The organism is Exiguobacterium sp. s34, assembly GCF_018617435.1.
Classification (GTDB): domain Bacteria; phylum Bacillota; class Bacilli; order Exiguobacteriales; family Exiguobacteriaceae; genus Exiguobacterium; species Exiguobacterium aestuarii.
The window spans coordinates 57,672-113,090 of sequence record NZ_JACSKE010000007.1; the positions used below are offsets into that span (position 1 = coordinate 57,672).

The window sequence follows — 55,419 nt, forward strand, 5'->3', positions numbered from 1 at the left end:
GAATCTTTCCTTTCACTAAGAAACGGAGGTGCTCCGCTTCATCACCTTGTGTACAGATGACGTCGCCCGCTTCGTAATGGACGAGTTGCAATTTTTGTTGCGCAGCAACGGGCAAAACGTCTAATTCAAATCGTTTCACGTATGCATCAACCATTTCCGTCTCCCCTTACCATTTTAATAAGATGACGCCCGCAATCATCATGAACACCCCGAACAACTGCGCCGCGTTTAAGTTCCGACGTACCATCCCGAACCAGCCGCGCCAGTCGATGACGAGCGCGAGTGCCAACTGTGCGATGAGAAACAGGGAAATCGTCAGTGTGACTCCGAGCTCATGAACGGCCGTCATATTACTGAACAAGATGAGCGCCGCAAACGCACCACCCGATAAATAAAGCGGGTTCACATGACGCATCTGTGCATACGTGCGATCTCGCAGTACTAACATGACGAGAAGGGCGACAGCGAATCCCGTGAACTGCGTCAACGTCGCCGCTTGCCACGTCCCAATCTGTGAACTGATTCGCGCATTTGCCACACTTTGTAGCGTCAGAAAGAAGCCTCCACTGATTGCAAACAACACACCTCTCATCTTTCTCCCCCTTTATGACAAACGAATCAATACAATCCCAAGTACCATGACGATCAGGCTCACGAGTTGAACACCGGTGACCGGGTTCTTCTTCGCTCCGAACCAACCGAAGCGATCGATTAGCAAGCTACCACATAACAGTCCGACAATGACGATAATGACAGCAATCCCCGTCCCGACAATCGGAACGATAAGGACGTTTCCTCCGATGAAGAGCGCCCCAATGATCCCACCGAGCCAGATCCACCATGGTTGACCTTTCAATCGTCCGAGCGGAACCGGTTGGCGCGAGACGAGCAAGATGAGCAATAGCGCCATCGTCCCGACAACGAAGGAGACGAGTGCCCCTTTCAGTGCCGATTCGAGCACCGTTCCCAAATAGCCATTAATGGCCGTTTGCGTGGCACTCATCATTCCCGTGAAAATTCCGAACAGTCGCCAGAGGTTCAAGTTCCCCGTGTCCGTTTCCATGGAGACAACAAGTTTTCCTCTCCGACGATTGAGCCAGTCGGATAAGGCGACCGTTCCGATGACGCCTAGTAAGACGAGCACGACCCCGAAGAAGCGCAATACCGTGATCGGATGCTCAACGGAGTTGAACCAACCAAAATGGTCAATCAACAGTCCCATTAAAATCTGTCCAAAGATTGGCATGATGACCGTCTGGACACTTCCAAGCCTCGGGAACAGCAAGATATTTCCTGTTAAGAACAAGACACCTAACAATCCGCCAACCCACATCCAAGTGGGACCTTGCTGATTGACCGAGCTGTCAAACCCGAATGACTGCCCGGTCAAAAGGAGCAACAAGGACAAAAAGATGGTCCCGACGGTAAACGATAAAAATGATGCGACGAATGGGGAGCCGACCACCTGACGCAAACGAGAGTTCACACTCGTCTGAATCGGCAACAAAATCCCAATCGTCAATCCAATCAAAATAGCCAACATGAATGTCTTCCTCGATTCTTCTACTAGTTCTACGTACATTGTCAGCTTACGCCTCCGTACCGAAGAAGAAAAGGACCGATGTCCTCAAATAAAAAACGAACCCTTTTCAGGTGTTCGTTTTAGACTCATGGAGGCGTTGATCACGCGCTTCACGCAATTCTTTCCCTCGTACATGATGGGGATCGAGGGTGTGCAAGTAGCGATTGATGACATATGGTCCAAGAATCGATAGGGCACCGATTCCGAATAACCCGGCAATCGCTAAAATAGGAGATAACAAATCGGCATAATAGGCGGCCAATAGGCAGATGGTCGAGACGAAGCAGAGCCACTGGATCCCGAAATCTGTATATACCACACGTTGATAACGCGCATTCTCGTTAAAGGTGAGGAGCAGTTTTGTCTTCCGCCACTCGAAACAGAGATACGGGAAAAAACTAATAAAGACGATGAGGGGGGCGTATAGTTTGGACTGCGCAGCGATGAGGAATGTCATCACGACAGTCGCGATGGCGACGCCCCATCCCCAACGCCAATGACTGTCATCCTGCTCGAGTAACCGTTCAATTCGCTTTTCTTTCGTCAGCATATGTACTCCTTTCGTAAGATCGATAGTGCTTCGTCACCTCATCCCGTGTCGGTTGATCCGGGTCGGAATGTCGTAATTGCCGGACGGTCTGATAGTGGATCCATGCTAACATGACGATGCCTAGACCAATGATGCCCAGTACGATGAAACCTAGACCGATTGATGAAACCTCAAGGCGACTGAGAAGGACCATTCCTGTGATCGCTCCGATCCAGTAAGAGTAGAGGCGGTACAAACGCTTCGTGAGTGACTTGGCTTTTCCGGACGTCATGGTTTGCAACTGTTTACTTTCTTGACGTGTTAGATAAATGAGTCCAGTCGCTGCTAACGTCGATCCGATTCCCCATATCCACCATGTGTCAAAACCGAGCACGAAACTGTTGCAGACAACGAGGACCGCTGTAAGCCAGATGCTCGTATTTTGATGCATTTTCCGATATGCCCCGATATATTGAATTCGTTCTTGTTTCGTCATGACTCTTTACGACCTTTCCTTGAAAAATCATCTAACGCATGTTTCAAACGTTCCCGGTTTGTCCGAGTCCATTCGCCCGATGTGACGTGGTGCTCGTCAAGCGCGGACTGCTTTCGGTCAATCCAACGTGGAATCAATATGAGACACGGTCCGCCGATGAGGAGCGCCCAACTTATCCACGGTAAGATATTGATTCCAATGAAATGCATAGCAATCAAAATCATGAACCATATTAAACTGATCAACATGACAGCAAAATCGATTCGCAATAGACGATGATAGCGTGTTGAGGGATTGAAGGATTGTTGCAATCTCATCTTGTTCCATTCAAGCCATGTCGTGTAAAGAAGTGCGGCACCTGGTAGGAGAATGCTATATAGGCTCCATGTCGACAGAAAATAGATGAATACGCCTAGCATGACTACACTCACGATGATGTTGAGACGGGTGAATCGCTTCTCAAACTGTTCAATTCGTTGAAGTCGTTCCGCTTTATCCACGGTGTCACCTCAATCTTTCACGAAGTCGAGTTTGATTTCGTGACGCATTGGCTGTTCTTCGTCATACTCAGGAATCTGTCGGTCGAGCTTTTTCTGTGCGACTTGCAATAAGATGACTCCGCCTAAGAAGACGACGAATAGCGACCATTCCGGCCAATTGATCAGAACGATGAATGGGAAGAGAATCGCCAACAAGACGAGTAGCCCCATTTCTGATACATACTGCCAATCGATGATCCGTTTGGCTTGTTCCACATTCGTCAACTTTCTGACGAAGCGACGCTCTCGTCCGATTGCGAACAACATACCCGCTAATGTGATCCCTAATGGAATGATATATCTTGACGCACCGTCTGACTGGAGTGCCAGAAAGACAAACATCCCGGTCAGACCTGCCAGCCCCATTCTCCAAAAAAGCCAACGCTGCTGATAACGATAAATCGTATTGATTCGTTCTTGTTTATTCATCTCATTCATCCTTTCAGAATCGTCGAATCTCGCGACGTGTCGGTTGTTCCGGGTCGAGCCAGCGGATTTGTTGATCGAGCTTCTCTTGCGCCCATAAAATATAAAGCAATGCCCCACCGATGAGGACCACAGGAATCCAAGACCAGTCTATGATTCGGATGGCTAGCGGATTGACGAGTCCGAGCAATGCGATAAAGAGGAAGTCCAGATGATACTGCAGTGTCACGACACGTTTCACCTGTTCTTGCTCCGACAATTGACTGATTGCCTCTGCTTCATTCGAAAAAAAGTAACGCGTCGCAAGTAACACCCCGCCGATGATGGCGAACCCGATCCAGATGTTCCCGTCAGTTCGCATGAGGAAGTAAACTGCAAGACCTGCCGGAAGCGCTAAAAGTAAGCGTTGCAGGAGTCGCTTTCGATTTGATTGTTTGATTGTATGTAGTCGTTCTTGTTTATTCATCTCGTTCACCTCTTGTTTCACTATACGGGATGAGCATGAGAAAAGTTCCGTTATTTTACATTTTCGTACCAAAGTCATGTTTCTTGACGATATGACTGTCTCGGCTTATAGTTTAGTTAACTTAACTATATCTTAAAAAAGAAAGTAAGAGGTTATCAACATGAGTTTATTAAGCAATTCCCGATTTGTGTTTACCTGGTTATCCGGGATGACGCTCACGCTCGGGTTTTCAATTTTCTTCTTGAGCGTCTCGTGGTTAACCATTGATGTGTTGAAACAACCGACGCTACTCGGAATCATTTTGACCGCAGTTTCGTTACCTCGCGTTGTCATGATGGTGTTCGGTGGTGTGTTCGCCGATCGGTTCCAAAAGAGTCGCTTGTTATGTTTAACGAATATCGGGCAAGGAGTGTTGATGTTAATTGTCGTCTCGCTCCATTTTGCAGACGCATATTCGGTGGCAGCACTCTTGATCATCTCCGTATTGTTTGGTCTTTTAGACGGCATGTGTTACCCAGCACTGTCATCACTCATGCCTTCAATCGTATCAGGTCAACAGTTGCAACGGGCAAACTCCCTCTTCCAAGGGTCACTCGAGCTGATGTTCGTCATCGGTCCGTTCCTTGCAGGAATCCTACTGACGTGGGGAAGCTTCGGGCTCAGTTTTGGGACGGCCGCTGCATTGATCTTTCTCTCCGCAATCTTGATTATGCCACGGCTGATTCAAGACAACATTCCCGAGGTCGCTCCACTCTCACCAAAAGATGTACTCGTTGATTTGAAAGAAGGGATTCGTTACGTATCCAAGACACCTGTTTTACGAAGTGGAACGTTTGCCATCGCCATCGTCAACTTGTTCGTCATGGGACCACTCATCATGAGTATCCCGATTCTCGTTGGCTCGGTCGGAGGAACAGCATTTGATTTGAGTATCATCGAAGGCGGTCTCGCTGTAGGAACGTTCGTCGCAAGCTTCCTGATTCTATTGTTAAGGTCGGTTCATCGTGGACGCTTCGTCTTCCGCGCCCTATTCCTGACACTCGGTGCATTCTTCCTCTACACGCAAGTCCAATCGATTCCCCTGCTTGCCGTCGCAGCTTCCATGAGCGGATTTATGATCATGCTCGTGTATTTGCCGACCGTCACCATCATGCAGGAACAAAGCGACCCTGACAAAATTGGACGCGTCATGAGCATCATGTCGCTCGCCGCCTCGGGGCTTGAACCGATTGCGTTCGCCATTTTATCGGTGCTCGTCGCCTTATCTGTACCGATTCAAACGCTCTTATTGGCATTTGGTATAATCGGACTAGTGTGTGGTGTTCTCTTATACCTCCGGAGCGAAACGTTCCGACAGACACCGTAAAGAAAGGATGAATGACACGTTGAATGAAACACGAAAACAACAATTCCTCACGATGTACCGCCAAATCGATGAGCTCGACTTGCTGTTCACGAAATATTTTACGGAACTGAACGAATTCGAGTTGAGTTATCAACAAGAACAGATGCTTCTTCTCTTCAAGCGCCAAGAGACGTGGACGACGACAGAGATCGCGACGAAGATGTCCATCTCCAAAAGTGCCGTCAGCCAGGTGCTCAAAGTGCTCGAACAACGTGATTTCGTCGTTCGGGAAAAAAACCCCGAGAACCTTCGGGAAAGCTTCATCCGGCTCGGTCCGAACGGTCTGGCGTACTCGAAACAAATCGATGCGATTGAAGAGCGCCTCGCCGAAGAGATGTTTTCGGTCCTCGAGGATGACGAGATGAAGATGATCAATCGCTCGCTCGCGTTGATGATTCAGAAGTTTAAATGAAAAAGACAAATCGTCTCTAGTCGGACGATTTGTCTTTTCTTTATGCCAACACTTGTACGATTCGATTTGCCGACCGCAACGCCCCTTCGATATGTCCGCCGAACTGGGCATCTGTCTCCGAACCAATCAAATGGAGTCGGTCTCCGAGTTCGATCGGACCGTAAGCCGGGAATGCCGTGAGCGGCATGAGGTCATCCGATGTCGCCGTCTCTGATTCTGTCGACCAATCCATGTAATGAAATCGCACGAAGTCATTTGCTTTCGGACCGTATAACTTCTCCAGCTGTTCGATGACACGCGTCTTTACCTGTCCTTCCCCTAACGCTGTCCGTTCATCCGGTGACAGGCGGAAGAATCCGAACAGCGCACCTTGTCCGTTCATTGGCGAGGCGTCATGAATCTCTTGGAGCGGGCCGACCCAACTCATCCCAAATCCAGACAGACCTTCTTCTCGCCAAAACGGTGTCTTGTATACGATGAGCGCCTTCGCTTGAGACGCCATCCAGGTCGGGGTCGTCTTGAGCGCATTGCGTGTTGAAGCGGACAGCGTAGGTGCAATTGCTATATCTGCAACGAGACGTGGTGGAATCGCAAGGATCACGTCGTCTGTGTGATGCACCGTACCATTTTGAAATGTCAGTTGGACTCGGTCTGACTGTCGTTCGATCGAGGTAAGCCGGTGTGCAAACCGAACGCTGTCATCGGGCAACTGCACATGCAGAGCTTCCACTAGACTTGTCATCCCACCGACTAAACGTTTGGATAAGACGATGCTTTCCTCCGGTAGTACATGTCGTTCCGGTGCAGTCGTCGTTTGACGTTCGAGTACCATTTGTCCTGTCGTATGTTGAACGAATGACTTGAGTCCGAGTGTATCCACGAGTTCAGAGATTGTCTTCTCCGTATCCGGCCAAAACCACGTCGGACCGAGGTCATAGCCGTCCTTCGTGAAGATACGTCCACCGACTCGGTCACGTGCCTCAAAGACTGTGACGTCATATCCTTTTTGATGAAGTTGGGTCGCGGCATAAAGTCCACTGACACCAGCTCCGATGATGGCGATTTGTTTTTTCATCATATTCACATCCAATCCACATCATTCAAGTAATTAAAAAGCTGTTGATTCGAAATATCGCTTTGCATTAATAATGTCTTTCCCTGAACCACTTGTTGATTTTCAGGGTAGTAACGTCTCAAAATTTCCAAGCATCCAACTACGGTCGACACAAAACTCTCGTCCTTCACGTTAATCGTCAAATACCAACCTCGGATGACGCGCTTCACGATGGAGCGTTTCTCCAGATGAGACATCTGTCCACGAAGCAATTTCGATTTGGCTGCTTCAATCGAGGAAACCAAGTCTTGGTTCAACGCCTCACTAACGCGAGCATCCGGCTTCATGCGCGGGAATTGAGTCGAAACATCTTCCCCGTCGACACACGTACATAGATGTCTTAGCCAAAATCCCCATTCAAAACGGTTCGCAGGATCGAGCGCCGCATCCAGACGCCCGATATCATAGTCGATTTTAATGACTTCCGGATGCTCCGTTAGCAATCGCTCCGTCTGCTCCACCAATTCCGTCGCATCGACATCCTCATGCACGAGCACCGTCAAATCTAAATCCGATTGTCCAGCAACGGCCGTCCCGCGACCGATGCTTCCGTATAGGTATATGCTATGTAACTGTTCACCGAATGCTTCTTTCACCAATTCGATTGCTTTGAAAAGGACGGTTTCAAACTCAGGCTGTATATGACGGATGGACGTTTGGTTGATGACGTAACCATCCTCGTCCGTTCCAAGACGGGTCGGACACTTTATAGAACGCTGTCGATTTGTTGAATTCATCCTAATTGAGACCTCTTTTCGATTCTTTATGTTTAGCCTAACGAATGTTTAATATAAAATGCTACTGTTACCCTTGTCATGATGGATGGATTTGGAAGTATAATAGGGTATAGACAAAGGGGGAAGTATTCGTGAATATCATCATCAGTTCATTGTTTGCAAGCCTTGCATTTTTCTTACCAATCATCGCCATTGTGTTCGGAATTGTTTGGCTTGTCAAAGTGGTCAATCGATTTGAAAAACGCGCAGCGGAGAACCTTGAACTCGAGCGTCAAAACGCTGAACAGTTTAGGGTATTAATTGAACGTCTTGATCGCATCGAACAACAATTAGATTCGAACACAAAACGCAGCTGACTCATGTTAGCTGCGTTTCGTCTTATCACACTTTCCATTCAAACGGTTTAGATCGAATGAGTCCGAGTTTATGCCCGATTCGCCATCCCATCCCCGTTACTCGATCCAACCAATTGTTACCTCGTCCTACAAATGGCATGATCGCTCGCACTTGCGTAAGCTTAATACGATGGGTGACATACTGATAGATCAACCCGACATTTGGTTGGTCCGCGACGGACGCTTCACACCATGCTTTGTCAAAGATACGCTCCCACGATTGACGCACGAACAGTTCGTCCGGTTCGTCTTCTCGGTCATATTCTTCTAACGTCTCATACAATGGAAAGTTACTAAGCACATGATGCCAATAGGAAAACTCGGATGCTAACACTTCTTCATCGGGTATCTCAACGGTCAAGACGACACCTCGGTTCCCCTCGCCAATATGTCCATCTCGTCCTAAGTCGGGGAACTCATCCCAACACCAGATTGGATAGTTCCCATTTAATGAAATACCAATACGCTTCTCGTATTGTTCGACCATCCAATCATAGGCAGGCTTGAACTCTTCCAATCCGCCTTCACTGAACAACGCATATTCTCCACTCGCTTCAAGATATCCTTTTTTCAAAGCTTGCTGCCACGCTTCTTCTCGTTGATATGTGTAGTAGATACCCAAAACCTTTCAATCCTTTCATCGTTCCTCTTCTGCTAGTTTAAAAGATTTCAGCAGAAGTACCGCGATAAAAAAATAACCTGGTCATTTTATATGATGGGTCGGAATGAGACAGGAGAAGATAGATTGATCAGAGATGAAGGACGGCCATACTCCATCGATTCGTCGATGAACGTCTCTAACGTGCGCACGTTCTCCGTCACCACTTTGACAAGGTAGCTATACTGCCCGGCTAAGCGATGACACTCGATAACAGCCGGCTGTTGACGACAAAATTCACGGAACGCCTCGCACCGATGTGTGTCATAAAGAATAAAGGCAGTCATATGTTTATCCATCTTTTCGGGATTGACGATTGCCCGGTATCCTGTAATGACTCCGCGTTCTTCGAGTCGCTTCACCCGTTCGGTCGTAGCGGGCGTGGACAATCCAACCTGTCGTCCTAATTCGGTCATCGAGATTCGGCCCTGTTGTTGCATCACTTCAAGAATATGACGATCAATTTCATCCATTTGGCATTCACCTTTCAAAAATAAAGTGAAACGGTACATAATCCGTTCTTTCTTAAGTCATTCGCTGAAACTTCCGTCAAACCTTTATGTATCTATACTCCACTGTTGCATACACTTGAAGTAACCAATTCAAGGGGGAATATCTATGCCAACACCAGTCATTCCATTACTCATCATCGATGTCCAACAAGCCTTTCATGATCCAAGTTGGGGAAGCCGCAACAATCCACAGTGTGAAGAGAATATCGCACGGTTAATTGAAGCGTGGGAAGCGCAAAATCAACCCATCATCTATGTCCAACATGTCACCAATGTTCCGACCTCACTTTTCTATTTCAAAAAAGACGGTCATTTGTTCCAAGACTTTATACAACCTCGCGAACAAGATGTCATCCTGACGAAACAGGTGAACAGCGCCTTCATTGGAACAGACTTACAAGAACGACTCGAAGCACTTGGTGCGACACAGATCGTCATCACCGGATTAATTACGAACCATTGTGTCGAAACCACCGCACGGATGGCGGGTAACCTGGGTTTCAATCCAATCGTCGTATCCGATGCGACGGCGACGTTCGACCGTCAATCGATCAGCGGGTCATGGATCCCCGCAGACGTCATCCATGACGTGTCGCTCGCTAGTCTAAATGAAGAATTTGCATCGATTCAAACGACGGAATCGACGCTCCAATTCATTCAACAAAAAGAAGTACAGCCCTTTTCATGAAGGCTGTACTTCTTTGATGTCATCCTGCTTGATCTTGAAGCGCATAAACAAACGTCAACATTCGTCCAGGTATTCTTGCCGATATCGTGTAGGACAAATCAAAGGGCAGTAAACGTATGCAAGGTTATATGTCATTCAAGTAATGTTAGATGCCCTTCTCCTTTTCTAATCTTGCGTTTTTCAATCAATCTGGCCGGCTTTTCCCCGACTGTACAATCGATGCGTCACATGACATGCGTCGACTTGCTTCAATTTGTAATCAAGGCTCTCGGATGCAACGATGACAAATAAAACGAGACTACAAGCCAACAGCAATCCCGAACTGTATTCGTCTCTATATAAAATCATCGTACTCAATAGTACAAACGTTCCAATCATTCCAAGACCTAGAGCACACTCATACCAGACGAGTCGTCGATATCGCACGCTTTCGTTAAATGTCAAAAGAACATTCGTCCGAAACGCAATCTTGATACACGCTGTGATGGGAAATAAGACGATGAACCAAGTGATTTCGGCTAACTGTTGATGACCACCCCAGTAAAACAAAGCACCACTGAAGACAATCAAGAGCCCTACTTGAATCGCAAGACGGGTCGAGCGTTTTCCAGATGCGTACATATGATTGAAGCGCTCATTTAATTTCACTGATGCATTCACCTCACGACATAACTTTTCGTTTCATCTGTCTCCAGTGCACAAACGCATTCGCAAACCAGATGACTGTCAACAGCGGGAACATGATGTTCATCCAGTTCGCACGTTCAATGTGGAACAAAGGAATCACAAGAAAAAGAGCCAAGTTCAATATACCTGCTACGAGATACATGACGAATAGCAATCGGTGATTCGATTTCATCTTGAATCTTCCGCACTCAAAATCGGATACTTCACTGCGTTTTTCACGAGCTTGTCTTCAATCGCTTTTGACACATCGATGTCAGCAGCATGTGCGAACGTCAGCGCATAGATCAACACGTCAGCAAGTTCTTCTTCCATCTCCGTCTTTTTCGTCTCAAGCGCTTCTTCACTGGAGATCCACTGAAACACTTCAAGTAACTCACTCGCCTCGAGCGACAGGGAAAGTGCCAAATCTTTCGGGTTATGATGGAACGCCCAGTCACGCTCATCACGGAATTTAATGATCTCGTCCATTAATCGTTGTACTTCGTTCATACTCGTCACGTCCTCATTCACAATTTTGTTCTCATTAAACATAATTCCATATTACCAAAAGATGGCACTTATAATACGCTTTTATCTGTTCACATATGCCCCTAATACATTCTTGTGAATGACAAATGATACGGACTAAAAAAGAATCGCCTGAGAAAGGGCGATTCTTTTCATATACACTTATTTATGTTTCGCCGGTGTCCAACGCTCCTGTTCACTCGACGCAGGGTAATCAATTCCATCCGGATAGGCGATCAGCTCGATGAGTGATCCCCACGGTGCCTTCCCGTATACACCTTGATTATCTCCATTGTCTTCGACGTCGGCTAACGGATGCGGTTTCGACAACAACTGTCCTCCAGCACGTTCAAAGCGCTGAGCCGCCTCTTGCATATCGTCCACATAAATCGCGAAGTGATGTAAACCGTACGATGAAATTCCAGTCGGTTCGGTTTCTTTCACATGAGCGACTTGAAATAATTCAATCGATGGTCCCGATTTGATTTGAAGCAGCCGCATATGGATAATTTGTTGTCCGTTTGGTAAGTCCAGTTGCTGCTCCGCCTCTTCTCCTTGCATCGGTTCATCTTCTGGACGCTGCACGTCATAACAAATCTCAGCGTCGAACGCGTCCTTCAAAAAAGTAGTTGCCTCCTCAATAGAAGGCACTGTCATTCCGATGTGATCAATTCCTCTGTTCATGATGAGTCCCCTTCCATTGTTGACGAATCCGATCCATCCACGTCATGACATCCCGTGAATAAAGTCGAGTCTCGTCAGATTCACCAGAAATGACACGGTGCATCGCGTCGATTTCATAGCGTAAAGCCTGCTCCGTCTCCCCAAGCTGAACGGTCTCGACCGAGCCATCTTTCGTATACGTGATGGTCGCCTCCGTTGCACGAGGAAACGCATTGACGGTAATGTACCCGTCTTCTCCCGCGATCACTCCTTGCTTCGGTAACTTTGTCCGCATCGCCAATGTGATGTTCACCATTTGATTTGAGCTTGTTCGAAGGATCGTACTCGATTGTTCATCAACCCCGGTCCTATAAGGTTTCATCGTCGTCATCACTTCCACTACTTCTTCATCTAAGAAACTTCTAGCGAACGATAAAGCGTACGTTCCGATATCGAGCATCGCACCCCCAGCCAATTCCGGATTGAAGAAACGATTAGACGGATCATCTTCTTTATAACTGCCGAACGTCACATGAATCATATTGACTCGTCCGATTGCACCTGCCTGCACACGCCGTCTCAACTCTTCAAAGAGTGGCATATGATAAATCGTCATCGCTTCGAGCACAACCACCCCTTGATTGTCAGCCAGACGATGAATGTTCTCGAGTTCCTCACTATTTAAAGTGATGGCTTTTTCGCAAAGGACATGCTTCCCATGAGCAATCGCTTGTTCCATCATCGAATAGTGGAGGTGATGAGGCGTCGCCACATAGACGATGTCGATGTCAGGTGACGACAACATCTCGTCTAACGTCTGGTACACATGTTTCACACCATGTTCTTGCGCAAATTGTTCGGACTTTTCAACATCTCGTCCCCACACTCCGTAGGCAATCCCCTCTGATTGTGCGAGTGCTTGAGCGAATTCTGTCGCAATCGTTCCAGGTCCAATGATTCCCCATTGCTTCATTCCACTTCCCCCGTTTCTGTTGAATAGACGACTATATCCTGATTCGATGCGACGATGATGTGCGTGACGACATCTGTGAACAAGGACGTATCGACCACACCACGTACTTGAGATAGTTGGTGTTGCATCTCAATCGAATCTTTAGACGGGTGGACGACCACGTCGAGTAATCGGTTTCCGTTCACCGTCACTAGTGCTCCATCACTGTTCAAACTTTGACGAACTTGTAGAGATTCCACCCATGGGAGCTCTTGGACTTTCTCGCTAACATAGGTAAATGCTTGTGGAAGAACTTCTAAGACAACCGGATGATCGAACGTCAATCGTTCCACAAATTTAGAGTCATCCACCAGTAATACATATCGCTTCGCCATCGTCGCGATGAGTTTTTCTTCTGTATGAATCCCACCTCCGCTTTTCAGGGCGTGGTGTCGAGCATCGACTTGGTCACAACCGTCAAAGGCAAGGTCAATCAGCGTGACATCCCCTGTCTCGACAACCCGAAGTCCTTTTTCCAAACAAGCGCGTCGTGTCACAAATGAAGGTGTCACGATTGTCACGTCCAGTTGATTCGCATGAATCCTATTAATTAGGTGTTGAATCGTACTGCCACCCCCAAGACCGATTGTCATCCCTGACTCAATCCAAGGGAGCGCGGCTTCCGCACACTTCTCTTTTACATCCATCCGTTCATTCCCCCTGTAACAGTTGTTGGGCTGTACGATCGGTTGTCACGATGACATCAATTAACTGATGCTCGGCGGCGACTCGAATCGCATCTACTTTCTCACTTCCATAGGCTACCCCGATTTTAAGTGGGACCTTTGCGAGCTGTTGGTGCTCGATATGGACCGTCCTATCTGATAAGGACGTCGTCATGAGTTCCCCGTTTTGATTATAAAAATTCGAACAAATATCCCCGACAATTTGGAGGTCGTTCATTTCCTCGGTGAACGTCTGGCCATAGAAGGCCAACCAGTTGGTTTCTTGGTTCAGTTGGGATGACCCAATCCCAAAGAGAGCAATGTTCATCCGACCCCAAAGCTCCATGACTTCTTGAGCATGTGTCGACTGGGTTAATGCTTGCTTGATAGCGGCATTCGGTAAAATAGCAGGAACATCGATTAATTTAGAACGTCCACGCCATTTTCGTGAGGCTTCATACGCTAACGTGTTCGCATGAAAACGACTTTCGAGCTTTCCGTCCGGCCCACCGATGAGTGGCACACATTGGATACTCGAATATGCTTCTTTCGGCGTGAGTGCTTCCACAACGGCAGCGAGTGCTGTCCCCCAAGAAAAGCCGATCACATCGTCATCGGTCACCATCGACTCGACGTATGTTGCGCACGCTTCCCCCATACGCTGTAACGTCTCTTCGCGTTGTCCTGACTTTTCAGGTACAAGGATGACATGTTTTAGACCGAACCGCTCTTTCAGTTGGGCTGCCACGTCAATTGATTGAAAGCGATCATAATCGATTTGAAACTTCACGATCCCTAATTCCCGAATCCGTTTCAACATGCGACTGATGGTCGCCCGATTGACATCGAGCGCCTCTGCAATCTGGTGTTGTGTTTGATTCTGTTCGTAATACAAGTGTGCTACTTCGTAAAACCTCTTCAGTTCTTCTGACATACAGCCACACCCCTTTGCACAAATGTACACCTAATTGAACATATGTGCAACACAAGGTATGTTTAGGAAAGTCAATCGGCTTCTAGGACAGGCAAACAAATCGTAAATGCGATGGCAACACAACTTGCTCCTTTACTTGAGAATAAGAAAAAGCCTTCACGGTGGAAGGCTTGATGGAAAACATAATATCGCTTAGCGTTTCTGCTTTTCTAAACTAAACGGAATCGACTTCTTGAATCCAAGGTTATAACTGAGTTGCCAGGCTAATCCTCGAACCCGATCCATCAAACAATCATCCAAGTCCCGAAAAGGCATGACAGCCCGAACCTGATGCAGTTCAATCCGATGAATCACGTATTGATAGTCTGGTGCCTCGATAGACCGATGAATCGCCATCTCCTCACACCATTTTTTATCAAAGATTTTTTCCCATGACTTTCGGGTATAGGCCGGATCAATATTCTCCCTGTGATCAAAGGCCTCGGCTGTATCGCAAAAAGTAGAGTGATACGGAACAAACTCCCAAAATGAAATTTCTGAAGCTAGTACTTGATCATCCGGTAATTCAACTGTCAACACAACACCTTTGTTTCCTTGTCCGATATGTCCACCCCTGCTCAAGTCAGGAAACTCATCCCAACACCAGACCGGATAGTTCCCACATAACGAAATTCCAATTCGTTGCTCATATTGTTCAACCATCCAATCATAGGCTGGTTTAAAAAATTCAAACCCTTCGTCGTTGAAAAAAGCGTACTGAGGATCACCTTGTAGATACCCTCGCTCCAATGCTACTTTCCAAGCGTCTTCATGCTGATGTGTATAATAAATCCCCAATCATTCTCCAACCTTTCATACATCATATGCATTCACTATACAAAAAGTCTTGAAGATAGGGATGTACAAAAAATGTATAGGTCTTTCATTTATTATCCAAGTATCTCAATTTAAAAAGGCTATAAGTAATTGGTTCATTGATGGGGTCTTACATCTTATATTTTCTATCTCCGCTTTTCAACGACATAAGATTTTACTACGCTTGATTTTGTCAAAAACTACTCACACTTTGTTTTTTCATATCATGTAATTCGATTTTCTATTTTCTGAATTGTATGCTGCGGAATAGCAATGAATAGTCTTCTGTCGTATGAACAACTACTTCATGTAAGGCTCGTGTCAATGAGACATATAATCGCCGCGCTTCCTGTGGAAATTCAGGATAGCTTTCTTGATCGACGTCCATTAAAAGCACTGCATCAAATTCCATACCGCGCAAGTAGTCTACTGTAGAAATAACAATTTCTTCTCCAACTTTAGTAGTATCAGATACAATGAGTTGAGTACGTAAATTAAGTTTTGCGTGTAAGAACTGTGCACGTTCTAATGTTGGTGTGATTATACAAATCGTAAATTGTTGTTTTCGCCAATGAGCTAGTACGTCTTTTATTTCTCTACTTTTCTTTGTCACTAGAAATTCGATAGGTTGCCCTTCTCGGTTAAATGGATCAATCCATGTTGTATCGTGATCTGAGTCATACAGTATTTCTTTAGCAAAATTAATAATAGGTTTCGTCGTTCGGAATGCTTTCGTTAAATACTCGATGCGCCATTTTGACTTTCCATGAGTTTGAATTGAATCCCATGACTCCATGTCAAACGCTTGATAGCTTTGTAGCGTATCTCCGAATACCGTCATCCCATGACAGATTTTTTCGAGCACCATTAAATCGAGCGGACGAAGTGTCTGGGCTTCATCAACAAAGAGATGGCTCCATTTTTCAGGATACCCATTAGTTTCATAGTGAAGATACATCCAGAGGAAGAGATCTAATCTAGTCGGAGATTTATATTTATGCCATGCTTTCAATAGAGTCTCATCCACATCTACTTTCATGTGTTCAAGCATCAATGGATTTTTTAGCATCTTCCAAACCGTTTCGGCATCAATTCGTAAGATTTCACTCCAAAAGTTCAAAAACGCTTCTCGCTTTTTCTTTTCTGATAGTAATCGATTTTCAAAATTCTCTTTCATCAATTCACTTAATTTTTGACGTTTTTCATCATACAAGTATTTTGTCCAAATCGAGGCTGTTTCAATATATTCTTGTTCATAGTCCTTTTTATTTAAAATATGTATTTTTTCAAGTTCACTTCGAATCGTTTGAAGGATCCGCAATCTCTTTTCGTGAAACGTCCCTTTTCCCGACATCCACATATCAATTGCTTTTTCGTGCACGTTGACCAATTCATCCATCGGTTCATAACTAAAAAGCGTTTCACAGATGTCCTCGTTCCATTCTGCCAGTGCCTCATCAACCCACTTGATTAAATGGCTCGATTCGTACAGCGGAAGTAATTCCAAATGGCCATTCTGATTTAAAAACTTTTTGTTCAATTGAACCGCAAAATCATCAAATGCCATATTGTAGAAACTGATTGAATTTGTAAATGCTCCGCATCCTTCAACAGTTGATGAATCGTCGCTTCGTTCGGAGCTAAATAAAGCATCTTTCGGCGTTCATCTTGATACTGCAAATAAGACATACGGTGCAACGCAGTTAACGATTTCCCAGTCCCGGCCGCACCTTGGACAATCATATATGTATCCACTGGTGCCTGGATAATGTGGTTTTGTTCGGCTTGCCGTGTTGCAATGAATCCATCAATAGAACGATCCTTTTGCTTCTTCGTCAACTCTTTCTCCATAAAACTATCTTGTGGGACGTCAGGCACCGTCGACGGCTTTTTGAATGTCGATTTGATTTGCTCGGTAAATCGCTTTGTCAGTGAGCTCGGTTGCCGTTTTGGAGCACGGCGATGATTTGCCTGAACGACACGTCGCTGTCTTCGATCAAGCTCGAGCTGTGTCATCCCGATGATGTCACCACCTGGCGTCTCAATTGTCTCTCCGTTAAACATGGACGCACGCATCGCCATCTCACTCCGCCAATCTAGGACAAGCGGGATTTCAGGTGAGCGAGGGTGCGCCACTCCGAACTTCCCGACCGGATAAACCTCTTCTTCACCTTCGTCCTCAATTACGAATGTAAACGAATACAGTTCTTTCAGGGCGTCCTCATATTTTTGGCGTTCCTGTGCGCTTTCCGATTGACGTGAATGTCCTCGCATGTCTATCATTTCATAGTCGCTTGATTCAAGATCTGGTTTGCCTCCTGCTGTCTTCCCATTTAGATGAGACTCGATTACCATACAAAAGTTATCAAGTCGTTGCTGTTCATTTTCTAAAATCACTTTCATAATCTGCACTCCCACATTATTATATATCCTCATTTTACCAAATATTCCAGACGAGAAATTACGTTTTTATTTAAAGGGGTAAATTTTTTAATTGAAGTTAGAAACACATACCACCTATTATAATTTTTATCTCCCTTTCTTTTAAAACGGACGTTATAATGTTAGTTGATTCCTAAATTAACGGGAAACATTCCCTTTGTTTGGAATGAGACGAATGCTACATTATCGTTTTAAGAAGGAAGGACTACATCATGAATCCAACAACTCAACAAAAAACAGCTGACTTATTTAAATTCTTAGCCGCTGTTAAACGGATGGATATCCGTACTGAAACCGATACAAAAAGCTATGAACTTCTTTTATCTCCAGAAACGTTAGCCTATCCAAACGTTCACGTCACCCGAGATGAAGAACTCTCTATCGAAGTGCATTTTCTCTCGCCATTCGCAGAGAAACGACCGAGTTTACCGCGAGAACTCTATGCATACGTCCTTCAAGAAGGCGAAACATATAAACGTACCGAATTGTTCCCTGAAAAGCTAGATAAGACCTTCAATGATTTTTTAGCTTCAATTGAAAATTGGGAACAAAAGAAAACAGCACACGAATCTGCTCGGAAACTATACGATACGATGTATCGGACGATGCAACTTTTATCAACCGAGAGCGATACATACGAACTCGTCTACTCCTTCGGAATGCTGCACTGGCCGAATGACAAAGTCGAGCGTCCACTATTTACAAGAGCTGCCGTACTTGAATTTGATCAAGAGAAGAGTCTGTTCCGCATTGAAGCGTCAGCCATACCGACAAAACTTGAACTCGATATGCTCGACCGTGACCACGTTTGGATGTCATCTGAACTATCCCGATATGAAGTCGATTTCAAAGAAGAACTCACTTTTGACTTTAAACCGTGGATTGAGACAGAACTAAAGGATCAGTCCGATCGCGTACTGAAACTGTTACACGACGATCACGCTTATGGAGAAGTCGCGACCGTCTATGCGATGCCAGGTATGCGCTTATACCTTCGCAAAAAGTCAGCCCATGCATGGGTCGAAGAGCATGAGAATTTGGCCTCATTGATTGAAGAGGGATTATCTCCCTCACCTGCCCTGCAGCAATTCCTAACATCAAACGATGAAGAAATTCATGCACTTGATGCGCTCGATCGTGACGCGTGGAAACCTGTCGGAGAAGAAATTCTGTTCCCACTCCCATACAACGAAGAACAAAAACGAATTTTAAGTCAACTCAGTAATCATGCCGGCGTGGTTGTACAAGGTCCTCCTGGAACGGGGAAAAGTCACACGATTTCTAACTTAATCTCACATTTGCTTGCTCACGGAAAACGCGTTCTCGTCACTAGTGAAAAAGAACATGCGTTACACGTCTTGCGCGATAAACTCCCTGTCCAAATTCGCCAGCTCGCGGTATCCGTCCTCGGGTCCGATTCAAAGACGACGAAGCAGACAGAGAGTTCACTCCAAGAAATCGCCTCGTACTTAAGCCGTACGACTGCATTAGAGTTAGAGAATGAAGGGAAACAGAAGCAGCAAAAATTGTATGAGACACGAGAAGAAATTTCTCGTCTACGCCGAAAAATGATCGAACAAGCTGCTAGTGAACACACAGAGATCCAATATCTTGACGAGACTCGTTCCCCTACCGATTGGGCTAAATGGACGAGCGAACAAAAAGTGACGATGCAACTTCCACTCCCCGTACTGACAGATACTTGTCCGATGACGGCTGATGAGTTGGCTGACTTTTATCAACTTATGGCGGAGAGAAGTGAAATTAATAATGGTATCGATACAGATTCGTATCCAAGTACACAACAATTTTTAGATAGTGATTCTTATGCAAAAAAAGCTAAAATGTATCATCATTATTCAAATTTAGCAGATCAATACGCTTCGCTTGAATGGTTATTTAAAAAACCAATTACGACTCGTCAAGAATTGCTTCAACATATTGAAAAGCTACTATTCACGGTGGAAGAATCGCCAGGATGGGTACGAAACATCTATCAACACTGGGTCACTCACCGAGATGATTATGATCAATGTGAGCAAGATTTGAAACAGTTTGAATCCGATGCTCTTTCTCTTGAAGAAATAGAACGTCAAATTACCCTCCACGAGGTAATTATGCCATCTACTTTACCGGAAAACTTTTGGGCACTTGTTGAAGAATTAGGACCACTACTCGATCAAGGGAAGACCAATGGATTCTTCTTTAAACTCATGCAACGAAAGCGATATACCCTTATTCTTGATGAAGTAAAGATTGATGGAAAAGCACCTAAATCATCCAAAGATTTGATGCTTTTGAAACAACTTGATGAATACAAACGTAACTTGACGAAACTTACAAGGCAGTTCAGCTATATATGTGGTCATTACCAGTTTGAACTCGAAACACCGACGTTCACGTCTTATCGTATGGTACGACAAGCATTCCGTGAATCGCATTCCATCCTACCAAATTATATTGAATCCATCGTTCCAGTGATTCAAGTGTATGGAACACGTGCATTCCGTTACGATGAGAAGTGGTTACGCCAAGCCAAAGAGGATCTTGAACAATCTTTTGTGCTTGATGAGTTAAAGCAACTTCAACAAACAAAAGAGAAGACATTACAATTGTTCACGGCGTCACACACTCATCAAGCTGCACTCCGTCTGAAACAAGCAGTTATGACTTGGGATGAAGGACTCTACACTACTTCACTTGAAGAACTTAAGTTGCTTGAAGAACAAAACACGAAGGCGACTCGCCTAAAAGAACTGACAGAGCGTATCAAACAAGTTGCTCCGGGTTGGTTGAACGCATTTTACGACGGAACTGCCCCGACACTTCAGCTTCAGACGTTCGAACTCGATTGGAAAGTGGCACGTGTCTTGACGCTGCTCGAAGCACTTAGTGATGATGATTATCGAGAGAAAATGAAACGGTTAGAGAAAGAGGAAGGAAGAGCGACAGCGGACTTGTGTGCGACATATGCGTGGAAAGAACAACTGACGCGGATGACGCCATCGAAACAAGAACGCTTGAACAGTTGGGCGAAGTTGATTCGCCAAATCGGGAAAGGCACTGGGAAACATGCGGCGCGTCACAAGCGGGAAGCCGCCCGTCAAATGGCTGCAGCCCAAGACGCCATCCCAGTTTGGATCATGCCAGTGAACCGCGTACTCGAATCGTTCAAAGAAATCGATGAACTATTCGACGTCATTATCTTCGACGAAAGCTCACAAAGCACGATGGATGCGATTTCGCTCCTGTCGCGTGCTCGAAAAGCCATCATTGTCGGGGATGACCGCCAAATCAGTCCGACGACGTTCCAAGATCAAAACGCAATTCAAGAGAAGAAAAAGACATACTTTGGTAACGATACGACGATGACGTTATTCGACGGTTCATCAAGCCTATACGATCTTGCCTCCGTCAAGTTCAGTGCGACGGTCGGCCTCCGTGAACACTTCCGTTGCGTACCAGAAATCATCGGGTTTAGTAATGCTCATGTGTACGAAGGTCGGATCGTGCCGCTCCGACTACCGCAACGCGCCGAACGATTGACACCGGCGGTACAGAGCGTCTTTGTAGAAGACGGGAATGTCGCTGAAACGACAAAAGACAAGTTCAACGTTCCGGAAGCGAAAGCACTCGTCGCTCACTTGAAGCAGTTGATTGACGACCCTCGCTACGCGAAGCGGACATTCGGGGTGATTTCACTTCTTGGAAAGGCCCAGACGGATCAAATCGAGCGAATGGCGACTGACTTGATTGGTATTGATAAGCTGATTGAGCACAACGTCCGCTTCGGTGACGCCTATACGTTCCAGGGTGATGAGCGTGACGTCATGTTGCTATCACTCGTCGTTGCACCGAACCGTCGCTTTACGGCACTTACGAAAGAGACCGACAGCCAACGCTTCAACGTTGCGGCAAGCCGAGCTCGAGACCAAATGATTTTGTTCCACTCTGTGACGCTGCAAGACATCGGCAATCAAAACTGTATGCGCTATAAACTCGTCAACTACTGCCAGAATCCGCTCGGTGATCAAGAGTCGTTCGAAGCGGTTCAACACTTGTTCGATTCTCCATTTGAAGAAGAAGTGTATAAACGTTTGACGAACCGTGGCTATCTCGTCCGCCCACAAGTTCAAGTGAACGGGTATCGCATCGACCTCGTCGTCGAAGGTGAATCGAATCGTCTTGCTGTCGAATGTGACGGCGAACGTTGGCACGGACCAGATGTTTACGAGCAAGACATGTTCCGACAAAAAGTGCTCGAACGAGCTGGTTGGACATTCTGGCGCGTTCGGGGTCGCCATTTCTACCGTGATGCGGATCAAGCAATGGAGCCGCTATGGACATTGCTTGATGAGATGGGGATTGAACCTGTGTTGACTTGATACTTCAAAAATATGATTACTTTATAATTTCATATTAAGAATATGTTTTAACTATATGTTATTATTTATGTGATATATAAGGAGGTTTTTTAAATGAAAATTGAAATTAATAATATATACGCAATGGATTGCATAGAGGGTATGAAAAATATACCCGATAATAGTATTGATATGATTGTGACCTCACCTCCTTATGATAATTTAAGAGATTATCAAGGATTTAATATCGACTTGCACCAAACCGGCCAAGAGATATACCGCATATTGAAAGAAGGTGGGGTATGCGTCATGGTTATACAAGATCAAACGAAAGATTTCGCTAAAACCCTAACTAGTTTTAGAACAATAGTGGATTGGGTTGACAACATAGGATTTAAATTATTTGAAACCGTAATTTATAGAAAACATGGAACTGAGGGAGCTTGGTGGAAAAGACGATTCAGAGTTGACCATGAATATATACCGATTTTCTTTAAAGGGAAAAAGCCACAATACTTTTATAAAGAACATTTGAAAATCCCTACTAAACATGGTGGGAAAGTTTTAAGCGGTAGTGGGAATAGAAAAACAAATGGCGAAACAACTAACACAGTTAAAAGACCTATAAATAATTTAAAATGTCGTGGAACCGTATTTGAATACCTCATGGCTGGCGATAAAAATCCATTAAAAAGAAAACATCCCGCTACTTTTCCTGATCAAATCCCTCTAGATTTCATTGAAACTTTTTGTCCAGAAGATGGAGTTGTTTTAGATCCTTTCATGGGGAGTGGAAGTACTGCTGTCGCAGCAAAAAAACTTAATCGAAATTTTATAGGATTTGATTTAAGCGAAGAATATGTTGAAATCTCTTACTCAAGACTAAAAGAAGTGACATCCACTCAGCAAAATTTAACTTTTACAAATTAAAACTAACAGTCGCAAAGGCTTATTTAAGCCTTTGCGACTGTTAGTTTTTTTAGCAAACTCCACCCTTTAATACAAATATTCATTTTCAGTAATATTATCCTTGATTACTCCTTCTTCATCTATTGTATACTCTATGCCAGTACCAGAAGTAATCGCAAACGAGAGAAGCAAAGGGTTTTCCATTATCATACTATAATTTCTGTTAGTAAGACCTGAATACCCATCCGCTTTTGTATTACTTTTTCTGAAAACATGAACATCTAAGTTTTCGAAATTCCATCTTTCTTCGATAAATCTCCATCCCATTTGATTACTAATATACGAATAAAAATCTATCATTCTATTTTTTTCCAATTCATGTACATCATAGACACCTTCCAAAGTCGATGAAGGTACTAAATTTATTGCCTGTCCGTTACTAGCACTTAGCTTAAATTTATCTCCAGTTCTTTTGTTTCTTCCACCTACTACATATGTATCTCCGTCAAAGAACCCAACAGCATTCCGACTATCCCTTTCTCTCAAAAGTGCATTGATATTATGCATAATGCTAATCACACTGCGTTCAGAGTAAAATACATCATGTAGTATATGATCTTCATCGTCTATATTAAGATAATGTAGCCAGTCTAAACAATTTTCAGTATATCCAAATAAATTAATCCATGTTCCATCAGTGAATAATAAAGGCCATACAGAAGTGTTAGCTAACTGATTACGAGAAATAACTCCGCCTTCTTGTAACAAACCTAATAGAAAGTGTATTGTTGCAAACGGATATTTGCTCTGAAAATTTTTTTTAGCATCAAAACCTCTGAAAATATTTGGCTGAATACAATTAGAAAAGTGATCTAGAAGTTGAGGATTACGCGTTAATATAGTTTTGTTATAAAGAACCATATGATGTCCGCAACTTTTAACATTTTCTTTAAAAATTTCAATATCCAAAAATGTACATTCTTCAGGATTAATATCATTTTTTACTGCAAGAACTTTACCGTCATAATATCCCACTACCTCAGCATCTAAAAAATTGGTGAATAGTATTCCACATAGGATTCCATCACTATCTGGACTTAAAATAATTTTTTGATCTCTTTCAAGTATCCAAGGATAGCTTTGCAGAATTTCTTGATAGTTTATACTCATCAGAATCACATCCTCATTTTTCTATTAGTTACTAAAAATAGTTTATCACATATTTATTTGTAAATTAAATTGAAAATCGCACTATTATTAAAACCACTTAATAAAACTGCTCCGTAGAAGTGTCAACAGCGGTTTAAAATTCCCTCTTAATAACGGATTAAAAATCCCTTTTTTACTCGTTACTCTTGGAAACTATCGACACGGGTCGGCTGGATGCCGGCCCGTTTCTTTTCCCTCATCCGATATGAATCTCCCCGAATGTTAAAAGTGGTCGCATGATGAAGAAGGCGATCTAAAATTGCGGTTGCCAAAACCTCGTCACCGAATATTTTTCCCCATTCAATATATGACTTGTTTGAAGTCAGGATGATCGAGCCTCTCTCATATCTCTTCGAGATGATTTGAAACAGCGCATTCGCACTGATGGGGTCGAACGAAAAATAACCGATTTCATCTAGAATGAGTAGCTCGGATCGACAGTACCTTTTGATGATACGCGGAAGGAGGCCAGATTTTTCTGCTTTTTGACACTCCTCGACAAAATCGTTCGCGGTAATGAACGAAGTCCGATAACCTTTCGTGACAGCTTCCGCAGCGATTGAAATCGCCAAGTGTGTCTTCCCCACACCCGGCGGGCCCAATAATAATACATTGAAGCCGTTATCGATGAACCGACAGGTCATTACCTCCCTGACGCGCTTTTCATTGATGCTCGGCTGAAACGAAAAGTCGAAGTCTTCTAGCGTCTTAAAATAGGGGAGTCTGGCACGTTTTATTCGTTTCGATAGCTCTGTCGACTCACGGTGCTCGATTTCCGTCATCAGAATACTGTTTAGAAAGTCCGAATATGCTACATTATTCTTGGAGGCATCTTCAAGGATTCCTTCAAGCTGGTTGGCCGACAATTGCCATCCAACTTTTTCTAAGCGTTCAGTGAGAAGGTCCGTGTTCATTCGTGATCGCTCCTTTCGAACTGTTCGTACACTTGAAGGGAACGACGTTCCACTTCAGGAATATCGGGCTGGAGACGACGGGTCGGCAAACCTTTTTGAGTCGTTTCTAGCCCTTTGTAATGCTCTAAATTCAACTGAGACTTCAAGTTCCCGGAGGCATTCGGATGTTGGGCGATTTGTTCGCCATCAGCGTAGACCTCGAGATGATGGTCAAGGGTGATTCTAATTCGTACATGCTGTCCGACGAACCGGAACGGAACTGAATACTGTCGTCCTTGGTAGGACACAAAACAGTCTTTGCTTACTTGACGTGTTTCCCAGCGATGGACCGGATAATGCGGCTTCAAATGTCCTGGAGCTAGAAAACCTTGTTCGACCTCGAAGCGTTTCTCAGGTGACTCTTTCGTCGTATCGTTTTTCTTCTTATTGGCCGTGCTTTGTAGCCAATCCAAGACGTCACGATTTAATTGTTCCAATGTCTTTCCGATACGTCGTTTGAAGAAGTTCTGTTTCATATAGCCGAATGAGCGCTCGATCTTCCCTTTCGTCTGTGCCCGTCTGGGCTTGCACGCCTTCGGCGTGATCCCATAATAGGCCAAGAAATCTTCGAACTTCTGATTGAACTTGATGCCGTTGGGATTGTGGCTGATGACCGCAGTTTTCATATTGTCATAGAGAATCTGTTGCGGTACGCCATTGAAGAAGGCGAACGCATTCATATGGCACTTCATCAGAGTCTCCAGCGTCATGTCGGTCGTGAACTCGATGTATCGCATCCTTGAATACCCGAGGATGATGGAGAAGGCATACACCACACGCATTTCACCGTTTACTTCATACGTCCCGACATCACTCCAGTCCATCTGTCCCTGTCGTCCAGGCGGCGTCTCAAACCTGACGGTAGCCTGCTTTTTATGCTGAAGTCTGTAAGGTCTCACATACTCCCTCAGAATCGTCATTTTCCCTTCATAACCTAGCTTTTGAATCTCATCGAACAGAACCTCGCAATTGGTTGTACCTTCTTTTATACGTTCGTTTATGTAGTCTTTGTAGGGTTCAAGTTTTCCTTTCCTCTTTTTCCTTTTCACTTTCGTAGGTGCATTTTCCATCTTCAAATACTTTCGGATTGTCTTAGGATCATATCCCGTCTCGTCAGAGATGGCTCTGATTGTCCATCCCTTGCTTCTTAACTCACGAATCATAAAAAATCCCTCACTTCGGATCATGTCTCACACTCCATTTTCAGGTTGTCAGAATCATTATCCGTTAATTTGAGGGATTTTTAATACGTTGATATAAGGGATTTTAACAGCGTTGACTACATGGGATGTTGCACTTACAAATAAACCTCATAAAATATTAACCTTAGTCAATTTTATTACATACCTTATTCTCGTTCTTTTCTACAATCAACTTAATGACTTGGTTAAATATTCGTTTTCAATTCGATGAGCAATAGAAGAAGGGATGAGATGTTATGAATACTGATGAGGCGATTACAGAGTGGACCTATTGGAAAGCTGTTGTACGTTATGGACATGTAGGGAAAGGAAAAGAAATTAGTGTAGCAAGATATCTAGTAATGCCTGGCGGTTCGACCACGGTCGACGTGATGGAAATCATCACTGAAATGCCAGGAACAAAAAAGCGTTCCGTTGGTTCAATCCAAAAAATTGACTGCTTGGAGTATCTTGAAGGTCTTCGCTCAGAGAAGAAAAACTTTTTCCTACAACGCCTGTTCGAAGGAAGACAAGCCCAGTAATCTTTTGCACGATAAGTCACCTATACATCTCAACATTGAAATGTATAGGTGATTTGAATTTTCATTTAATACCCTCAAACAAACAGAGTCTGTTATCAAACACGTCATTTCGGATTCGCTTCGGTACTTTGCTCTTTCTAGGCATTTTAATGATTTTATATAGTTTTTACAGCATACGTTCTATCTCGTTGCCCGCCCGTTGACGAAAGTTCAATTACGTTCTCTTCGACTAATTGATCAAGACAAGCACAGACGTCTGAATAAATTTTGTAGCGTCCTGTATTGTAAGACTTATTTGAAGCACCATTGAGCACTAGATACTCTGCTACATCGTCAGCATTTATCAATCTTAACCTACAAGTTTTGATATATTCCAAAATTGCCGTTCGAAAATGACTTTTTGTTAGCAAATTCTTCGAGCTTACTTGACGTTTTGATGAATCGTAACGCTTGTTTAGTAATTCAGTTCTATTTGCGTCTGCGATTTCTTTTTGTTTCTCCATGTATTCATTTTTCTTCTGCTGCAATTCTTGTAAAAAGGAATTCCTTAGTTGCATTTCGATTTTCGGATCGCTTAGTTGTAATGTTTGAGTAGTCAACAGGGCAGTGGATAGGCTGATTTCATATCCTCCATTTAAGGCAAATGCTCGAAATGGACTTTTTTGCTCATCTTCAATAAAGCGTCGAACAGAGAATTGAATACGATCTTCTTTAGATTGGATATAGTAAAGACTTCGAACCTTATAAAGATTCGGCGTTTTTTGATGATGGTAATCGAATAGTTCAAATAAGGATTGATCACGCGTTGTTTCATTCAATAATGTTTCCCACATTAAATCTTCAGGCGTCTTCATAGCAAGATTTAACTCAGCTTCCCAAAGATGGATCACATGACGACCTAAATCAATCGACTGTTCTGTATTTTCGATGAACCAAATCGGTATAAGCCCATTTTCTTTGAAGTATGTATTCCTTTTAATAATTTGATTAGCCAATTTTTCATCTCGATTTTGTGTCACGTTTGTAAGCACCGTAATCGCAATTTCTTTATCCACATTTTTTACGATAATATCAGGATAGTAACGCCACTTTTCAGTCGCTTTTGCTACAAAACCGTATTCAACTTCGAGTTCTTTATTTAATTTTTGTTGAACTTTTAGTTCATCATGAATAAAGTTCTTTATAACCGAATGCTGCTTTGACTCTCGTCTAATCTGCTCCTGATATTTGTCACTCTCAATAGAAAGTTCACATGACTTTGACTTCTTATGAGAAAAATGAAATTTCCGCTTATCTCCAGATTTAATAACAAGTGTTTCCTTACAATAAGGACAGCTAAACGCTCCTTTATCCGAACTTTTTTTCAGTTCACGAATTTCCAGCTTTTCATCTAATAAAACTGATAAAGTTATGTTTTCCCCTTCATATATCGCTTCTTGCAAAATCAATCCCTCCCTAATTAAAATGGGTTCTCTAAATACATTATATTACTTTTAAATTTAATTAATTCCATTATATAACATTTATATCGCTTTAAAAAAATATATTCGGTAGAGAAGAGAAGTAATTAACTACCTTTAATTATTTTGAATCATCACTGACAACAAAAAAACCACCCACCAGCTTTCGCTGATGGATGGTTCTCGTTAAGGTGTATGACTTACATCATACCGCCCATTCCACCCATGCCGCCCATGTCAGGCATTGCAGGAGCATCTTTTTCTGGCTTGTCTGCGATAACGGCCTCTGTTGTGAGGAACATCGCTGAGACAGATGCTGCGTTTTGGAGTGCTGAACGCGTCACTTTCGCTGGGTCGACGATCCCGTGTGCGATCATATCGACGTATTCGCCAGTTGCCGCGTTGTACCCGACACCGACTGATTCGTTCTTGAGTTTCTCGACGATGACCGAACCTTCTTCACCCGCGTTTTCCGCGATTTGACGGACCGGTGCTTCAAGAGCACGAAGGACAAGTTTGACACCCGTTGCTTCATCTGCTGTCACTTCTGCAAGCAACGCACGAACGGCTGGGATGACGTTGATGAGTGATGTACCACCACCCGCAACGATTCCTTCTTCGACGGCCGCACGTGTCGCGTTGAGTGCGTCTTCGATGCGGAGTTTACGCTCTTTGAGCTCTGTCTCCGTAGCTGCACCGACTTTGACGACGGCTACGCCACCTGCTAGTTTCGCGAGACGCTCTTGGAGTTTTTCACGATCGAAGTCAGACGTTGTCTCTTCGATTTGGTTACGAATCGTTTGAACGCGTGCTTTGATTGTTTCTTCGTTCCCTGCACCTTCGACGACAGTCGTTGTGTCTTTTGTGACGACGACTTTCGATGCGCGACCGAGCATGTCGAGTGATGCTGATTTGAGGTCGAGACCGAGGTCTTCTGTGATGACTTGACCACCTGTAAGTGTCGCGAGGTCTTCAAGCATCGCTTTACGACGGTCACCGAATCCTGGTGCTTTGACGGCTACCGCATTGAACGTACCACGGAGTTTGTTCAAAACGAGTGTCGCGAGGGCATCGCCTTCGATATCTTCTGCGACGATCAAGATTGGCTTCCCTTGTTGCACGACTTGCTCGAGCACTGGGATGATTTCTTGAATGTTTGAGATCTTCTTGTCTGTGATCAAGATGTATGGATTGTCGAGTGACGCTTCCATCTTGTCAGAATCTGAAATCATGTAAGGTGAAAGGTATCCGCGGTCGAACTGCATCCCTTCGACAACATCGAGTTCTGTCGTGAAGCCACGTGATTCTTCGATTGTGATGACACCGTCGTTACCGACGCGCTCCATCGCTTCTGCGATCAATTCGCCGACTTCCTCGTCCGCTGCCGAGATAGCCGCGACTTGTGCGATCGCTTCTTTTGATTCGATTGGTTTTGAAATCAATTTCAATTCTTCGAGTGCACGACGAACCGCTTTGTCGATCCCTTTACGAAGGATCATCGGGTTCGCGCCCGCTGTGACGTTCTTGAGCCCTTCACGAATCATCGCTTGTGCGAGGACTGTCGCTGTTGTCGTACCGTCCCCTGCGACTTCGTTCGTCTTCGACGCGACTTCAGCAACGAGTTTCGCGCCCATGTTTTCGAAGCGGTCTTCGAGTTCGATTTCTTTCGCGATTGTCACACCATCGTTTGTGATGAGTGGTGAACCGAATTTCTTCTCAAGGACGACGTTACGTCCTTTTGGTCCAATCGTTACTTTGACTGCGTCAGCGAGTGCGTCGACGCCGCGAAGCATCGCATGACGTGCATCTTCTGAGAATTTGATATCTTTTGCCATCGTTCATTTCCCCCTAAAAAAGTTTTTGAATAATGGTGCTTAGCCTACGATTGCGAGAATGTCGCTCTCGCGAACGATTAAGTACTCTTTTCCATCATGCTTCACTTCGGTACCTGCGTACTTCGAGTAGATGACCAAATCATTTTCTTTCACGTCGAGAGCGATACGCTCGCCTTGGTCTGTCACACGGCCCGTTCCGACTGCGATGACTTTCCCTTGTTGCGGCTTTTCTTTCGCCGTATCAGGAAGCACGATGCCCCCGATCGTCTTTTCTTCTTTCTCCACGACTTCGATGATGACACGATCGCCTAGTGGTTTTAACATGGAAAAACCCTCCTCCGAATATGAATGATGTAATGTGTATCGTAAGGTTTTAGCACTCAGTTAAAAGGAGTGCTAACATTGATAAGTGTAGTATGCAACGATTAAAAAATCAAGTGGGGAACATCAAAAAATGCTCTCACTCGCGGTCAAGAGAACTTATTTGTTACAATGAGAAAAAGGTAGGTTCATTCTTAAAATTAAGGACGTGTTGAATTGGCTACATTAAACTCAAACCAATCGATAAATACCCGTTTTTCGATGGCGCCTAACATTCGTCTCCGGCACCTCACCCCGATTTTATTATATGCGTTCGTCCAACTGTTCCCGCTCGTCATCCGTGAAGTACGACCGGAATGGTTAACCGAAACGTTCATCGGGCTCTGGATGGCCATCGGGTTTACCGTGACGATTGTATTGTCGTTATTACTCATTTGGCCGGACTTGAAGCAATATAAGGCACAAGGTGTTCAATCTAACTTGAATGACACGGTAAAATGGATCGGACTCGGGATTTTGATGCAATATGGGCTCGTCATCGTCGCGAATTTGATTGAAACAGCCATTTCAGGCGAACTTGTCGAATCGATGAATACACAAACCATCGCCGATATGGTGGAAGTCATCCCACTCATGATTTTGCCTGTCATTTTGCTCGGACCGATTATCGAAGAGATTCTCTTCCGTCATATTTTGTTCGGGAACTTGAACGTGCGCTTCGGATTCTGGATTGCCTTCGCGGTCAGTTCGATCCTATTCGCGCTCATCCATCAAGACAATCGCTTCCTCGTCTATATCGCGATGAGCTTTGCGTTCTCATACGCTTATGCGAAGACGAGACGCTTGATCGTCCCAATCGCGATTCATGCGTTCAACAACGCGCTCGTGATGCTCGTACTATTTTTAATGTAGAAATGAGGTGGCAGTTATGCCGCGACAATTAAAAGTGATGATGCTCTTCAGTCTTTCGTTCGGTGTGTTGTTCACCGTCCTCGCGTACTTCTCGGTACAAGAGTATGGGTTCAGCTTCTGGACATACTTCATCATCGCCGTCGCCGCTTACGACTTTTTCAAAGTGTATCAAATCTTGGCACTCGCTCGAAAAGTCAAAAAAGAAGGCACGGACAAATCCGCATAATGAAACCCCGAGTCTTACGAGCTCGGGGTTTTTCTTATCGTTGCAACTTTCGATTGCTCTTGTATTACTTCTTGATAGACACTTCGAATGAGCAGTCCACGCAGACCAAACGATACACCTAATACGATATAAATGGCATCGATCAGTAGGATTTGTGATTCATCCAAGAAGAAATTGATGACCACTCCAATGACCAGCAAACCGTAAATCATGATGTTCATGAGTGTCGCATCGACTTGTCTCATGATTCTCTTGCTCACCTTTTCCTCAAGCTTTTCAATTTCTTCGTGTCGATAGCCGTAGATGGTGAATCCTAGACCCACGATTGTGATGCTAAGAAACACACCATCCCATAGCGCGAATAAAAACAGTCCTACAAAAAAGATCATGAACCCAATGAGTAACTTCTTACGCACCATACCCCTCCTTACGACGGAATCCATAGTTTTGCAAAATCAAAATAGCCGAACAAGTCGACACAGACATCCTTCAACTCGACCGGGAACGGAATCGTCCGCTCCTCATTATAGAGCGGGATGAAGTACGACTTTTCTTTCAACTCGCGTTCGATTTCCCGGTGAAGGGGTAACCAGTCCTCAAACGGCAAGTCATCGTACCGTTCAATACGTTCCGCGATTTCCTCCATGTAAGGCAATACTTTATGTGGCGGCGAGTATTCGTTCGTCATGAACTGTTCAAAGCCGAGCGTCACGTTCCGTTCGAACACTTCCCCGTGAACGACCAAATCGACATATTCATAATACGATTTGTCATGAATCGAATCTTTGAAACTGATGGGCACGAACTCATAGGCAATCCCGTGACGCGTCAACATCTCGGCAATCCAATCGGTCGTATCGTTCGTGTAGTCTGTCTGTTTGATCCGTATCGGACGATCGAGCGTGACAGGTGGCCCTTCTGGAACATCATACGTCTCACTCAGCAAGCCGAGAAACCCTTGATCGTTCGGCGTTCTTCGCTCATGCAACGTCCCGATTTCCGGTCGAATCTCCGCAATCAACCGATGCATGTAATGGCGCGCCTCTTCGTGTGCGAACACACTATTCGGATGACTGTTCAAGATGACAAGCCCGAACCCAGACGGTGTCGAGATGTGTCCGGTTTCTTTGGAATCCCTTGATGAGATGCGATACGTCGGATCATATCCGTCTGGCACTTTGATGAACTCGACCCGATCTAAAAGTGCTCGGACCCCAAAATAATTCTCGAAGGCGAGAAGAACCGTCTTCTCCTTGTCATGGCGATCCAATTGAAACGGTCCCGTCCCGACACTTCCTTTGGCGACACTCGTATGAATCATCGACAGTTTCGGGATGTACGAATTTCGACGCCTGTCGAGCGTGACGTCGACGCGATATGTGCCGTTCGATGCGATATGCCGGACGTGCCGATACATATACCGATACGCATCCGACTGAACGAGCATACGCAAACTTTTCGTCACATCTTTACTCGTCATGAGCGACCCGTCATGGAAACGGACCCCTTTCCGAAGAAACAAGACGAGCGTACTTCCCTGCCATTCGTAATGATGGGCGAGCTCCCCTGTGACCACTCCGGACGCATCGATCATAAAGAGACGATTGAAGACGTTTTGGACGAGGTGGGCACTGTGGATGTCAGCCGCCTCGAGTGGATGTGTCGTTAAAAAGTGACGACGGCGCGGAATGATGAGCGCATCGCTCGATGTCTGGACATATCCGAACTTCTTCTCAAGCTGGCGCATGAACCGCCCTGCCTGTGCAGGCGACCAGTCCCACTCCAACTGACTCGTCACCGCTTCGACCGACTCTTTCTCCATGCGTTCGAGTAGCTGTTTTGCCAAATCGCGCTCAACGTGTCGCAGCCATTCGAGTCGCGTTAAGTTTCCCCGTCCGCGTCCGCTCGTATACGTGAGCCATCCTTCTTCCTGCCACCGTGCCAAATGGCGCTTCGTTTGTTTCGGGCTTAAATGAATGGCTTCCGCCATATCGGAAATCGTGTACGCCCCGTCCCGACACTCTTTCCATAATCGAAATAAATACGCATCCACCTCGCATTCCCCCTTAAAAGTGGACATCATTTCCCCATGTCGTCCATTTTTCAAATCCATTGTCTTGTTTATCATACAGGTACAGAATGGAAGGTGACAAGATGAAATGGAAAGATATACCTAAACCAATAAAAGTTCGACTCGTAACCTCATTTTTCAATCGTTCGGTCTCATTCGCAATCATGCCGTTCATGGCACTTCTCTTTGTCAAAGCATTTAACGAATGGATCGCGGGCGTCTTCTTAGTCTCGCTCGTTTGTCTCGGATATGTGATTGGGTTGATTGGAGGATACCTCGCTGATAAATTTTCACGGAAGAGACTTCTCGTGTTGACGGCAAGTCTCACAGCATCCATGTTTCTCGTCATGACGCTCAGTCTCCAGTTCGACCAGATGATCGTCTTCATGATTGCCTATACGATCTTTACGGTCACGAACAACCTTGGTCGTCCGGCGATGAGCGCCATCATCATCGATGCGACGACGCCTGAGAATCGAAAAGCCGTGTACGCGCTCGATTACTGGTTGATCAACTTATCGATCACGATTGGGACGGCGCTCGGAGGCTGGCTCTATGTCAGTAACCAGCTGTTACTGTTTTGGATTTTGACATTCACATCAAGCATGTTGCCGATCGCGTACGCCATTTTTCTCGAAGATACGAAACGGACGTGGACCTCACAGAAGCTCCGCCTCGTCTTCGTCGACGTATTCCAAAGTTATCAAATCGCCTGGCGTGACCGCCCGTTCGTCAAAGTCGTCTTCGGCTCAATGTGTATCCTCGCTGCCGAGTTCTCGATGGGTAGTTATGTCGCGGTAAGGCTCGCCGATTCGTTCGAACCGCTCTCGTTTGAAGACTGGACAATCAACGGGGTGCGGATGATGAGTCTCATTCAAATCGAGAACACGCTCATCGTCGTCGCATTGACGTTCTTCATCCAACGTCTCGCCTCACGTTTCTCAAACAAGCATACGCTCCTCGGTGGGCTCGCGTTGTACACAATCGGATACGCCGTCATCACGAGCGCGAACTCGATGATGCTTCTCCTCGGTTTCATGCTCATCGCTACGTTCGGCGAATTGTTGTACTCGCCAGTATTGAATACGGAGAAGGCGAACATGATGCCAGAAGACCGACGTGGTGCGTACTCGGCATTTGCGGGAACCTCATTTGCTGGTGCCGATTTCTTATCACGCTCGACGATCTTGATTGGTTCACTTCTCACCCCGTTCATGATGAGCGTCTACATCGGACTGTTGGTCAGCTTCGGCTGTTTCCTCGTCTATAGCGGCATCTATGTAAAAGAAAAGCTCGTCCTACGACGAGCGGCGTCCTAAATCAAAACCATCCCTTCTCAATAGAACGGATGGTTTTTTGTCGAGTGACATGACGAGCGTGATTGTTCGCCCCACTTCATAATCCAATCACTGCCACGGTCAATCCACCGTAGACGAATCCGAGGACAATCGCACTGATGGCCATTCGTTTATATTGTGGGTATTGATATAACGCAATCGCACCGCCAACGACGTGTACGAACGCGACGATGAACGTCAAAATCGGAAAAAGCATAGAGAACCTCTTTTCTTTTTAGGAAATCATGGAAACAAATCCATTTTCCGATATACTAGAATCCGAACTTATTATAACAATAATGAATAGGGAGTTGAAATCCGATGAATGTTTCACGTATGGATTTGACGACGGAAGAAATGCAACTCGTCAACAGCGAAGTCGAGAAGCGGAAACGCAGCTTACTCGTTGCGTACTTACTTTGGTTTTTCGTCGGTGCACTCGGTGCACATCGCTTTTATTTCAAAAAGATTGGGTCAGGGATCGCCATGGTCCTCCTCGTCGTCTTGACGCTCGGTTTCGGTGCCATCATTACAGGAATTTGGGCACTCGTCGATGCATTCCTCATGCCTGGTTGGCAACAGCGCGAAGTCGAACAAATCGAACGTGAGACGATTGAACTGCTCCAAACACGATCTGACCGCTACACAGGATTCTAATCAAAAAAGACGATCGAGGCATCTTGCCCCGATCGTCTTTTAGAGTTCATTTAAGTAGAATGCAAAATCTCGTGTCTTCCGTTCTTTCACCGCGTAATGAATCCATAGCCACGCCAACCCTTCTAGTTCACGGGCGAGTTTCAGACCGTGTAGTGGGTGCGTATCGAAACCGATCTTGTTCGATAGCTCAACGACAAGCCGCACCGCCTCTTCATCATCCCCTGCAACGAACATGACAGACCCATTCGGATTGCCTAAATTCTCGACGCCCGTCTGGTTGAACGCTTTGACAACTTTCGTATCGGGAACGAGTCGCTGCAAATACTCCGCGCCCGACACCCCGTCCGGTCGCTCGACTTCGTTAAACTCGATGGCAATCGGATTCGTCACATCAATCACTACTTTTCCATCCAGTCCGTCGAGTGTCGGCAATAGATCGACCGCTGCCGCAAATGGCGTACAGAGCAGGAGCACATCACTCGCTGAGGCGACTTCTTGTAACGTCAACGTTCCTTCCCGCTCCGTCCGTGTTCCGTACAACACCTCATAATCGGCCTGTTCGAACTGCTCCCCGAGCGTGCGTCCGACCTTCCCGGCACCTAAGATTCCGAGTTTCATGACTCACAACTCCTCGTCTGTCCGCGTGACCGTTCCTCCATACTCTTCTGCGAGTCCGTCTAAAATCGATGGGTCGAATTCTTCCCCGATGGCCATGACTCCGGTCTGACCTGGTTCGATGTTACCGACCGTCCGTTTGAATGTATCTTGAATACCTTGCATATGCTTCACGTCTTTCGTGCCGCCGATGAGACCACCTGTGAGTGTTCCGAATAAAATTCCGAACGGTCCACCGAGGATTCCAACCGCCATCCCGATGAGCGCACCTTTCGTCGACTTGTTGACGGGTGCGAGTTGCGCCGCATCCTCGAACGAGAACGCCCCGTTTTCTTCACGCTTGATGATGACCAATTGTTCGAATCCGACGAGTCCATCCGAATGATACTTTTTCAGTTTACTGAACGCCTGATACGAGATGGCCTCTTCCGGGAACGTGAACGTGACGATGTGATACGGTTGTTTTTCCTTTTTAGCCATGAAAAATTCCTCCTTTAAGGTAGAAAGCATGACGAGCACTTACCCTACTCTTTTTCCCTGCTTTCCCGTAAAAAAACCTAGTCCGTAGACTAGGTTCAGGTCGGTCGTTTTTCATTCAACTCGTAGTGCGAATACGGTACACAGAGCGGTGTCCCGTATAACGGGTCTTCTGTCACCACGACTTTTAGGCCAAACACGTCTTTCATGAACGTCTCGTCGACAACGTCGTTCGGACTGCCTTCGCAATACACGTTACCACCTGCGAGGGCGATGACATGATCGGCATAGCGACAGGCGAGATGGAGATCATGGAGTACCATGATAATCGTTTTGCCTTCTAATCGGTTCAAACGATACATCAAATCCAAAATCTCAATTTGGTGCGACATATCCAAGTATGTCGTCGGTTCATCGAGCAGGATCGTCTCCGACTCTTGGGCGAGTGCCAACGCAATCCATACCCGTTGCTTTTGTCCACCTGAAAGATTGCTGACAAGCGTGTCACGGAGCGAAACCGTATCCGTGAAGGCGAGCGCCCTCTCCACGGCTCGTTCATCATCTTCTGAGTATCGTTTGAAGAACGTCTGATACGGATAACGACCGAAGCGGACAAGCTGTTCGACGGTCAATCCATCCGGTGCCACGTTCACTTGTGGCATGAACGCCATGAGCCGAGCTGCCTCTTTGGCGCGATACGAATTAAGCGGTTTTTCCCGAAATGTGATTTCTCCGCCCAGTGCATCTCGCTGTCGTGCGAGCGTCGAGAGAAGCGTCGACTTCCCGCAGCCATTCGCCCCGAGAAGGACGGTGATTTTTCCATGGGGAATGGAAAACGACAAATGATCGAGCACCGGCTTCTGTTCATATCCGATGGTCACTTCTTTTAAATCAAATGTGTTCATCTCATGCTTCCTTTCATCATCCGTCGAAGTAAATAGAAGAAATACGGTGCTCCGATGACGGCTGTCATCACGCCAGTCCGTAACTCGTACGGATAAAAAATGGTTCGTGCGAGTACATCCGCCAACACCACAATCGTCGCCCCAACGAGAAGCGTTGCCCATACGTAAGGGAGCTTCAATCCTTGACGAGCGATATGAGGTGCCATCAACCCGACAAATCCAATCGCGCCGACAAAAGCGACACCAATTCCGGCGAGTAAACACGATAACAATAGCGTGCCACGCTGAATCCCGCGAACCGGAACACCGATACTTGTCGCCGTCGCCTCACTGATGTGTAGCGGACGCACGTGACGTTCAATCAAAAAAGCAGCCAATAAAAAGAGGAGTACGAACGGCACCATGATCTTCAATTGATTCCACGTCGCAGCGTACACGGTACCAGTGAGCCATTGCTGAATATCATTCTTCCGGTAGACGTTCGAAGCGAGCATCATGAACTGAACAATCCCTTGCGAGAAAATGCTGATTCCGATTCCGACGAGTGCAAGACGGACCGGTGGAACTCCACGTTTTAATAAATAGAAGAGGAACATCCCAACAACAATCGCCCCGAGGAATGAGGCAATCGGGATATAGGCGAGCGGGACCGACAGTTGATTCGTTCGCTCATCCGTGAAAACTGTAAAAAACGTGGCCGTCGCGACTCCTGCGCCACCGACAATCCCGAAAATCTCCGGGGATGCCAATTCATTTTTGATTGTCAGTTGTAACAAATGTCCACTGACGGCGAGACTCGCCCCGGCAGTCATTGCCATCAACACGCGGGGCATTCGGAACTCAAAGACGACGAGCTGTTCGAACGCATCTCCTGCCCCGACGAACAAGGCAGCGAGTGAAGCTGGACTGAGGAACGTGTCACCGATGGCGAGCCCGAAATAAATCGATAGGAGTAATCCGACGATGAGTAGCAGCGCCAACTCGATTTCACGCTTTCGGAGCGTGAACGAGACGGGACCTTTTCGAAAGCGGTATGTTTTCATGATTTAAAGACTCCTTGTCTGACACTGACGAGATAGATGAAGAATGCCCCACCGACGACCGCGAGCACGACGCCCACCGTCACTTCGCGTGGGAACAGGATGACGCGTCCTAAAATATCGGCCGAAAGCAACAGAACGCTTCCGATGAGTGCACTTCCTGCGAGACGAGCGAAAAAGGCCGTCCCGAACAGATATTTCGCCAAATGGGGTGCGAGCAGACCGACAAATGCAATCGGTCCAGCGAGCGCCACTCCGAATGCGGAGAGCACGACGGCAAGCGTCACCGCAACAAACTTGATGACACCGACGTTTTGTCCAAGCGAACGCGCCACTTGGTCTCCGAGCGATAACGTCTCGAGTTCTTTACTGATCAAGAGCACGAGCACGACTGCACCCATCATCCACGGTAACAAGGTTTCGACGAGCATGAGTGATCGCCCGGCGACCGATCCGGTCAACCAGAACAGTACCTCATCGAGTGCGCCTTCCTCATAAGCGATAATCGACTGAGTGAATGAGCTAAATAAAGCCGCTAGTGATGCACCAGCAAGTGTCATATACATGACGTTTCCACCGTTCGCACTGAGCAGATATACAATCACACCAGCGATAAACGCTCCGATGAGCGAGGCTGTCGTGAATGAGGCGATACTGCTGAACCCAAAAAGGGTCACAAGCACGATGGCCAAACTCGCACCTGCGTTCACGGCCAAGATATCGGGGGATGCGAGCGGGTTACGCGTCACGAGTTGAAAGATGAGACCGGCAAGACCGAGCACACTGCCAACGAGTAACGCCACGATTGTACGTGGGATGCGATTGTCTGCCAATGCAATCATCGCCTGTGATGAACCGTTCGCTTGAAATGTCATCACATCTTCATGACTGACTACGATGACACCGACACGTAAGCTGACATAACTTAAAATTGGTAGGCAAATGATCAAGAAGAGTAATTTGATCCAAGGTTTTTTCATGTCCTCACTTCTTTCCTTTCCTACCATAGCAAATATTACGTTCCAGAAAAAGGGGTTGACAGTGAGAATCATTATCATTTATAGTCAGGTAGGAAAATCACTTACATAGAGGAGAATTTTAAATGAAAAAGTGGATGCTTGCGTTACTTACGCTTTGCTTAACTGTCGTCCTCGCCGCTTGCGGTGGATCAGACGATACAGATAACGATACAAGTTCAGATGCGGCGACGCGCTCGATCGAGCACGCAATGGGAACGGCCGACGTACCTGAAAATCCGGAACGCATCGTTGTTTTGACGAATGAAGGGACAGAGGCCCTTCTCGCCCTTGGCGTCAAACCGGTCGGAGCCGTCAAATCTTGGAACGGTGACCCGTGGTATCCACACATCGAATCCGAGATGACAGATGTCACAGAAGTCGGGACAGAAAGTGAAGTCAACTTAGAGGCCATCGCGAAACTCAAGCCAGACCTCATCATCGGAACAAAACTTCGTCAAGAGAACATCTACGACAAATTGAACGCCATTGCGCCAACAGTCATGTCAGAAACACTCAAAGGAGATTGGCAAGAAAACTTCGCCCTTTATGCGAACGCACTCAACCTTGAAGAAGAAGGAAATGAAGTGTTAGCTGCTTACGATCAGCACGTCGAAGATACGAAAGCTGAACTCGGAGACGCCGTGAACAAAGAACTCTCTGTCGTCCGCTTCCTTCCTGGCGCGTCACGTATTTACTTCACGGATAGCTTCTCGGGTGTCATCTTAGGAGATGTCGGGGTAAAACGCCCAGCTTCGCAAGATCGTACCGAGTTTGCTGAAGAAATCACGATGGAACGCATTCCAGAGATGGCTGGCGACCATATCGTCTACTTCACATACGGCGGAGCAGACGGATCAAAAACAGCAGAAGAATGGCAGTCGAACCAGTTATGGAAAGACCTCGATGCCGTCAAATCAGGTGAAGTGACAGAGGTCAGTGATGACATTTGGAACACATCAGGTGGTGTCCTTTCTGCCAACCAAGTACTTGATGAACTCGTCGACATTCTAAAATAAACAATAGCGCACCAATTGATTCGGTGCGCTTTTTCGTGAGCTCATATGGTAAAATTTTCATATCAACTCATAAGGAGATTTGCTATGCAACGTACCTTTCGAAAGTCGGCGACCGACCGTTCCATTGCCGGAGTATGTGGCGGGATTGCTGAATATGTGAATATCTCTTCTTTTGGGATTCGTCTCTTATTCGTCTTTTTGCCAGCAAACTTTCTCATTTACATCTTACTTGCCAATTTGATGAAGGATGAACCGCACTATCTATAAGAAAACGCGAAAGCTGTTAGCTTCCGCGTTTTTTTGTTAGGCATTCACTTTGTCTTTCATCGCTTCAAGCGCACCGCTGTTCAGGAAGTGCCATGGTTTGTTGTAGTGCGGTTGGAAGAAGAAGTCGACATATGCGAGCTCTTCGATCGTCATCTCGTTTTGGATCGCAAGAGAGAGCGTGTTGACCGCTTGTGTCAAATCCGCTTTCGACAACACTTGTCCTCCGACAATGCGATGCGTCTCTTTTTCGTAGACGAGTTTGAATTCAACTTTCTCTGCGGTCGGCATGAACTCCGGACGATACGCATCCTCGATGACGACACTTTCTACGTCGAGTCCGAAGAGTGTTGCCGCTTCTTCCGTTAACCCAGACGACGCGATGTTCCAGTCATAGAGTCGTAGTCCTGACGTTCCTTGTGTCCCTTGATAGCGGACACGAGGCTGCATCATGTTTTCTGCGACGAGCGTTCCCATCCGGACCGCATTCGTCGCAAGTGGGATATAGGCGTGTGTACGCGCCGGGTTGTAGTAGACGGCACAGCTGTCGCCTGCCGCAAAGATGTCCGGGTTGCTCGTGCGCATATATTCATCGACGATGATGGCACCGTTTCCGAGCATGTCGACCTGTCCTTCTAAGAGTCCTGTGTTCGGACGAAATCCGACACACAAGATGACGAGGTCCGCCTCGAATTCACCTTTGTCCGTCACGACATGTGTGACGTTTCCGCTCGTTCCACGGAATGCCTCGACCGTCTGACCAAGTTCGAGGTCGATTCCGCGACTTGTCATATCCGCTTCCAATTGATCCGTGAACGACTTGTCGAGATATTTGTTCAAGATACGGTCGGCACTGTCGATGAATGTGACATGTTTACCGTATGCTTCAAACGCCTCGACGAGTTCGACCCCGATATACCCCGCCCCGATGACGGCAATCTTCGTCGCGTCTGTCGCCCGCTCGATAATGCGTTGTGCGTGCGCATAGTTTTTACAAAGTTCGATTCCATTCATTTCGATTCCTGGGAGCGTCGGGACGATCGGCCATGAACCTGTCGTGACGATCAAGCGGTCATACGTGTCATGCACGTCTTCTCCCGTCTCGAGATTTTTGGCGTGGACCGTCTTCGCTTCGACATCGATGGATAAGACGTCATGTTTCATCCGCATTGTCGCTCCGAGTTCTTCAAGTTCACGTGGAGATGAGTAGAATAATTCTTCTGCACGTTGGACGACCCCACCGACGTGGAGCGCAATCCCACATGAGAGGAAGCTGACGTTGTCGTTCCGCTCGTAAACGGTGATGTCGAGATTGTCGTGCTTTGCGAGTAACCCTTTGACAGCTGCTGTTCCTGCGTGTGTACATCCGATGACTGCGATTTTCATATGAGTCGTCTCTCCTTTTATGTTAGACCGTACGTTTCTTTTCACATTGTGATAAATATCACATTTAATTCTTGACCTTAGTGTACTATTTCACAATATAGGATTCAATGACTATGCTCACTATTTCACGTAAAAGTGTCTAAAATTTGAACAGTATGAACTTCCAATTGAACTATAGTGTAGTGCACATAAAAAAGCATCGTCCCATTTACGGAACGATGCTTATTTCTCATTCATCTGTTTCATTAAATCCATCTGTTCTTGCACCATCGCTTCTTTCTCCCGACGTAGCACTCCTTTGTAGGCGACGCGTGAAATCGATAAACTGATTTCATATAGGAAGAAGAGTGGCAATGATACCATGAGGTGCGATGTCAAATCCGGCGGTGTGATGAATGCCGCGACTACGAATAGCGCGAAGTACGCATACTTACGAATCTTCGATAAGAAGTATGGTGTCACGACACCAATCCGGGTCAAGAACATCGTCACGACCGGCAATTGGAACAATAGACCGAACGGGATCGTCAGTTGCAACAAGAACGTGAAGTAATTGTTGGCTCCGATGATTTGTTCGAGTCCGAGGTCTTGCCCGAGGTCCGTCGAGATATCGAGGACGAGCGGGAACAACCAATAGTAGGCGAACGCAAGACCGATCAAGAACAATCCGAAGATGATCGGGATATAGGCAAGGGTGCCTTTCCGTTCATTCGGATGCAGACCGGGTGCGACAAACGCCCACACTTGATACAGTAGGAATGGGCTCGCCGCAATCAGGCCGATGATGAGCGCCAAGTTCAAGTAAATCATGAGCGGGTCCGCGACCCCAAAGGCGTTCAGTTCGAGCCCGCGTTCGACGAGATCTTCTTGCAAGTACGCGAGTACATATTTGACACTCGGCAAAGCCATCAAAAAGAAGGCAAAGACGACAAATGCAGATAGCATCAGTCGTCTTCGCAGCTCTGTCAAGTGATCGGTAAGTTCCCGCTCTTGATCAGGTTGATGATTCATGGCTTACTGCTCTTTCTTTTCGATAGCTTTCTTGTCGTTCTCGTCGTGCTCGTTCATCATGCCGTTCGTTGCATTTTTGAACTCACGAAGCGTCTGTCCGGCCGCGCGACCAAACTCCGGTAATTTCTTCGGTCCGAAGATGATGAGCGCGATGATGGCGATGATGAATAGACTCGCCCCACCCGGAATTCCGACGACGAGTGATGATGCTAGTAATTCCATTATTGATGGACCCCCTCAGCGGTTGGATAGTGTTGCATAAAGTAAATGAGTGACTGCAGCTCAATCGACAAATCGATGTGATGAACGCGAACCGTGTCCGGTACGGTAAGTCGTGCCGGTGTGAAGTTCAAGATGCCCTTGATGCCGAAACGCACCAAGTCGTCTGCGACGGACTGCGCATAGGCAGAAGGTACCGTCAAAATCGCGACGTCAATCTTGTTTTGCTCCATAATCTGTTCCATCTCATCGACGTGATGAATTGGGACGCCTGACATCGTCGTGCCGACTTTTGTCTCGTCTGCGTCGAACCCGACGACGATATGTGTGTTATTGTTTTTAAGGAAGTTATAGTTGACGAATGCCGTCCCAAGGTGACCGACCCCGACCAAGGCGACATTCGTAATCTCGTCCTGATTCAGTGTCTTTCGGAAAAAGTCTAACAGATACTGCACGTTATAGCCATATCCCTTTTTACCGAGCGCACCGAAGTACGAGAAATCACGGCGAATCGTAGCCGAATCGACCTTGACCGCCTCACTCAGTTCTGCTGAAGAGACACGTTGTTTCCCTGACGCATGCAGGCTTTGAATAAATCGATAGTATAGTGGCAACCGTTTGGCTGTCGCTTGTGGAATCTTTGGTTCGTTTTGACTCAACGGAAAGAGCCTCCTTTTTACGACACGTTACAAACGAATCTGAATTTCATACACCTTGATTGTAAACGAATTCACATGACCACTCAACGAATATACCTAAAATCGCTGAAAAATACAGTATACTAAATAGAGAGAAAGGGGTTTTTTCACTTGATCCTACTGCAAGTCAATAACTTATCCAAATCCTTCGGCGTTGAGCCGATTTTAGAAAACGTAAAACTCGAAATCCAAGAAGGCGAACGCGTCGCCCTCGTCGGTCGTAACGGGGCCGGTAAGTCGACGCTTTTGAAGGTCATCGCTGGTGAATATAACTATGACTCTGGGGACATCATGAAGCCGAAAGACGTCACGATCGGCTATCTCGCCCAAGACTCAGGGCTAGAATCCGATGAGACCATTTGGAACGAGATGCTCACCGTCTTCACGGGCTTAATCGAGCAAGAAAAGACGCTCCGTCGCATGGAAGCAGATATGGGCTCGGAACGGATTTTAAATGACGCTGCGGCGTACGAACGTCTCCTCTCTTCTTATGATGAAGAGCAGCATACGTTCAAAGAACGTGGCGGATATCAATATGAAGCAACGATCCGCTCGGTCCTCCATGGAATGCGTTTCTATCCGGACGATTTCGAACGTCGCATCGACACACTCTCCGGTGGACAACGGACACGCCTCGCCTTGGCGAAGATGCTCCTTCAAAGTCCCGACCTACTCATCTTGGACGAGCCGACGAACCATTTGGACATCGAGACGCTCGCCTGGCTTGAGAAGTACTTGAGCGGCTATAAAGGCGCCGTCCTCATCGTCTCCCACGACCGGTACTTCCTCGACCGTGTCGTCTCGGTCGTCTATGAGCTGTCGCGTCACCGCAGCCGCCGTTTCGTCGGGAACTATACGAAGTATCTCGAGCAGAAGGCCGCCCTCTACGAACAAGAAAAGAAGCAGTTTGAGTCGCAGCAAGAAGAGATTGCCAAGATGCAGGACTTCATTCAGCGAAACATCGCTCGGGCGACAACGACGAAACGTGCGCAAAGCGTGCGGAAGCGTCTCGAGAAAGTCGACCGCCTCGATGCTCCAGATGGTGACGAGCGCAGTGCCGTCCTTTCCTTCTCCATCAAACGCCAAAGCGGAAACGATGTATTGAGCGCGAGTGACCTCGCCATCGGATATGAGGACGCAATCGCCCAACATCTTCGCTTCCAGCTACAACGCGGTGAATCGGTCGCCCTCGTCGGTCCGAACGGGGTCGGAAAGTCGACATTACTTAAAGTGTTGACGAAACAGCAAGCCGCCCTCACTGGCGAGATTCGCTACGGGACCGGCGTCGAGATCGGCTACTACGATCAGGAACAACAAAACTTGTCCGACGCGAACCGTGTCATCGACGAGATTTGGAATGACTGGCCACTCATGCGCGAACAGGAAGTCCGGAGTCTTCTCGGACAATTCCTCTTCAGCGGCGATGATGTCATGAAGCGCGTCCACGAACTCTCTGGTGGCGAACGGGCACGTCTCACGTTGGCCAAATTAAAGCTCGAGCAGCCGAACCTGCTCATCTTAGATGAGCCGACGAACCACTTGGACCTCGACTCGAAGATGATTTTAGAGAATGCGCTCCTCGACTACCCAGGTACAATCCTCTTTGTCTCACACGACCGATACTTCATTGACCGACTCGCGACACGTGTGTTAGAAATCACGCCGAACGGCATCGACGAGTATCTCGGGGACTACTCGTATTACGTCGAGAAGAAAGAAGAACTCGAAGAACTCGCGCGTCTCGCTCGTGAAGAGACGAAGCAGGTCGTTGTGAAGAAACAGCGTGCCGACAAAGAGCAACAACGGGAAGAGCGTCGGATCAAACAGCGCATCGAAGAGATCGAACTTGCGATTGAGCAACATGAGAACCGCCTTGATGAAATTGAACAATTGCTCTGTGAACCGGATGTCTTCAACGACTTCGCCCGCGCCCAGGAGTTGTCAACCGAATCAGACGCAGCGAAAGAATCGATCACAGCTCTCTATGCGGAATGGGAGGAACTCCATACATGATGCGTACCCGTGCCATGCGAATCGAGTTCATCCAAGCGTTCCTCACGGGACTGGCCTACATTGTGCCGACCGGAACCGAGTTCGTGTCTGAACTCATCCGAGGCGAATCGACAATCGTCCCGTCTATTCTCTTTTACTTTTTACCGGTCGTGATTGGCTTCATCATTCAGACGTGGCCAGGGATTCTACTCAGTCTTTTCAGTGGCCTTCTCATGAGTACGCTCTTCATCCGTATCGTCGTCTGGCCGGTCGATGTGACCGTTCATACGTTCTATGCGCCCGGCTCGGTGTGGGCCCACTTCTATGAAGAGACGCTCTTCATGTGGATTCTCGCCCTCCTCGTGTTTATCGTGAGCCGCATCAATACATGGCATCGCGAGAACTATCGACAGCCTAAAGCGTGAACCATCCGTCCTCTTTTTTGCGAGAGGACGGCTTTTTGATTTATGTATAATTTTTTTTATAGATTAGGCGTTTTTTCTTAATTTGTTTTTCGTTAGAGTGCGCGTTATTCTAGTCACGTACCGAAACAACGGAGTATTTCTTAGGAGGAATGACAGATGAGTAAACATGTATTAACGGTCGTGACGAACGCAAAAGAAATGAAGGACGGTCACACGACTGGACTTTGGTTATCCGAATTTGGTGAGGCATACGTCGAGTTCAAACAACAAGGATATGACATCACGGTCGCTAGCCCGAACGGTGGTCAATCTCCAATCGACGCACGCAGTTTAGAAGGAGAAGTACCGGCTGACATTCAAGCGACGGCTCCTCTTCTCGAAGATACGATTGATTTGAAGACGATCACCAACTTCGATCAATTCGATGCCATCTTCATGCCAGGTGGTCACGGAACAATGTTCGACCTTCCACAAAGTGAAGCGTTGAATGTTGCCATCCGTTCACTATTTGAAGCAGGTAAAACGGTTGCTGCCGTCTGCCACGGTCCCGCTGGTCTTGTCGGTGCGACATTGTCTGACGGGACACCACTAGTGAACGGTAAAACGATTGCGACGTTCACGGATGAAGAAGAACGTGCGACAGGTCTTGATATCTACATGCCGTTCCTACTTGAAACGCGTCTTCGTGAACTCGGTGCGAACATCGTGCTCGCAGACAACTTCACAGAAAACGTTCAAGTCGATGGAAACTTGGTAACAGGCCAAAATCCACAGTCGACGGTTGCTGTCGCAAAAGCCGTCATCAACACGTTAAACTAATCGATTCTTTCTCGTTGCCAATCGATGAAAGAGGACGACCCGCCTGTTCTCGAACAGGCGGGTTTTATAGATGAGGAGGAATGAAGATGATTACCATTTTAGCTCAGATTCAAGCGAAGCCCGGTCTCGGGTCCGCGCTTGAGACACATTTACGAAAAGTCGTCGCCCCATCACGCGCCGAGGCAGGTTGCGTCTTCTATACGTTACATCGTGTCGAAGGCAACTCGGACGCGTTCGTCTTTTACGAGAAGTGGGCCGACAAGGCGGCACTCGATGCGCATATCGCCTCACCCCACTATCAAACGTATCGCAAAGAAGCAGAAGCATTGCTTGCTCGTCGCGATGTTCAATACTTAGAAGAAATCAAGGAGGTAGACTAACCGATGGAACGTTTTCACTATCACAACCCGACTAAACTCTTATTCGGGAAAGGACAACTGGAATCACTCCGTACCGAAATTCCACAATACGGGGACCGCGTCCTTCTTTTATACGGTGGCGGGAGCGTCAAAGCAAACGGACTTTATGATGAAGTGACTGCTCTTTTATCCGACATGGGAGCAACCGTCGTCGAACTCTCTGGCGTCGAACCAAATCCACGTCTGACGACAGTTCAAACAGGGATCGACTTAGTCCATGAACATCACATCGACCTCATCCTTGCTGTCGGTGGAGGTAGCGTCATCGACTGTGCGAAAGGAATCGCAGCCGGTGCAAAATATGACGGGAATCCGTGGGACATTGTGACACGACAAGTCCCCGTCACAGATGCGGTACCGATTGGGACCGTCTTGACATTGGCGGCCACGGGATCGGAAATGAATGGTGGAGCCGTCATCACAAACTGGGAGGCACAGGACAAGCGCTCGTTCGGTTCACCACTCACTTATCCGAAATTCAGCGTGCTCGACCCAACGTACACGTTGAGTGTACCGGCGAACCAAACCGTTTACGGAATCGTCGATATCATGTCGCACGTCTTCGAACAATACTTCCATGCTTCAGAGAACGCTTTACTCCAGGAACGCTTCGGAGAATCGATTTTACGGACCATGATGGAGACGGCGCCTCGTCTCGTTGAAAACTTGAATGATTTCGACGCACGCGAAACGATGTTGTTGAATGGAACGTTCGCCTTAAACGGGACGTTATCGATGGGCGTGAAGACGGATTGGGCGACCCATATGATTGAGCATGCGGTCTCTGCCGTCTACGATATCCCGCACGGTGGCGGTCTCGCCATCCTTTTCCCGGAATGGCTTCGCTACGTTGGGAAGACACGCCCCGAGCGCATCATTCAACTCGGTGAACGCGTCTTTGGTATTGACGTGAATGGCAAGTCGGATGACGTGCTCGTCGAGGAGACGGTTCAGGCTTTACAAGACTTCTGGACATCAATCGGTGCCCCGTCACGTCTGAGTGATTATGAGATTGACGCCACACACCTCGAATTGATGGCAGAACGGGCGATGGTCGCTGAACAGATCGGCCAGTACGTCCCACTCCGTCAACAAGACGTAGCGACTATCTTAACAAATGCATTATAAAAAGTAGGGCCCACGTGGGTCCTACTTCATTTTGCCTCCTGCAACGCTTTGATGACTTGGTTGATGACGGGGTCATGCTTCGACTCGGTCCGGTGCGCGAGGTAAATAACGTTCGTCGCAAAACGCTCAGGCGACACGACTTGAACCGTTCCTCGCTCGAGTGCATGTCGAATTAAATAGTTCGGCAAGATGCTGATGCCACACTTCGATTCGATCGCCGCAAGGATTGCGTCGACGTTTGGTAAAATCATCTCCGGACGGATGTCTGGACGTTCCCCGAACTGCGTCTGGTAGTAACGACGGATGATGGGCAGCTCCAATCCGTAACTGATCCACGGCTGGCGGTCCATCCAGTCTTTCAACTCGTCGATCGGGACTTCCCAATCGTTCGGTGCCACTAATAGAAATGATTCGTCGGCAATCGGAACGTATTGAATCCCTGGCTCCTCCATCCGCTTCGTCGCGATGACGAAGTCGAGTTCCCCGTCCGCCAAGCGCTTAATCAAGTCCGCGGTCATCCCAAAATCTGCGATGTACTGTGCAATATCAAACGGTAAAGCGGGTATAATCTCATGTGTGACGAACTCCGTCGGTCCACCGAACTTGAGGACCGGACGCGGTTGCTCCCCTGAGACATATTTCATCTCAAGTGACAACTCTTCGAGACGGTCGATCAACCCGACCACTTGCGTGTACAGTTCCTTCCCCGCATCCGTCGGAATCATCTGACGTGGTGCACGTGTGAAGAGGGACGTCTCGAGTTCCGCTTCAAGTGCGGCGATATGTTGGCTGACAGCCGGCTGTGTTAAAAATCGGACACGCGCCGCAGCCGATACAGAACGCTGTTGGTACACGTGGATAAAACTGCGATACCATTCAAAATCAATCATCTGTGTAAACTCCTTTTGTATTCGTTACCTTCAGTATAAAAGGGAGTAAATCATAAGACAAATAACGTTTAAAGGATACATCGATAAATAAATTTATAAGGAGTGGATTGAACATGAAAGCTTTATTACTACATGAACCGAACGCATGGCAGACGATGCAAATCGAGGAGGTCGACGCACCGACACTTCGTTCCGGCGAAGTATTGATTGAAGGGGAATACGCCGGCCTCAACCCGGTCGACTATAAAACCGCGACCAACGGCAAACCCGAATGGTCATATCCTCACGTGCTCGGGCTCGATGTTGCCGGTAAGATTGCCGCTGTCGCGGATGACGTGACGAATGTACAAGTCGGTGACCGCGTCCTCTATCACGGCAACTGGAATGAATGGGGCGGCTTCGCTGAATTCACCCGTGCCAAAGCACACATGGTCGTCCCAATCCCTGAATCCATCTCGTTCGCTGACGCGGTCGCGTTACCGACAGCAGGATTCACAGCATACCAAGCCATCTTTGAAAAACTCCCGATGAATGCGATCGATACGATCCTCATTCACGCCGGGGCCGGTGGTGTCGGCGGATTCGCGATTCAGCTCGCGAAGTATCTTGGGAAACGCGTCATCACGACCGCTTCAGCGCGCAACCATGACTGGGTCAAACAACTCGGAGCTGACGAGGCGATCGACTACAACACGGAAGATTGGCAACAACGGGTGATGGAACTGACGAGTGGTCACGGTGTCAATGCCGTCATCGATCCCGTCGGTCGGGAGACGGCGACCGCTTCCCTTCACGTCATCGCCTATAACGGACACATCGCCCATATCGCAGGAGCCCCTGACATGAGTGTCATCAAACCGTTCACACGCGTCATCTCCTACCATGAGGTCGCGCTCAATGCAATCCATCATCAACAGGACCGCGTGAGCGAGGCGAACATCGTCCGCATCGGTACGCACATGCTCGAACTGCTTGCAGCGGGTGAGATTCGACCGATGATTCAAGAGACGATTCCGTTCGCGGACATCCCGAAGAAATTGGTCGAACTGTCAGACCGACACGTCGTCGGGAAAATCGTTGCCAACTTGAAGGCATGAAAAAAGAGGTCAGCGTATCATCATACGCTGGCCTCTCTTTATAGTTAGAAGTATCGCAACGGTTGGAATCCAATCGTATGGAAGTCGAGCTTCGTCCCGTCTTCTGCAATAAAGAAGACAGCCTCGTTCGTATCAACGTCACGTGTGAACACTTTGTAGAACGTCATCGATTTTTCGTCATTCGTCACATAGCGTGCCTCATGTGTCGAGATGACTTGTGCGAACAGTTGCTGTTCATCGAGTTCCTCGATCAAAGCGTCAAACTTCGCAGCCTCTTCTTCCGTTGCCTCGCGACCTCGCTCGATTTCATAATAAGCATCGCTCGCCTTCGGCTGTACACCAAGATTGCGATCAACGACGATCACACGGTCTGGCTTTTGATCGACGACACTCGCGTAGCCATATAATGACTCAATCAGCGTGTTTTCTCCGGTCACACGACCAATGCCCTCTAATGACTCTTCTCCAGTCAACGACTTCACTCGCGTCTCTTCTGGGACAATCTCCTCTTGATAGGCGATATTGTAAGCGCGGATGATCTCTCGTACTTGTAAGAACGTCGCAACGACGAGCAATACGATAAGTCCTCCGATGATGATGCGTTTCGTCATGTCTCTATTTCCCCCTAGACTGTCATGCTCTCTTCTAAGGATAACCCAGGAACCGCATTCATCGCTAGTGTATCGCGCTTGCCGCGCACATACGCGTGATGTGCCGCAACCCCGATCATGCCAGCGTTATCCCCACACAGGTCAAGTGGTGGGATGACGAGTTGAATCCCTTCAACTGTAGCAGCTTCCTGAAGCGCAGCACGAAGTCCACGGTTTGCCGCGACACCACCAGCGACGAGCAATTGCTTCGCCCCTTTTTCTTTCACGGCACGAATCGCTTTCTCAACGAGTACTTCGACGACACTCGCTTGGAAACTCGCTGCCAAGTTTTCCGGGATGACCGTCTCTCCACGTTGCTCCGCATTGTGTACTGCGTTGATGACCGATGACTTCAAGCCACTGAAACTGAAGTCGAAGCTACCTGGTTCAAGACGGACGCGTGGGAAATTGTACGTGTCTTCCCCGACCGCTGCCAAACGATCGATCGCCGGACCTCCCGGATATGGAAGACTGAGTGTGCGTGCGACTTTATCGTACGCCTCCCCTGCCGCGTCATCACGTGTCTCACCGATTACTTCGAATACACCGTGTTCTGGCATATAAACGAGCTCTGTATGTCCACCTGAGACGACGAGACAGATGAGTGGGAACTGCATCTCTTCGACGAGTTCGTTCGCGTAAATATGTCCCGCGATATGATGGACGCCGATGAGTGGTTTTTGATGGGCGAACGACAATGCTTTGGCCGCACTGATGCCGACGAGAAGGGCACCGACGAGACCCGGTCCTTGTGTGACCGCGACCGCATCGACGTCTTCCATCGTCACGCCTGCTTCGCTCAACGCATCGTCAATGACATACGTGATCCGCTCGACATGATGACGAGACGCCACTTCAGGGACGACGCCACCAAATCGTTTATGACTCTCGATTTGAGAAGAGACGACGTTCGACAAGAGCGTCTTTCCGTCTTTGACGAGCGCAACAGACGTCTCGTCACAGCTCGACTCGATCGAGAGAATCAGTGATGTGTTCATTCTGAGTCACTTCCTAACTTCGCCCAATAAATATAGGCGTCTTCATTATTATCCTGATAGTAACGTCTTCTTCGTCCGGCTTGCATAAATCCAAACTGCTCATACAGTTTTTGCGCCCCTACGTTCGACACGCGGACTTCTAACGTCAATCCGACAAGCCCCTTTGACTTGGCGAACGCAACAAGCTCCGCTAACAGTTGATTCCCGATCCCTTGTCCACGAAATTCGGGTAAGACGGCAATGTTTGTAATATGTCCTTCATCGACGATTTGCCATACCCCTACAAAACCGATAACCCGTTTGTCATAGACCGCGACAAAATAAATGGCCTGTTCATTCCGAAGCATCTCATTCATAAATGCTTCTTTTGTCCACGGAATCGAGAACGACGCCTCTTCGACTTTCGTCACTTCCTCGACATCGAGCCACGTCATTCGACGAATTTTCACGTCAGCCATTGTTTTGTCCCTCTAACCATTTTGCTTCCGCTTCGGCGAGTCGCAAATACTCTGGTTCAAACGCATGGACGTCATTCGTCTCATCACTGAAAACAACCAAATCGCTCGCACGACCGTAACGATGAGCAGCCGGTGCTTCGACATACTCATATTCGCTCAACTCCTCACGGAACGGTTCGACGTCTCCAACGACGAGGAAACGTCCTTGACTATTGAGTCGCAACCAGTCGGCGACTGACGCATGTTGATCGTGCGTCAGTGCCTTGTTGTGCTGATAATATCCGATATAGGCGTTGCCACGTCGCGCGTCAATTAACGAGACGACCGGCAAGTACGTATTCGGTGCCGCTGCCATGAGTTGAAGGGCAGATACCCCGATTAGTGGAATGTTCAGCGTATAAGAGAGTGTCTTCGCTGTCGTCACTCCAATCCGAATTCCTGTGTACGACCCAGGTCCTGTCGTAACAATGATCCGTTCAAGCATATTCGGTGTCCACTTGACCGCTGCCATGAGCTGTTCAATCATCGGCATGAGTGTGACCGCATGATTTTTCGAGACCATGACTGTCGCTTCAGCTTGAATTTCTCCAGCTTCACTTAATGCGACAGACAAACGTGTCGTTGCGGTATCGATCATTAATTGCTTCATGCGAGCACCTCCTTGGCAATTCGAACGTAACGGTCACCTGTTGGAGCGAGCGTCAATTTCCGTTCCTCGTCACTGACCCGTTCAATTGTGATGGCCAGGCGTTCTTCCGGAAGAGAAGACTCAATCAAGTTCGACCACTCCACGATGGCAACACCGTCACCGTTGATGTATTCCTCAAGACCGATGTCATCCCCCGTATCTTCGAGACGATAGACATCCATATGATAGAGCGGCAAACGCCCTTTGTATTGTTTCATAATCGTAAACGTCGGACTGTTGACGTTCCGCGTGACACCGAGTCCTTTTGCGAACCCTTGTGTGAACGTCGTCTTGCCCGCGCCGAGGTCACCGTTTAATGTGATGACCGTTCCTGCTTCGACGAGCGTAGCCAAACGTTCTGCCACCGCTTGCGTCTCCGCCGCAGAATGCGTAATCAATGTATACATGAATGGTTCTCCTTTTATCACTTCTCATACGTACTCATTGTACACTTCATTTTAAGCAAAAAAAAACACGAAACGCTATCGTTTCGCTATCTCATTTAAAAATTGGTTGCGGGGGCTGGATTTGAACCAACGACCTTCGGGTTATGAGCCCGACGAGCTACCAGACTGCTCCACCCCGCGACGACATATGAAATTAAATAAAAATTGGTTGCGGGGGCCGGATTTGAACCGACGACCTTCGGGTTATGAGCCCGACGAGCTACCAGACTGCTCCACCCCGCGATGGTTTGAATTGTTTCGACATCCTCTATAATAAGCGAGACAGTTATAAAAAGCAACCTTTTTCTCAATGTTTTTTGAAAAATGGAATCGGGAACACATATAACAGTATAGAATTTAGAGAAAAGGGGCGCGACCGCCATGTCCAAATGGGGAAACCGATTCAAGAAATGGTTCTTTTCGGAGATCGAAGCCGATATCACCTTTGACCCGGCAGCACTCATTCCGAAGCAGGTAGTGACCGGAACCCTGCACGTATCGAACCCGACGACAACCGTCGTTCGACTACAAGAACTGACACTCAATTTTTTGACGACCTTTAAAGACATCACCATGGAAGGAAATGAATTCAATCGGGAAGCCGACATTCAAGAAGTACCGATTCCGCTGTCTGTCGTACTAGAACCCGGTGCGAAGGAGGATGTTCCATTTTCATTTGAATTGACGATGTATGCCCCTTCTTCCGCAGGTGCCCCTTATAGCGTGGAGGCGACGTTATGGGACAAGGACATGAAACGTGTCTGGTTTGACGTGATTGAACACATTGAAATCGAACCGATGCCTGAACTGAAACGACTGCTCGACGCAACTGCTCATGCTGGACTTGAACCAATGTTTGTTCGTAACGTGATTGACCCGCTTGGGGAAGAGCGTCCTTACCCATTCGTTGAGAAGTATGGATTCAAGCCAATCGGTGAATGGGCCGACGAGTTTGAGGTCGTCAAATCGTTTTGGCGCCTCCACGAAGACGGGATCGACCTCTACTATTGGCTCGACAACATCGAGACTCAGCGCACGCTTGAGTCGATGGCGAACGA

At 47.0% G+C, this 55,419-nt stretch carries 66 protein-coding genes and 2 tRNA genes (2 of these 68 running past the window's edge); 20 read left to right on the forward strand and 48 right to left on the reverse strand.

The genetic code is table 11. The features are described from left to right. From KNO87_RS13790 to KNO87_RS13825, 8 genes are all read right to left on the reverse strand, one after another. Positions 1–154: the beginning of a Crp/Fnr family transcriptional regulator gene (locus KNO87_RS13790; RefSeq protein ID WP_214814723.1), read on the reverse strand. 506 nt of this gene lie to the left of the window's left edge; only the first 154 of its 660 coding nucleotides appear in the window; it begins with the start codon at positions 152–154; the stop codon falls past the left edge of the window. Positions 155–166: 12 nt separating this feature from the next. Further along, complete coding sequence (locus KNO87_RS13795; protein WP_214790919.1) at positions 167–592, reverse strand: DMT family transporter; 426 nt, start codon at positions 590–592, stop codon at positions 167–169. Positions 593–604: 12 nt separating this feature from the next. Beyond that, entirely contained in the window at positions 605–1,582 is a 978-nt protein-coding gene (locus tag KNO87_RS13800) for a DMT family transporter (protein WP_214814725.1), read from the reverse strand. Between the two features lie 67 nt (positions 1,583–1,649). Further along, positions 1,650–2,132: a hypothetical protein gene (locus KNO87_RS13805; protein ID WP_214814727.1), complete on the reverse strand. Its 483-nt coding sequence runs from the start codon at positions 2,130–2,132 to the stop codon at positions 1,650–1,652. Next, the gene (locus KNO87_RS13810; RefSeq protein ID WP_214814729.1) at positions 2,107–2,607 is read right to left on the reverse strand and encodes a hypothetical protein; all 501 of its coding nucleotides are present in this window, start codon (positions 2,605–2,607) and stop codon (positions 2,107–2,109) included. Before KNO87_RS13810 ends, KNO87_RS13805 begins: the two co-directional genes overlap by 26 nt. Continuing rightward, a complete protein-coding gene (locus KNO87_RS13815) occupies positions 2,604–3,107 on the reverse strand; it encodes a hypothetical protein (protein WP_214814731.1) in 504 nt (167 codons plus the stop codon). The genes KNO87_RS13810 and KNO87_RS13815 overlap by 4 nt, the downstream gene beginning before the upstream one ends. A gap of 9 nt (positions 3,108–3,116) precedes the next feature. Then, positions 3,117–3,575, reverse strand: a complete 459-nt coding sequence (locus tag KNO87_RS13820; protein WP_214814733.1) for a hypothetical protein — start codon at positions 3,573–3,575, stop codon at positions 3,117–3,119. A 13-nt stretch (positions 3,576–3,588) separates the two neighbouring features. Continuing rightward, on the reverse strand, positions 3,589–4,038 hold the full coding sequence (locus KNO87_RS13825; RefSeq protein WP_214814735.1) for a hypothetical protein: 450 nt from the start codon (positions 4,036–4,038) through the stop codon (positions 3,589–3,591). Between the two features lie 160 nt (positions 4,039–4,198). Here KNO87_RS13825 and KNO87_RS13830 point away from each other — a divergent pair, with 160 nt between their 5' ends. Together KNO87_RS13830 and KNO87_RS13835 are read left to right on the forward strand one after the other, a co-directional pair. After that, positions 4,199–5,404 (forward strand): MFS transporter, encoded by a 1,206-nt coding sequence (locus tag KNO87_RS13830; RefSeq protein WP_214814737.1) that lies wholly within the window; start codon positions 4,199–4,201, stop codon positions 5,402–5,404. Positions 5,405–5,423: 19 nt separating this feature from the next. Then, the gene (locus KNO87_RS13835) at positions 5,424–5,855 is read left to right on the forward strand and encodes a MarR family winged helix-turn-helix transcriptional regulator (RefSeq protein WP_214814739.1); all 432 of its coding nucleotides are present in this window, start codon (positions 5,424–5,426) and stop codon (positions 5,853–5,855) included. A 40-nt stretch (positions 5,856–5,895) separates the two neighbouring features. Here the strand turns inward: KNO87_RS13835 and KNO87_RS13840 are convergent, their stop codons facing one another. Then, a complete protein-coding gene (locus KNO87_RS13840) occupies positions 5,896–6,930 on the reverse strand; it encodes a flavin monoamine oxidase family protein (protein WP_214814741.1) in 1,035 nt (344 codons plus the stop codon). 5 nt (positions 6,931–6,935) lie between these two features. Beyond that, the gene (locus tag KNO87_RS13845) at positions 6,936–7,706 is read right to left on the reverse strand and encodes a nucleotidyltransferase domain-containing protein (protein ID WP_251126836.1); all 771 of its coding nucleotides are present in this window, start codon (positions 7,704–7,706) and stop codon (positions 6,936–6,938) included. Between the two features lie 131 nt (positions 7,707–7,837). On the opposite strand from KNO87_RS13845, the gene KNO87_RS13850 reads away from it, so the two are divergent. Continuing rightward, positions 7,838–8,062, forward strand: a complete 225-nt coding sequence (locus KNO87_RS13850) for a hypothetical protein (protein WP_214814743.1) — start codon at positions 7,838–7,840, stop codon at positions 8,060–8,062. 25 nt (positions 8,063–8,087) lie between these two features. Here KNO87_RS13850 and KNO87_RS13855 read toward each other — a convergent pair whose 3' ends face one another. Together KNO87_RS13855 and KNO87_RS13860 are read right to left on the reverse strand one after the other, a co-directional pair. Continuing rightward, the gene (locus KNO87_RS13855) at positions 8,088–8,723 is read right to left on the reverse strand and encodes a DUF3841 domain-containing protein (protein ID WP_214814745.1); all 636 of its coding nucleotides are present in this window, start codon (positions 8,721–8,723) and stop codon (positions 8,088–8,090) included. 86 nt (positions 8,724–8,809) lie between these two features. Beyond that, positions 8,810–9,232 (reverse strand): Lrp/AsnC family transcriptional regulator, encoded by a 423-nt coding sequence (locus tag KNO87_RS13860; protein WP_214814747.1) that lies wholly within the window; start codon positions 9,230–9,232, stop codon positions 8,810–8,812. A gap of 145 nt (positions 9,233–9,377) precedes the next feature. Between KNO87_RS13860 and KNO87_RS13865 the strand changes: the two genes are divergently transcribed. Continuing rightward, positions 9,378–9,959, forward strand: coding sequence for a cysteine hydrolase family protein (locus KNO87_RS13865; RefSeq protein ID WP_214814749.1), 582 nt, complete (start codon positions 9,378–9,380; stop codon positions 9,957–9,959). 180 nt (positions 9,960–10,139) lie between these two features. Here KNO87_RS13865 and KNO87_RS13870 read toward each other — a convergent pair whose 3' ends face one another. The 10 genes from KNO87_RS13870 to KNO87_RS13915 form a co-directional block, all read right to left on the reverse strand. Beyond that, positions 10,140–10,607, reverse strand: coding sequence for a hypothetical protein (locus KNO87_RS13870; RefSeq protein WP_214814751.1), 468 nt, complete (start codon positions 10,605–10,607; stop codon positions 10,140–10,142). 13 nt (positions 10,608–10,620) lie between these two features. Beyond that, on the reverse strand, positions 10,621–10,818 hold the full coding sequence (locus KNO87_RS13875) for a hypothetical protein (RefSeq protein WP_214814753.1): 198 nt from the start codon (positions 10,816–10,818) through the stop codon (positions 10,621–10,623). Then, complete coding sequence (locus KNO87_RS13880) at positions 10,815–11,135, reverse strand: nucleotide pyrophosphohydrolase (protein ID WP_214814755.1); 321 nt, start codon at positions 11,133–11,135, stop codon at positions 10,815–10,817. Before KNO87_RS13880 ends, KNO87_RS13875 begins: the two co-directional genes overlap by 4 nt. 180 nt (positions 11,136–11,315) lie before the next feature. Continuing rightward, on the reverse strand, positions 11,316–11,837 hold the full coding sequence (locus tag KNO87_RS13885) for a VOC family protein (RefSeq protein WP_214814757.1): 522 nt from the start codon (positions 11,835–11,837) through the stop codon (positions 11,316–11,318). Continuing rightward, a complete protein-coding gene (locus tag KNO87_RS13890) occupies positions 11,821–12,789 on the reverse strand; it encodes a Gfo/Idh/MocA family protein (RefSeq protein WP_214814759.1) in 969 nt (322 codons plus the stop codon). Before KNO87_RS13890 ends, KNO87_RS13885 begins: the two co-directional genes overlap by 17 nt. Next, a complete protein-coding gene (gene rpiA / locus KNO87_RS13895; protein ID WP_214814761.1) occupies positions 12,786–13,475 on the reverse strand; it encodes a ribose 5-phosphate isomerase A in 690 nt (229 codons plus the stop codon). Before rpiA ends, KNO87_RS13890 begins: the two co-directional genes overlap by 4 nt. Before the next feature lie 4 nt (positions 13,476–13,479). After that, complete coding sequence (locus KNO87_RS13900) at positions 13,480–14,427, reverse strand: sugar-binding transcriptional regulator (RefSeq protein WP_214814763.1); 948 nt, start codon at positions 14,425–14,427, stop codon at positions 13,480–13,482. Between the two features lie 192 nt (positions 14,428–14,619). Next, entirely contained in the window at positions 14,620–15,264 is a 645-nt protein-coding gene (locus KNO87_RS13905) for a DUF3841 domain-containing protein (RefSeq protein WP_214814765.1), read from the reverse strand. 259 nt (positions 15,265–15,523) lie between these two features. After that, complete coding sequence (locus KNO87_RS13910) at positions 15,524–16,849, reverse strand: 3'-5' exonuclease (protein ID WP_214814767.1); 1,326 nt, start codon at positions 16,847–16,849, stop codon at positions 15,524–15,526. Next, positions 16,819–17,685 (reverse strand): DEAD/DEAH box helicase family protein, encoded by an 867-nt coding sequence (locus tag KNO87_RS13915; protein WP_214814769.1) that lies wholly within the window; start codon positions 17,683–17,685, stop codon positions 16,819–16,821. Before KNO87_RS13915 ends, KNO87_RS13910 begins: the two co-directional genes overlap by 31 nt. Before the next feature lie 251 nt (positions 17,686–17,936). Here KNO87_RS13915 and KNO87_RS13920 point away from each other — a divergent pair, with 251 nt between their 5' ends. Together KNO87_RS13920 and KNO87_RS13925 are read left to right on the forward strand one after the other, a co-directional pair. Beyond that, positions 17,937–22,109, forward strand: a complete 4,173-nt coding sequence (locus KNO87_RS13920) for an AAA domain-containing protein (RefSeq protein ID WP_214814771.1) — start codon at positions 17,937–17,939, stop codon at positions 22,107–22,109. Positions 22,110–22,202: 93 nt separating this feature from the next. Continuing rightward, positions 22,203–23,018, forward strand: a complete 816-nt coding sequence (locus tag KNO87_RS13925; RefSeq protein ID WP_214814773.1) for a DNA-methyltransferase — start codon at positions 22,203–22,205, stop codon at positions 23,016–23,018. 66 nt (positions 23,019–23,084) lie between these two features. On the opposite strand, the gene KNO87_RS13930 is transcribed toward KNO87_RS13925, so the two are convergent. From KNO87_RS13930 to istA, 3 genes are all read right to left on the reverse strand, one after another. After that, positions 23,085–24,167, reverse strand: a complete 1,083-nt coding sequence (locus tag KNO87_RS13930; protein WP_214814775.1) for a hypothetical protein — start codon at positions 24,165–24,167, stop codon at positions 23,085–23,087. A gap of 179 nt (positions 24,168–24,346) precedes the next feature. Next, entirely contained in the window at positions 24,347–25,120 is a 774-nt protein-coding gene (gene istB / locus KNO87_RS13935) for an IS21-like element helper ATPase IstB (protein ID WP_214814777.1), read from the reverse strand. Beyond that, positions 25,117–26,346: an IS21 family transposase gene (gene istA, locus KNO87_RS13940; RefSeq protein ID WP_214814779.1), complete on the reverse strand. Its 1,230-nt coding sequence runs from the start codon at positions 26,344–26,346 to the stop codon at positions 25,117–25,119. Before istA ends, istB begins: the two co-directional genes overlap by 4 nt. Before the next feature lie 251 nt (positions 26,347–26,597). On the opposite strand from istA, the gene KNO87_RS13945 reads away from it, so the two are divergent. Further along, positions 26,598–26,882, forward strand: a complete 285-nt coding sequence (locus KNO87_RS13945) for a hypothetical protein (RefSeq protein ID WP_214814781.1) — start codon at positions 26,598–26,600, stop codon at positions 26,880–26,882. A gap of 155 nt (positions 26,883–27,037) precedes the next feature. Here the strand turns inward: KNO87_RS13945 and KNO87_RS13950 are convergent, their stop codons facing one another. The 3 genes from KNO87_RS13950 to groES form a co-directional block, all read right to left on the reverse strand. Continuing rightward, entirely contained in the window at positions 27,038–28,324 is a 1,287-nt protein-coding gene (locus KNO87_RS13950) for a competence protein CoiA family protein (protein WP_214814783.1), read from the reverse strand. Positions 28,325–28,542: 218 nt separating this feature from the next. Then, positions 28,543–30,177, reverse strand: a complete 1,635-nt coding sequence (gene groL / locus KNO87_RS13955) for a chaperonin GroEL (RefSeq protein WP_214697033.1) — start codon at positions 30,175–30,177, stop codon at positions 28,543–28,545. A 39-nt stretch (positions 30,178–30,216) separates the two neighbouring features. After that, on the reverse strand, positions 30,217–30,501 hold the full coding sequence (gene groES, locus KNO87_RS13960; protein WP_074032569.1) for a co-chaperone GroES: 285 nt from the start codon (positions 30,499–30,501) through the stop codon (positions 30,217–30,219). A 213-nt stretch (positions 30,502–30,714) separates the two neighbouring features. Between groES and KNO87_RS13965 the strand changes: the two genes are divergently transcribed. Further along, entirely contained in the window at positions 30,715–31,410 is a 696-nt protein-coding gene (locus KNO87_RS13965; protein ID WP_251126208.1) for a CPBP family intramembrane glutamic endopeptidase, read from the forward strand. A gap of 16 nt (positions 31,411–31,426) precedes the next feature. Next, positions 31,427–31,636: a YdiK family protein gene (locus tag KNO87_RS13970; RefSeq protein ID WP_015880600.1), complete on the forward strand. Its 210-nt coding sequence runs from the start codon at positions 31,427–31,429 to the stop codon at positions 31,634–31,636. A gap of 14 nt (positions 31,637–31,650) precedes the next feature. Here KNO87_RS13970 and KNO87_RS13975 read toward each other — a convergent pair whose 3' ends face one another. After that, positions 31,651–32,052, reverse strand: a complete 402-nt coding sequence (locus KNO87_RS13975) for a hypothetical protein (protein ID WP_214814785.1) — start codon at positions 32,050–32,052, stop codon at positions 31,651–31,653. Between the two features lie 11 nt (positions 32,053–32,063). Continuing rightward, positions 32,064–33,689: an ABC transporter substrate-binding protein gene (locus tag KNO87_RS13980; protein ID WP_214814787.1), complete on the reverse strand. Its 1,626-nt coding sequence runs from the start codon at positions 33,687–33,689 to the stop codon at positions 32,064–32,066. Positions 33,690–33,790: 101 nt separating this feature from the next. On the opposite strand from KNO87_RS13980, the gene KNO87_RS13985 reads away from it, so the two are divergent. Beyond that, complete coding sequence (locus KNO87_RS13985) at positions 33,791–35,026, forward strand: MDR family MFS transporter (RefSeq protein WP_214814789.1); 1,236 nt, start codon at positions 33,791–33,793, stop codon at positions 35,024–35,026. Between the two features lie 76 nt (positions 35,027–35,102). On the opposite strand, the gene KNO87_RS13990 is transcribed toward KNO87_RS13985, so the two are convergent. Further along, positions 35,103–35,261: a hypothetical protein gene (locus KNO87_RS13990; protein ID WP_015880595.1), complete on the reverse strand. Its 159-nt coding sequence runs from the start codon at positions 35,259–35,261 to the stop codon at positions 35,103–35,105. 104 nt (positions 35,262–35,365) lie between these two features. Here KNO87_RS13990 and KNO87_RS13995 point away from each other — a divergent pair, with 104 nt between their 5' ends. Continuing rightward, positions 35,366–35,701 carry a TM2 domain-containing protein gene (locus KNO87_RS13995; RefSeq protein WP_214814791.1) on the forward strand — a complete coding sequence of 112 codons (336 nt, stop codon included), beginning with the start codon at positions 35,366–35,368 and terminating at the stop codon, positions 35,699–35,701. Between the two features lie 39 nt (positions 35,702–35,740). Here KNO87_RS13995 and KNO87_RS14000 read toward each other — a convergent pair whose 3' ends face one another. The 5 genes from KNO87_RS14000 to KNO87_RS14020 all read right to left on the reverse strand — a co-directional run bounded on the left by KNO87_RS14000 (position 35,741) and on the right by KNO87_RS14020 (position 39,718). Continuing rightward, a complete protein-coding gene (locus KNO87_RS14000) occupies positions 35,741–36,319 on the reverse strand; it encodes an NADPH-dependent F420 reductase (protein ID WP_214814793.1) in 579 nt (192 codons plus the stop codon). A gap of 3 nt (positions 36,320–36,322) precedes the next feature. Next, positions 36,323–36,796, reverse strand: a complete 474-nt coding sequence (locus KNO87_RS14005; protein WP_214814795.1) for a hypothetical protein — start codon at positions 36,794–36,796, stop codon at positions 36,323–36,325. A gap of 95 nt (positions 36,797–36,891) precedes the next feature. After that, the gene (locus KNO87_RS14010) at positions 36,892–37,698 is read right to left on the reverse strand and encodes an ABC transporter ATP-binding protein (RefSeq protein WP_214814797.1); all 807 of its coding nucleotides are present in this window, start codon (positions 37,696–37,698) and stop codon (positions 36,892–36,894) included. Further along, entirely contained in the window at positions 37,695–38,741 is a 1,047-nt protein-coding gene (locus KNO87_RS14015; RefSeq protein ID WP_214814799.1) for a FecCD family ABC transporter permease, read from the reverse strand. The genes KNO87_RS14010 and KNO87_RS14015 overlap by 4 nt, the downstream gene beginning before the upstream one ends. Further along, positions 38,738–39,718 carry a FecCD family ABC transporter permease gene (locus KNO87_RS14020; protein ID WP_214814801.1) on the reverse strand — a complete coding sequence of 327 codons (981 nt, stop codon included), beginning with the start codon at positions 39,716–39,718 and terminating at the stop codon, positions 38,738–38,740. Before KNO87_RS14020 ends, KNO87_RS14015 begins: the two co-directional genes overlap by 4 nt. A 122-nt stretch (positions 39,719–39,840) precedes the next feature. Between KNO87_RS14020 and KNO87_RS14025 the strand changes: the two genes are divergently transcribed. Beyond that, complete coding sequence (locus KNO87_RS14025; RefSeq protein WP_214814803.1) at positions 39,841–40,773, forward strand: ABC transporter substrate-binding protein; 933 nt, start codon at positions 39,841–39,843, stop codon at positions 40,771–40,773. A gap of 84 nt (positions 40,774–40,857) precedes the next feature. Then, on the forward strand, positions 40,858–41,040 hold the full coding sequence (locus KNO87_RS14030; protein ID WP_214814804.1) for a PspC domain-containing protein: 183 nt from the start codon (positions 40,858–40,860) through the stop codon (positions 41,038–41,040). 36 nt (positions 41,041–41,076) lie between these two features. Here KNO87_RS14030 and KNO87_RS14035 read toward each other — a convergent pair whose 3' ends face one another. The 4 genes from KNO87_RS14035 to KNO87_RS14050 form a co-directional block, all read right to left on the reverse strand. Continuing rightward, a complete protein-coding gene (locus KNO87_RS14035) occupies positions 41,077–42,423 on the reverse strand; it encodes an FAD-dependent oxidoreductase (protein WP_214814806.1) in 1,347 nt (448 codons plus the stop codon). Positions 42,424–42,645: 222 nt separating this feature from the next. Next, entirely contained in the window at positions 42,646–43,434 is a 789-nt protein-coding gene (gene tatC / locus KNO87_RS14040) for a twin-arginine translocase subunit TatC (RefSeq protein ID WP_214742996.1), read from the reverse strand. Between the two features lie 3 nt (positions 43,435–43,437). Beyond that, positions 43,438–43,656 carry a twin-arginine translocase TatA/TatE family subunit gene (gene tatA / locus KNO87_RS14045; RefSeq protein WP_034770678.1) on the reverse strand — a complete coding sequence of 73 codons (219 nt, stop codon included), beginning with the start codon at positions 43,654–43,656 and terminating at the stop codon, positions 43,438–43,440. Continuing rightward, the gene (locus tag KNO87_RS14050; protein WP_214790854.1) at positions 43,656–44,312 is read right to left on the reverse strand and encodes a redox-sensing transcriptional repressor Rex; all 657 of its coding nucleotides are present in this window, start codon (positions 44,310–44,312) and stop codon (positions 43,656–43,658) included. Before KNO87_RS14050 ends, tatA begins: the two co-directional genes overlap by 1 nt. Before the next feature lie 150 nt (positions 44,313–44,462). Here KNO87_RS14050 and KNO87_RS14055 point away from each other — a divergent pair, with 150 nt between their 5' ends. From KNO87_RS14055 to KNO87_RS14075, 5 genes are all read left to right on the forward strand, one after another. Beyond that, on the forward strand, positions 44,463–46,364 hold the full coding sequence (locus KNO87_RS14055) for an ABC-F family ATP-binding cassette domain-containing protein (RefSeq protein WP_214790852.1): 1,902 nt from the start codon (positions 44,463–44,465) through the stop codon (positions 46,362–46,364). Beyond that, complete coding sequence (locus KNO87_RS14060; RefSeq protein WP_214790850.1) at positions 46,361–46,768, forward strand: hypothetical protein; 408 nt, start codon at positions 46,361–46,363, stop codon at positions 46,766–46,768. Before KNO87_RS14055 ends, KNO87_RS14060 begins: the two co-directional genes overlap by 4 nt. A gap of 156 nt (positions 46,769–46,924) precedes the next feature. Continuing rightward, positions 46,925–47,587, forward strand: a complete 663-nt coding sequence (locus tag KNO87_RS14065) for a type 1 glutamine amidotransferase domain-containing protein (protein WP_214814808.1) — start codon at positions 46,925–46,927, stop codon at positions 47,585–47,587. Between the two features lie 86 nt (positions 47,588–47,673). Further along, positions 47,674–47,967 carry a putative quinol monooxygenase gene (locus tag KNO87_RS14070; RefSeq protein ID WP_214814810.1) on the forward strand — a complete coding sequence of 98 codons (294 nt, stop codon included), beginning with the start codon at positions 47,674–47,676 and terminating at the stop codon, positions 47,965–47,967. A gap of 3 nt (positions 47,968–47,970) precedes the next feature. Then, positions 47,971–49,134 (forward strand): iron-containing alcohol dehydrogenase, encoded by a 1,164-nt coding sequence (locus KNO87_RS14075; protein ID WP_214814812.1) that lies wholly within the window; start codon positions 47,971–47,973, stop codon positions 49,132–49,134. A gap of 26 nt (positions 49,135–49,160) precedes the next feature. Here the strand turns inward: KNO87_RS14075 and KNO87_RS14080 are convergent, their stop codons facing one another. Next, positions 49,161–50,024, reverse strand: a complete 864-nt coding sequence (locus KNO87_RS14080; RefSeq protein ID WP_214814814.1) for a LysR family transcriptional regulator — start codon at positions 50,022–50,024, stop codon at positions 49,161–49,163. Between the two features lie 113 nt (positions 50,025–50,137). Here KNO87_RS14080 and KNO87_RS14085 point away from each other — a divergent pair, with 113 nt between their 5' ends. Then, entirely contained in the window at positions 50,138–51,121 is a 984-nt protein-coding gene (locus KNO87_RS14085; protein ID WP_214814816.1) for a zinc-binding dehydrogenase, read from the forward strand. A gap of 44 nt (positions 51,122–51,165) precedes the next feature. On the opposite strand, the gene KNO87_RS14090 is transcribed toward KNO87_RS14085, so the two are convergent. The 7 genes from KNO87_RS14090 to KNO87_RS14120 all read right to left on the reverse strand — a co-directional run bounded on the left by KNO87_RS14090 (position 51,166) and on the right by KNO87_RS14120 (position 54,604). Then, positions 51,166–51,732, reverse strand: coding sequence for a hypothetical protein (locus KNO87_RS14090; protein ID WP_214814818.1), 567 nt, complete (start codon positions 51,730–51,732; stop codon positions 51,166–51,168). Between the two features lie 14 nt (positions 51,733–51,746). Continuing rightward, positions 51,747–52,769: a tRNA (adenosine(37)-N6)-threonylcarbamoyltransferase complex transferase subunit TsaD gene (tsaD, locus tag KNO87_RS14095; RefSeq protein ID WP_214814820.1), complete on the reverse strand. Its 1,023-nt coding sequence runs from the start codon at positions 52,767–52,769 to the stop codon at positions 51,747–51,749. Then, positions 52,766–53,227, reverse strand: coding sequence for a ribosomal protein S18-alanine N-acetyltransferase (rimI, locus tag KNO87_RS14100; protein ID WP_214814822.1), 462 nt, complete (start codon positions 53,225–53,227; stop codon positions 52,766–52,768). Before rimI ends, tsaD begins: the two co-directional genes overlap by 4 nt. Further along, positions 53,220–53,876 carry a tRNA (adenosine(37)-N6)-threonylcarbamoyltransferase complex dimerization subunit type 1 TsaB gene (gene tsaB / locus KNO87_RS14105; RefSeq protein ID WP_214814824.1) on the reverse strand — a complete coding sequence of 219 codons (657 nt, stop codon included), beginning with the start codon at positions 53,874–53,876 and terminating at the stop codon, positions 53,220–53,222. Before tsaB ends, rimI begins: the two co-directional genes overlap by 8 nt. Next, positions 53,873–54,322 carry a tRNA (adenosine(37)-N6)-threonylcarbamoyltransferase complex ATPase subunit type 1 TsaE gene (tsaE, locus tag KNO87_RS14110; RefSeq protein WP_214790828.1) on the reverse strand — a complete coding sequence of 150 codons (450 nt, stop codon included), beginning with the start codon at positions 54,320–54,322 and terminating at the stop codon, positions 53,873–53,875. Before tsaE ends, tsaB begins: the two co-directional genes overlap by 4 nt. 103 nt (positions 54,323–54,425) lie before the next feature. Then, positions 54,426–54,502, reverse strand: a tRNA-Met gene (locus KNO87_RS14115). Between the two features lie 25 nt (positions 54,503–54,527). After that, positions 54,528–54,604 (reverse strand) — tRNA-Met (locus KNO87_RS14120). A 138-nt stretch (positions 54,605–54,742) separates the two neighbouring features. On the opposite strand from KNO87_RS14120, the gene KNO87_RS14125 reads away from it, so the two are divergent. Continuing rightward, positions 54,743–55,419, forward strand: the 5' portion of a protein-coding gene (locus KNO87_RS14125) for a sporulation protein (protein ID WP_214814826.1). It continues 106 nt past the right edge of the window; only the first 677 of its 783 coding nucleotides appear in the window; its start codon is at positions 54,743–54,745; its stop codon lies off the right edge, out of view.

What these genes read in the sequence shown, in the direction of transcription:
- KNO87_RS13910 (WP_214814767.1), bottom strand. Translation starts at nt 16,849, where the DNA reads ATGGCATTTGATGATTTTGCGGTTCAATTGAACAAAAAGTTTTTAAAT.
- KNO87_RS13915 (WP_214814769.1), bottom strand. Translation starts at nt 17,685, where the DNA reads ATGAAAGTGATTTTAGAAAATGAACAGCAACGACTTGATAACTTTTGT.
- KNO87_RS13810 (WP_214814729.1), bottom strand. Translation starts at nt 2,607, where the DNA reads ATGACGAAACAAGAACGAATTCAATATATCGGGGCATATCGGAAAATG.
- KNO87_RS13825 (WP_214814735.1), bottom strand. Translation starts at nt 4,038, where the DNA reads ATGAATAAACAAGAACGACTACATACAATCAAACAATCAAATCGAAAG.
- KNO87_RS14010 (WP_214814797.1), bottom strand. Translation starts at nt 37,698, where the DNA reads ATGAACACATTTGATTTAAAAGAAGTGACCATCGGATATGAACAGAAG.
- KNO87_RS13930 (WP_214814775.1), bottom strand. Translation starts at nt 24,167, where the DNA reads ATGAGTATAAACTATCAAGAAATTCTGCAAAGCTATCCTTGGATACTT.
- KNO87_RS13900 (WP_214814763.1), bottom strand. Translation starts at nt 14,427, where the DNA reads ATGTCAGAAGAACTGAAGAGGTTTTACGAAGTAGCACACTTGTATTAC.
- KNO87_RS14060 (WP_214790850.1), top strand. Translation starts at nt 46,361, where the DNA reads ATGATGCGTACCCGTGCCATGCGAATCGAGTTCATCCAAGCGTTCCTC.
- KNO87_RS13920 (WP_214814771.1), top strand. Translation starts at nt 17,937, where the DNA reads ATGAATCCAACAACTCAACAAAAAACAGCTGACTTATTTAAATTCTTA.
- KNO87_RS14005 (WP_214814795.1), bottom strand. Translation starts at nt 36,796, where the DNA reads ATGGCTAAAAAGGAAAAACAACCGTATCACATCGTCACGTTCACGTTC.
- KNO87_RS13885 (WP_214814757.1), bottom strand. Translation starts at nt 11,837, where the DNA reads ATGAACAGAGGAATTGATCACATCGGAATGACAGTGCCTTCTATTGAG.
- KNO87_RS14090 (WP_214814818.1), bottom strand. Translation starts at nt 51,732, where the DNA reads ATGACGAAACGCATCATCATCGGAGGACTTATCGTATTGCTCGTCGTT.
- KNO87_RS14070 (WP_214814810.1), top strand. Translation starts at nt 47,674, where the DNA reads ATGATTACCATTTTAGCTCAGATTCAAGCGAAGCCCGGTCTCGGGTCC.
- istA (WP_214814779.1), bottom strand. Translation starts at nt 26,346, where the DNA reads ATGATCCGAAGTGAGGGATTTTTTATGATTCGTGAGTTAAGAAGCAAG.
- KNO87_RS13840 (WP_214814741.1), bottom strand. Translation starts at nt 6,930, where the DNA reads ATGAAAAAACAAATCGCCATCATCGGAGCTGGTGTCAGTGGACTTTAT.
- KNO87_RS13830 (WP_214814737.1), top strand. Translation starts at nt 4,199, where the DNA reads ATGAGTTTATTAAGCAATTCCCGATTTGTGTTTACCTGGTTATCCGGG.
- tsaE (WP_214790828.1), bottom strand. Translation starts at nt 54,322, where the DNA reads ATGTATACATTGATTACGCATTCTGCGGCGGAGACGCAAGCGGTGGCA.
- rpiA (WP_214814761.1), bottom strand. Translation starts at nt 13,475, where the DNA reads ATGGATGTAAAAGAGAAGTGTGCGGAAGCCGCGCTCCCTTGGATTGAG.
- KNO87_RS13800 (WP_214814725.1), bottom strand. Translation starts at nt 1,582, where the DNA reads ATGTACGTAGAACTAGTAGAAGAATCGAGGAAGACATTCATGTTGGCT.
- KNO87_RS13985 (WP_214814789.1), top strand. Translation starts at nt 33,791, where the DNA reads ATGAAATGGAAAGATATACCTAAACCAATAAAAGTTCGACTCGTAACC.
- groL (WP_214697033.1), bottom strand. Translation starts at nt 30,177, where the DNA reads ATGGCAAAAGATATCAAATTCTCAGAAGATGCACGTCATGCGATGCTT.
- KNO87_RS13820 (WP_214814733.1), bottom strand. Translation starts at nt 3,575, where the DNA reads ATGAATAAACAAGAACGAATCAATACGATTTATCGTTATCAGCAGCGT.
- tsaB (WP_214814824.1), bottom strand. Translation starts at nt 53,876, where the DNA reads ATGAAGCAATTAATGATCGATACCGCAACGACACGTTTGTCTGTCGCA.
- tatC (WP_214742996.1), bottom strand. Translation starts at nt 43,434, where the DNA reads ATGAATCATCAACCTGATCAAGAGCGGGAACTTACCGATCACTTGACA.
- KNO87_RS14025 (WP_214814803.1), top strand. Translation starts at nt 39,841, where the DNA reads ATGAAAAAGTGGATGCTTGCGTTACTTACGCTTTGCTTAACTGTCGTC.
- KNO87_RS13805 (WP_214814727.1), bottom strand. Translation starts at nt 2,132, where the DNA reads ATGCTGACGAAAGAAAAGCGAATTGAACGGTTACTCGAGCAGGATGAC.
- KNO87_RS14080 (WP_214814814.1), bottom strand. Translation starts at nt 50,024, where the DNA reads ATGATTGATTTTGAATGGTATCGCAGTTTTATCCACGTGTACCAACAG.
- tatA (WP_034770678.1), bottom strand. Translation starts at nt 43,656, where the DNA reads ATGGAATTACTAGCATCATCACTCGTCGTCGGAATTCCGGGTGGGGCG.
- KNO87_RS14085 (WP_214814816.1), top strand. Translation starts at nt 50,138, where the DNA reads ATGAAAGCTTTATTACTACATGAACCGAACGCATGGCAGACGATGCAA.
- rimI (WP_214814822.1), bottom strand. Translation starts at nt 53,227, where the DNA reads ATGGCTGACGTGAAAATTCGTCGAATGACGTGGCTCGATGTCGAGGAA.
- KNO87_RS14075 (WP_214814812.1), top strand. Translation starts at nt 47,971, where the DNA reads ATGGAACGTTTTCACTATCACAACCCGACTAAACTCTTATTCGGGAAA.
- groES (WP_074032569.1), bottom strand. Translation starts at nt 30,501, where the DNA reads ATGTTAAAACCACTAGGCGATCGTGTCATCATCGAAGTCGTGGAGAAA.
- KNO87_RS14035 (WP_214814806.1), bottom strand. Translation starts at nt 42,423, where the DNA reads ATGAAAATCGCAGTCATCGGATGTACACACGCAGGAACAGCAGCTGTC.
- KNO87_RS13925 (WP_214814773.1), top strand. Translation starts at nt 22,203, where the DNA reads ATGAAAATTGAAATTAATAATATATACGCAATGGATTGCATAGAGGGT.
- KNO87_RS13795 (WP_214790919.1), bottom strand. Translation starts at nt 592, where the DNA reads ATGAGAGGTGTGTTGTTTGCAATCAGTGGAGGCTTCTTTCTGACGCTA.
- KNO87_RS14065 (WP_214814808.1), top strand. Translation starts at nt 46,925, where the DNA reads ATGAGTAAACATGTATTAACGGTCGTGACGAACGCAAAAGAAATGAAG.
- KNO87_RS14015 (WP_214814799.1), bottom strand. Translation starts at nt 38,741, where the DNA reads ATGAAAACATACCGCTTTCGAAAAGGTCCCGTCTCGTTCACGCTCCGA.
- KNO87_RS14030 (WP_214814804.1), top strand. Translation starts at nt 40,858, where the DNA reads ATGCAACGTACCTTTCGAAAGTCGGCGACCGACCGTTCCATTGCCGGA.
- KNO87_RS14020 (WP_214814801.1), bottom strand. Translation starts at nt 39,718, where the DNA reads ATGAAAAAACCTTGGATCAAATTACTCTTCTTGATCATTTGCCTACCA.
- KNO87_RS13860 (WP_214814747.1), bottom strand. Translation starts at nt 9,232, where the DNA reads ATGGATGAAATTGATCGTCATATTCTTGAAGTGATGCAACAACAGGGC.
- KNO87_RS13995 (WP_214814791.1), top strand. Translation starts at nt 35,366, where the DNA reads ATGAATGTTTCACGTATGGATTTGACGACGGAAGAAATGCAACTCGTC.
- KNO87_RS13865 (WP_214814749.1), top strand. Translation starts at nt 9,378, where the DNA reads ATGCCAACACCAGTCATTCCATTACTCATCATCGATGTCCAACAAGCC.
- KNO87_RS14000 (WP_214814793.1), bottom strand. Translation starts at nt 36,319, where the DNA reads ATGAAACTCGGAATCTTAGGTGCCGGGAAGGTCGGACGCACGCTCGGG.
- KNO87_RS13990 (WP_015880595.1), bottom strand. Translation starts at nt 35,261, where the DNA reads ATGCTTTTTCCGATTTTGACGTTCATCGTCGCGTTCGTACACGTCGTT.
- KNO87_RS13970 (WP_015880600.1), top strand. Translation starts at nt 31,427, where the DNA reads ATGCCGCGACAATTAAAAGTGATGATGCTCTTCAGTCTTTCGTTCGGT.
- KNO87_RS13880 (WP_214814755.1), bottom strand. Translation starts at nt 11,135, where the DNA reads ATGAACGAAGTACAACGATTAATGGACGAGATCATTAAATTCCGTGAT.
- tsaD (WP_214814820.1), bottom strand. Translation starts at nt 52,769, where the DNA reads ATGAACACATCACTGATTCTCTCGATCGAGTCGAGCTGTGACGAGACG.
- KNO87_RS13890 (WP_214814759.1), bottom strand. Translation starts at nt 12,789, where the DNA reads ATGAAGCAATGGGGAATCATTGGACCTGGAACGATTGCGACAGAATTC.
- KNO87_RS13945 (WP_214814781.1), top strand. Translation starts at nt 26,598, where the DNA reads ATGAATACTGATGAGGCGATTACAGAGTGGACCTATTGGAAAGCTGTT.
- KNO87_RS13875 (WP_214814753.1), bottom strand. Translation starts at nt 10,818, where the DNA reads ATGAAATCGAATCACCGATTGCTATTCGTCATGTATCTCGTAGCAGGT.
- KNO87_RS13845 (WP_251126836.1), bottom strand. Translation starts at nt 7,706, where the DNA reads ATGAATTCAACAAATCGACAGCGTTCTATAAAGTGTCCGACCCGTCTT.
- istB (WP_214814777.1), bottom strand. Translation starts at nt 25,120, where the DNA reads ATGAACACGGACCTTCTCACTGAACGCTTAGAAAAAGTTGGATGGCAA.